50 protein-coding genes and 1 pseudogene (2 of these 51 only partly in view) are annotated in these 57069 nt (G+C 71.3%); 26 read left to right on the forward strand and 25 right to left on the reverse strand.

The genetic code is table 11. The features are described from left to right. The 3 genes from HHX41_RS16395 to HHX41_RS16405 all read left to right on the forward strand — a co-directional run. Positions 1-774 carry the 3' portion of a sugar phosphate isomerase/epimerase gene (locus HHX41_RS16395; protein WP_182906637.1) on the forward strand. It extends 375 nt beyond the left edge of the window, so only the last 774 of its 1149 coding nucleotides appear in the window; its start codon lies off the left edge, out of view; the stop codon is at positions 772-774. A 113-nt stretch (positions 775-887) separates the two neighbouring features. Then, complete coding sequence (locus HHX41_RS16400) at positions 888-4205, forward strand: PQQ-dependent sugar dehydrogenase (RefSeq protein WP_220504116.1); 3318 nt, start codon at positions 888-890, stop codon at positions 4203-4205. A gap of 145 nt (positions 4206-4350) precedes the next feature. Beyond that, entirely contained in the window at positions 4351-5412 is a 1062-nt protein-coding gene (locus HHX41_RS16405; protein WP_182906638.1) for a DUF4349 domain-containing protein, read from the forward strand. A gap of 4 nt (positions 5413-5416) precedes the next feature. Here the strand turns inward: HHX41_RS16405 and hemE are convergent, their stop codons facing one another. Then, positions 5417-6454: a uroporphyrinogen decarboxylase gene (gene hemE / locus HHX41_RS16410; protein WP_169980250.1), complete on the reverse strand. Its 1038-nt coding sequence runs from the start codon at positions 6452-6454 to the stop codon at positions 5417-5419. Between the two features lie 537 nt (positions 6455-6991). On the opposite strand from hemE, the gene HHX41_RS16415 reads away from it, so the two are divergent. The 5 genes from HHX41_RS16415 (at position 6992) to HHX41_RS16435 (ending at position 10508) form a co-directional block, all read left to right on the forward strand. Next, positions 6992-7588, forward strand: coding sequence for a DUF3000 domain-containing protein (locus tag HHX41_RS16415; RefSeq protein ID WP_142563873.1), 597 nt, complete (start codon positions 6992-6994; stop codon positions 7586-7588). Between the two features lie 3 nt (positions 7589-7591). After that, entirely contained in the window at positions 7592-8815 is a 1224-nt protein-coding gene (locus HHX41_RS16420) for an HRDC domain-containing protein (RefSeq protein WP_182906639.1), read from the forward strand. A gap of 1 nt (position 8816) precedes the next feature. Continuing rightward, a complete protein-coding gene (locus tag HHX41_RS16425) occupies positions 8817-9212 on the forward strand; it encodes a glyoxalase (protein ID WP_182906640.1) in 396 nt (131 codons plus the stop codon). Between the two features lie 91 nt (positions 9213-9303). After that, positions 9304-9873 carry an RNA polymerase sigma factor gene (locus HHX41_RS16430; protein ID WP_182906641.1) on the forward strand — a complete coding sequence of 190 codons (570 nt, stop codon included), beginning with the start codon at positions 9304-9306 and terminating at the stop codon, positions 9871-9873. After that, complete coding sequence (locus tag HHX41_RS16435) at positions 9870-10508, forward strand: hypothetical protein (RefSeq protein ID WP_182906642.1); 639 nt, start codon at positions 9870-9872, stop codon at positions 10506-10508. The genes HHX41_RS16430 and HHX41_RS16435 overlap by 4 nt, the downstream gene beginning before the upstream one ends. A gap of 131 nt (positions 10509-10639) precedes the next feature. Here HHX41_RS16435 and HHX41_RS16440 read toward each other — a convergent pair whose 3' ends face one another. Beyond that, on the reverse strand, positions 10640-13051 hold the full coding sequence (locus HHX41_RS16440) for a hypothetical protein (protein WP_182906643.1): 2412 nt from the start codon (positions 13049-13051) through the stop codon (positions 10640-10642). A gap of 232 nt (positions 13052-13283) precedes the next feature. On the opposite strand from HHX41_RS16440, the gene HHX41_RS16445 reads away from it, so the two are divergent. From HHX41_RS16445 to HHX41_RS16460, 4 genes are all read left to right on the forward strand, one after another. Beyond that, positions 13284-14468 (forward strand): thiolase family protein, encoded by a 1185-nt coding sequence (locus HHX41_RS16445; protein WP_169980237.1) that lies wholly within the window; start codon positions 13284-13286, stop codon positions 14466-14468. Beyond that, complete coding sequence (locus tag HHX41_RS16450) at positions 14465-16570, forward strand: 3-hydroxyacyl-CoA dehydrogenase NAD-binding domain-containing protein (RefSeq protein ID WP_182906644.1); 2106 nt, start codon at positions 14465-14467, stop codon at positions 16568-16570. Before HHX41_RS16445 ends, HHX41_RS16450 begins: the two co-directional genes overlap by 4 nt. A gap of 271 nt (positions 16571-16841) precedes the next feature. Beyond that, positions 16842-17174, forward strand: a complete 333-nt coding sequence (locus HHX41_RS16455; protein WP_182906645.1) for a DUF6247 family protein — start codon at positions 16842-16844, stop codon at positions 17172-17174. Further along, positions 17175-17420 carry a hypothetical protein gene (locus HHX41_RS16460; RefSeq protein WP_182906646.1) on the forward strand — a complete coding sequence of 82 codons (246 nt, stop codon included), beginning with the start codon at positions 17175-17177 and terminating at the stop codon, positions 17418-17420. A gap of 1025 nt (positions 17421-18445) precedes the next feature. On the opposite strand, the gene HHX41_RS16465 is transcribed toward HHX41_RS16460, so the two are convergent. The 3 genes from HHX41_RS16465 to HHX41_RS16475 all read right to left on the reverse strand — a co-directional run bounded on the left by HHX41_RS16465 (position 18446) and on the right by HHX41_RS16475 (position 20780). Further along, the gene (locus HHX41_RS16465) at positions 18446-18685 is read right to left on the reverse strand and encodes a hypothetical protein (RefSeq protein ID WP_182906647.1); all 240 of its coding nucleotides are present in this window, start codon (positions 18683-18685) and stop codon (positions 18446-18448) included. A 555-nt stretch (positions 18686-19240) separates the two neighbouring features. Next, a complete protein-coding gene (locus tag HHX41_RS16470; protein ID WP_182906648.1) occupies positions 19241-19609 on the reverse strand; it encodes a permease-like cell division protein FtsX in 369 nt (122 codons plus the stop codon). 97 nt (positions 19610-19706) lie between these two features. Further along, positions 19707-20780 carry an alkene reductase gene (locus HHX41_RS16475; RefSeq protein ID WP_182906649.1) on the reverse strand — a complete coding sequence of 358 codons (1074 nt, stop codon included), beginning with the start codon at positions 20778-20780 and terminating at the stop codon, positions 19707-19709. Positions 20781-20904: 124 nt separating this feature from the next. Here HHX41_RS16475 and HHX41_RS16480 point away from each other — a divergent pair, with 124 nt between their 5' ends. Beyond that, entirely contained in the window at positions 20905-21273 is a 369-nt protein-coding gene (locus HHX41_RS16480) for a MerR family transcriptional regulator (RefSeq protein ID WP_182906650.1), read from the forward strand. Between the two features lie 101 nt (positions 21274-21374). Here HHX41_RS16480 and HHX41_RS16485 read toward each other — a convergent pair whose 3' ends face one another. Beyond that, positions 21375-23546 carry an esterase family protein gene (locus HHX41_RS16485; RefSeq protein ID WP_182906651.1) on the reverse strand — a complete coding sequence of 724 codons (2172 nt, stop codon included), beginning with the start codon at positions 23544-23546 and terminating at the stop codon, positions 21375-21377. Positions 23547-24245: 699 nt separating this feature from the next. Here HHX41_RS16485 and HHX41_RS16490 point away from each other — a divergent pair. Continuing rightward, positions 24246-24614: a nuclear transport factor 2 family protein gene (locus tag HHX41_RS16490; protein WP_182906652.1), complete on the forward strand. Its 369-nt coding sequence runs from the start codon at positions 24246-24248 to the stop codon at positions 24612-24614. Positions 24615-24931: 317 nt separating this feature from the next. After that, on the forward strand, positions 24932-25552 hold the full coding sequence (locus HHX41_RS16495; RefSeq protein WP_182906653.1) for a LysE family translocator: 621 nt from the start codon (positions 24932-24934) through the stop codon (positions 25550-25552). On the opposite strand, the gene HHX41_RS16500 is transcribed toward HHX41_RS16495, so the two are convergent. The 3 genes from HHX41_RS16500 to HHX41_RS42320 form a co-directional block, all read right to left on the reverse strand. After that, positions 25518-26999 (reverse strand): amino acid permease, encoded by a 1482-nt coding sequence (locus HHX41_RS16500; RefSeq protein WP_310742017.1) that lies wholly within the window; start codon positions 26997-26999, stop codon positions 25518-25520. The genes HHX41_RS16495 and HHX41_RS16500 overlap by 35 nt on opposite strands. A gap of 66 nt (positions 27000-27065) precedes the next feature. Beyond that, complete coding sequence (dxs, locus tag HHX41_RS16505) at positions 27066-28979, reverse strand: 1-deoxy-D-xylulose-5-phosphate synthase (RefSeq protein ID WP_182906654.1); 1914 nt, start codon at positions 28977-28979, stop codon at positions 27066-27068. A 36-nt stretch (positions 28980-29015) separates the two neighbouring features. Further along, positions 29016-29090, reverse strand: coding sequence for a hypothetical protein (locus HHX41_RS42320; protein WP_396703460.1), 75 nt, complete (start codon positions 29088-29090; stop codon positions 29016-29018). A gap of 125 nt (positions 29091-29215) precedes the next feature. Between HHX41_RS42320 and HHX41_RS16510 the strand changes: the two genes are divergently transcribed. Beyond that, the gene (locus tag HHX41_RS16510; RefSeq protein WP_182906655.1) at positions 29216-30028 is read left to right on the forward strand and encodes a neutral zinc metallopeptidase; all 813 of its coding nucleotides are present in this window, start codon (positions 29216-29218) and stop codon (positions 30026-30028) included. Here the strand turns inward: HHX41_RS16510 and HHX41_RS16515 are convergent. The 5 genes from HHX41_RS16515 to HHX41_RS16535 form a co-directional block, all read right to left on the reverse strand. After that, complete coding sequence (locus HHX41_RS16515) at positions 30025-31227, reverse strand: ROK family transcriptional regulator (RefSeq protein WP_169980740.1); 1203 nt, start codon at positions 31225-31227, stop codon at positions 30025-30027. The genes HHX41_RS16510 and HHX41_RS16515 overlap by 4 nt on opposite strands. A 93-nt stretch (positions 31228-31320) precedes the next feature. Next, complete coding sequence (locus HHX41_RS16520) at positions 31321-32568, reverse strand: sugar ABC transporter permease (RefSeq protein ID WP_182906656.1); 1248 nt, start codon at positions 32566-32568, stop codon at positions 31321-31323. Continuing rightward, positions 32565-33341: an ATP-binding cassette domain-containing protein gene (locus HHX41_RS16525; protein ID WP_169980220.1), complete on the reverse strand. Its 777-nt coding sequence runs from the start codon at positions 33339-33341 to the stop codon at positions 32565-32567. Before HHX41_RS16525 ends, HHX41_RS16520 begins: the two co-directional genes overlap by 4 nt. Before the next feature lie 190 nt (positions 33342-33531). Beyond that, the gene (locus HHX41_RS16530) at positions 33532-34653 is read right to left on the reverse strand and encodes a sugar ABC transporter substrate-binding protein (RefSeq protein WP_169980218.1); all 1122 of its coding nucleotides are present in this window, start codon (positions 34651-34653) and stop codon (positions 33532-33534) included. 385 nt (positions 34654-35038) lie between these two features. Further along, positions 35039-35764, reverse strand: coding sequence for a sulfite exporter TauE/SafE family protein (locus HHX41_RS16535; protein ID WP_220504118.1), 726 nt, complete (start codon positions 35762-35764; stop codon positions 35039-35041). Positions 35765-35940: 176 nt separating this feature from the next. On the opposite strand from HHX41_RS16535, the gene HHX41_RS16540 reads away from it, so the two are divergent. Together HHX41_RS16540 and HHX41_RS16545 are read left to right on the forward strand one after the other, a co-directional pair. Then, positions 35941-36255 carry a hypothetical protein gene (locus HHX41_RS16540; protein ID WP_182906657.1) on the forward strand — a complete coding sequence of 105 codons (315 nt, stop codon included), beginning with the start codon at positions 35941-35943 and terminating at the stop codon, positions 36253-36255. A 28-nt stretch (positions 36256-36283) separates the two neighbouring features. Further along, complete coding sequence (locus tag HHX41_RS16545) at positions 36284-36571, forward strand: type II toxin-antitoxin system PemK/MazF family toxin (RefSeq protein WP_220504119.1); 288 nt, start codon at positions 36284-36286, stop codon at positions 36569-36571. Positions 36572-36732: 161 nt separating this feature from the next. Here HHX41_RS16545 and HHX41_RS16550 read toward each other — a convergent pair whose 3' ends face one another. Next, positions 36733-39507 carry an aconitate hydratase gene (locus HHX41_RS16550; RefSeq protein ID WP_182906658.1) on the reverse strand — a complete coding sequence of 925 codons (2775 nt, stop codon included), beginning with the start codon at positions 39505-39507 and terminating at the stop codon, positions 36733-36735. A 233-nt stretch (positions 39508-39740) separates the two neighbouring features. Beyond that, complete coding sequence (locus HHX41_RS16555; protein ID WP_259401019.1) at positions 39741-40460, reverse strand: metal-dependent hydrolase; 720 nt, start codon at positions 40458-40460, stop codon at positions 39741-39743. Positions 40461-40784: 324 nt separating this feature from the next. On the opposite strand from HHX41_RS16555, the gene HHX41_RS16560 reads away from it, so the two are divergent. The 4 genes from HHX41_RS16560 (at position 40785) to HHX41_RS16570 (ending at position 43250) form a co-directional block, all read left to right on the forward strand. Continuing rightward, positions 40785-41513 carry a PadR family transcriptional regulator gene (locus tag HHX41_RS16560; protein ID WP_169980208.1) on the forward strand — a complete coding sequence of 243 codons (729 nt, stop codon included), beginning with the start codon at positions 40785-40787 and terminating at the stop codon, positions 41511-41513. 2 nt (positions 41514-41515) lie between these two features. After that, on the forward strand, positions 41516-42250 hold the full coding sequence (locus HHX41_RS16565; RefSeq protein WP_182906660.1) for a DUF1707 domain-containing protein: 735 nt from the start codon (positions 41516-41518) through the stop codon (positions 42248-42250). A 138-nt stretch (positions 42251-42388) separates the two neighbouring features. Further along, on the forward strand, positions 42389-42514 hold the full coding sequence (locus tag HHX41_RS40635) for a hypothetical protein (RefSeq protein WP_259401020.1): 126 nt from the start codon (positions 42389-42391) through the stop codon (positions 42512-42514). 106 nt (positions 42515-42620) lie between these two features. Next, positions 42621-43250 (forward strand): DUF6879 family protein, encoded by a 630-nt coding sequence (locus HHX41_RS16570; protein ID WP_182906661.1) that lies wholly within the window; start codon positions 42621-42623, stop codon positions 43248-43250. A 28-nt stretch (positions 43251-43278) separates the two neighbouring features. Here HHX41_RS16570 and mug read toward each other — a convergent pair whose 3' ends face one another. Together mug and HHX41_RS16580 are read right to left on the reverse strand one after the other, a co-directional pair. Continuing rightward, a complete protein-coding gene (mug, locus tag HHX41_RS16575) occupies positions 43279-43818 on the reverse strand; it encodes a G/U mismatch-specific DNA glycosylase (RefSeq protein ID WP_182906662.1) in 540 nt (179 codons plus the stop codon). Between the two features lie 124 nt (positions 43819-43942). Then, positions 43943-44314 carry a DUF4267 domain-containing protein gene (locus HHX41_RS16580; RefSeq protein WP_169980201.1) on the reverse strand — a complete coding sequence of 124 codons (372 nt, stop codon included), beginning with the start codon at positions 44312-44314 and terminating at the stop codon, positions 43943-43945. A gap of 88 nt (positions 44315-44402) precedes the next feature. On the opposite strand from HHX41_RS16580, the gene HHX41_RS16585 reads away from it, so the two are divergent. Next, entirely contained in the window at positions 44403-44975 is a 573-nt protein-coding gene (locus HHX41_RS16585) for a TetR/AcrR family transcriptional regulator (protein WP_182906663.1), read from the forward strand. 19 nt (positions 44976-44994) lie between these two features. On the opposite strand, the gene HHX41_RS16590 is transcribed toward HHX41_RS16585, so the two are convergent. Further along, complete coding sequence (locus tag HHX41_RS16590) at positions 44995-45591, reverse strand: TetR/AcrR family transcriptional regulator (RefSeq protein ID WP_182906664.1); 597 nt, start codon at positions 45589-45591, stop codon at positions 44995-44997. A 199-nt stretch (positions 45592-45790) separates the two neighbouring features. On the opposite strand from HHX41_RS16590, the gene HHX41_RS16595 reads away from it, so the two are divergent. Continuing rightward, positions 45791-47284: an MDR family MFS transporter gene (locus tag HHX41_RS16595; protein WP_169980736.1), complete on the forward strand. Its 1494-nt coding sequence runs from the start codon at positions 45791-45793 to the stop codon at positions 47282-47284. 144 nt (positions 47285-47428) lie between these two features. On the opposite strand, the gene HHX41_RS16600 is transcribed toward HHX41_RS16595, so the two are convergent. The 3 genes from HHX41_RS16600 to HHX41_RS16610 form a co-directional block, all read right to left on the reverse strand. Then, on the reverse strand, positions 47429-49915 hold the full coding sequence (locus HHX41_RS16600; RefSeq protein WP_182906822.1) for a polynucleotide kinase-phosphatase: 2487 nt from the start codon (positions 49913-49915) through the stop codon (positions 47429-47431). Further along, positions 49912-51561, reverse strand: a complete 1650-nt coding sequence (locus HHX41_RS16605) for a 3' terminal RNA ribose 2'-O-methyltransferase Hen1 (RefSeq protein ID WP_182906665.1) — start codon at positions 51559-51561, stop codon at positions 49912-49914. Before HHX41_RS16605 ends, HHX41_RS16600 begins: the two co-directional genes overlap by 4 nt. 95 nt (positions 51562-51656) lie before the next feature. Then, the gene (locus HHX41_RS16610; RefSeq protein ID WP_182906666.1) at positions 51657-52583 is read right to left on the reverse strand and encodes an LLM class F420-dependent oxidoreductase; all 927 of its coding nucleotides are present in this window, start codon (positions 52581-52583) and stop codon (positions 51657-51659) included. A 92-nt stretch (positions 52584-52675) separates the two neighbouring features. Here HHX41_RS16610 and HHX41_RS16615 point away from each other — a divergent pair, with 92 nt between their 5' ends. Continuing rightward, complete coding sequence (locus HHX41_RS16615; protein WP_169980190.1) at positions 52676-53884, forward strand: hypothetical protein; 1209 nt, start codon at positions 52676-52678, stop codon at positions 53882-53884. Positions 53885-54040: 156 nt separating this feature from the next. Here the strand turns inward: HHX41_RS16615 and HHX41_RS40640 are convergent. Next, a pseudogene (locus tag HHX41_RS40640) lies at positions 54041-54990 on the reverse strand (NADP-dependent oxidoreductase). 101 nt (positions 54991-55091) lie between these two features. On the opposite strand from HHX41_RS40640, the gene HHX41_RS16625 reads away from it, so the two are divergent. Then, the gene (locus HHX41_RS16625; RefSeq protein WP_220504120.1) at positions 55092-55649 is read left to right on the forward strand and encodes a TetR/AcrR family transcriptional regulator; all 558 of its coding nucleotides are present in this window, start codon (positions 55092-55094) and stop codon (positions 55647-55649) included. A 13-nt stretch (positions 55650-55662) separates the two neighbouring features. Here HHX41_RS16625 and HHX41_RS16630 read toward each other — a convergent pair whose 3' ends face one another. Both HHX41_RS16630 and HHX41_RS16635 read right to left on the reverse strand, forming a co-directional pair. Further along, complete coding sequence (locus tag HHX41_RS16630; protein WP_182906668.1) at positions 55663-56907, reverse strand: class I SAM-dependent RNA methyltransferase; 1245 nt, start codon at positions 56905-56907, stop codon at positions 55663-55665. A gap of 75 nt (positions 56908-56982) precedes the next feature. Further along, positions 56983-57069: the final stretch of an APC family permease gene (locus HHX41_RS16635; protein ID WP_169980182.1), read on the reverse strand. The gene runs 1956 nt beyond the window's last position; only the last 87 of its 2043 coding nucleotides appear in the window; the start codon falls outside the window, past its right edge; the stop codon is at positions 56983-56985.

Below are 57069 nucleotides of genomic sequence, written 5' to 3' on the forward strand. Positions count from 1 at the left end.
ATCGAGGGCGCCAAGCTGCTGCGCGGCTGGCTGGACGACAACGGCCTGGTCGCCCAGGGCAACCACGGCTTCATCCCCGGCTCCTGGCCGCTGAGCCAGGCCGACCTGGACCGCTTCAAGCTCCACCTGGAGATCGCCAACATCCTCGGGATGGCCCACGTCGGCACCGGCAGCGACCCGACCGGCAGCGCCTACAAGGCCGACTGGGACGTCGCCGCGGAGAAGTGGAACGCGCTCGGCGAGATCGCCACCGCCGCGGGTCTCAAGCTGTACACGCACAACCACGACGTGGCCTACAGCTTCCTGCTCGACAGCGGCCCGCTGGACGACCGGGGCCGCCCCACCCGCTCCTCCGGCATCCGCCGCCTGGAGTACTTCCTCCAGATCACCGACCCCAAGCACGTCTGGCTCGAGATGGACATCTTCTGGGCCCACGTCGCGCAGTACAAGCACAAGACCTTCACCGCCCCGGACGGGTCCACCCAGACCCAGGTCTTCAACCCGCTCGGCGTCGTGCAGGCCCAGACCAAGCGGTTCCCGCTGTTCCACGCCAAGGACGGCAAGATCAACACCGGCACGGCCAACGGCTACGACATGGTTCCGTTCGGCACCGGCGACATCGACTACGCGGCGTTCCTCCGCGGCGTCGGCGCCAAGGGTTACCACAACCCGATGTACGAGCAGGACACCGCCCCCGGCGGCACCGCGAACCCGGCGCAGTCCCTGCAGTACGCGGACCTGAGCTACCAGAACATGTCCGCCCTGCGCGGCTGACGACTTCGACGAATGACGAATATGGCGGACCGCCACGCGTTCGACCCGTTCCACCGGCACGCGGCGGCCCGCCTTTCCCTGCCACCCCCCTGAAAAGAAGAGGCGCAGCAGACTTGAAGCGTACTCGCATTCTGGGCGGCGCTCTCGCCGCCGCGTTGACGCTCCCGATGGCGGCGGCGCTCACCGCCGCACCGGCGCAGGCGCACGAAGACGCCCTGCACTGGGAGAACTACGAGAAGGTCACGCTCACCAAGGACGTCGGCGAGCCGATCGACATGGCGATCCTGCCGGACAGCCGGGTGCTGCACACCGCCCGCAACGGCGACATCCGGATGACCGACCCCGCCACCGGCGTGACGAAGATCATCAACAAGATCGGCGTCTACAACAACTCCGAAGACGGTCTGCAGACGATCGGCGTCGACCCCGACTTCGCGACCAACAAGTGGGTCTACGTCTACTACGCGCCCAAGAAGATGACCGCGCCGTACCCGGAGGAGACCCCGACCGGGTCGGCGCCCAACTCCCTGCCCGCAGGCGCGGACGAGTCGTACTGGAACCAGTGGAAGGGCTACAACCAGCTCTCCCGGTTCAAGTGGGACGGTGAGAAGCTCGACCTGTCCACCGAGCAGGTCATCATCAAGGTCGAGACCAACCGCGGGCAGTGCTGCCACGTCGCCGGCGACTTCGACTGGGACGACGACGGCAACCTCTACCTGTCCACCGGGGACAACACCCCGGCCAGCACGCCCGGCGCCAACGGCATGGCCCCCAACAACGACGCCCCCGGCATGAACCCGGGCTTCGACGCCCGCCGCGGCGCCGGCAACTCCAACGACCTGCGCGGCAAGATCCTGCGGATCAAGGTGGGCGAGGACGGCTCCTACACCGTTCCCGACGGCAACCTGTTCCCGAAGGGCACGGCCAAGACCCGGCCGGAGATCTTCGCCATGGGCGTTCGGAACCCGTTCCGCATCGACGTCGACCCGGGGACCGGGACGGTGTCGTGGGGCGACTACGGACCGGACGCCGGCGCCGCCGACCCCAACCGCGGCCCGATGGGGTACGTCGAGTGGAACGTCACCCCGATCAGCAAGCCGCTCAACGCCGGCTGGCCGTACTGCCACGGCGACAACTTCAACTACAACAACTGGGACTACGCGACCTCGAAGCCGCGTGAGTGGTTCGACTGCGGCGCCGGCCCGACCAACACCTCCCGCTGGAACACCGGCCTGGACAAGCTCCCGCCCGCGGTTCCCGCCGACCTGTACTACGGCGACCGCGCGGGCGACCAGCCGGCGGAGTGGGCCGGGCTGACCGAGTTCGACCCGGTGCAGAACGGCCAGGGCCCGATGGGCGGTCCCGTCTACCACTACGACGCCGACAACCCCTCGGCCACCAAGTTCCCCGCGTACTGGGACAAGAAGTTCTTCTTCGCGGAGTTCTCCCAGGACTACCTGGCGGCGTTCACGGTGACGGGCTCCGACGGGCCGGTGACCAAGATCGAGCACTTCCTGCCGAACGCCGAGCTGACCAAGATGGCGATGCCCATCACGGACAACCCGATCGACATCGAGTTCGGCCCCGACGGCGCGCTGTACGTGCTCGACTACGGCGACGGCTTCTTCCGCGCCAACCCCGACTCGGGTCTGTACCGCATCGACTACTCGCCCGGCAACAAGGCCCCGCAGGCGAAGATCACCGTCGACAAGACGTCGGGCAGCAACGCGCCGCTCACCGTCCAGTTCAGCGGCGCCAAGTCCACCGACGCCGAGGCCGGCGACCTGACCTACGAGTGGGACTTCGACGGCAACGGCAGCTTCGACGCCACGGGAGTGACGGCGAGCCACACCTACGACAAGCTCGGGCAGTACACCGCCCGGCTCCGCGTCACCGACGCGGGCGGCAGGTTCGGTCTCACCACCATCGAGATCACCGTCGGTAACACCGCACCCGAGGTCAGCATCGAGACTCCCGGCGACGGCGGCTTCATCGACTGGGGCAACGCGGTTCCGCTGAAGGTCAAGGTGACCGACGCGGAGGACGGCGACAACCCGACCTGCAGCCGGGTGCAGTGGACCTTCGGCCTCGGCCACGACACGCACGCCCACCCGATCACCACCGGCACGGGCTGCACCGTCACCTGGGCGACCCCCGCGGACGCCCCCGAGCACGGCGTGACCGAGAACATCTTCGGCGTCGTCGTGGTGAGCTACCGCGACAACGGCGCCAGCGGCATTCCCGGCGCCTCCAGCGACGCGAGCCTGATCCTCAACCCCAAGCTCATGCAGGCCGAGCACGGGGACGACAGCAAGGGCGTCACCAAGACCCAGGACGAGACCGCCTCCGGCCTCAACAAGGTCACCTCGTTCGACGCCGGCGACTACATCGGCTACGACCCGGTGAACCTCGCCGGGATCACCTCGGTGAAGACCGTGGCCAGCGGCGCGGGCACGCTGTCGCTGCGCTGGAACTCGCCGGCCGCGACCCCGTTCGCGACCGTCGCGATCCCGGCCGGCTCCGGCTGGCAGACGGTGACCACCGCGCTGAACAACGCCCCCACGGGCAGCGGCAAGCTGTACGTCACCTCGACCGGCGGCGTGGAGGTGGACGCGTTCACCTTCGTGGGCGACGGCGTCGCCGACAAGACCCCGCCGACCGTGACCGCCACCCTCAACCCGGCCCAGCCGACCGGTGAGAACGGCTGGTACAAGGGCAACGTGTCGATGACGGTCACCGCGACCGACAACGGCACGGTGGCGAGCCGGCAGTACTCGGTCAACGGCGGCACCACCTGGCTGAACGCCAACAACGCGGTGACGCTGAGCACCGAGGGCACCACCGAGGTCCGCTACCGGGCCACCGACAGCGGCGGCAACGTCTCCCAGATCGGCACCATCACGGTGAAGATCGACAAGGCCGCGCCCGCGCTGACCGTGAGCGGTGTCGAGTCCGGCGACCACGGCAGCTCGACCTCGATCACTCCCGTGTTCTCCGCCACGGACGCCACGTCCGGGGTGGCGAGCGTGACCGCCGCGATCGGCGACCTGCAGGTCACCTCGGGCGAGCCGCTCCCGCTGTGGAAGCTGCCGCTCGGCGAGAACGAGCTGGTCGTGACCGCCAAGGACAAGGCCGGCCACGTCACGGAGAAGAAGTCGACCTTCACGGTCACGACCTCCTTCGACGACCTGGACGCCCTGCTGAAGGCCTTCAAGACCGCCGACACGGTGACGGGTGACACGGGCAACGTCCTGAGCACCCAGCTCGACCAGGCGGTCAAGGAAGCCGGCAAGGGCAAGAAGGACGACGCGATCAAGGCCCTGGAGCGGTTCGTCGGCTTCGCCGGCGACGCCAAGCGGGTGACCGACAAGGCCGTCGGCGACGCGCTCGTCCGCGACGCGCAGGCCCTGATCGAGCAGCTGCGCGGCTAGCCAGACGTCCCGTGGGTTCCGGCCCGGCCCGGCCGGGACCCACGGGACCCCATCCCAGCCCAGGCGCCGGCGACCGCGGTGGCATCGTGATGCCATCGTGATCGCCGGCGCTGAACTATGCCCGCCGGTGATCCGATGTAAGGGCATGAGGCGAATCCGGTACGGCGCGGCGGCCCTGACGGCCGTCGCCTTTCTGCTGACGGGGTGCGGCGGCGCGGAGGACATGTCGAGCAGCAGCGGGGCGGCCGACAGCGGCGGCGCGCCCGCGGCGCCGGCCGCGGACGCTCCCATGAAAGGGCCCACCGCGCAGAGCGCGGAGCGGTCCGCCGCGGACGGCGAAGGCGGCGGACAGGAGAAGACCCGAATCGATCCGGCCGACCGCGCGATCATCTACCAGGCCGAGCTCACCGTCGAGGCCAAGGACGTCACCGCGGCGGCCGACCGCGCGAAGACGATCGTGACGGGCGCGGGCGGGTACGTCGCCGAGGAGCGCAGCGACTCCTATTCGGGCGGCCAGCACGCGGTGGTCACGTTCAAGGTTCCTCCGGCCCGCTACGCCGACGTGCTGGCCCAGCTCGGACGAGACCTCGGGAAACGCAAGTCGATGCGGCAGAACGCGCAGGACGTCACCGAGGAGGTCGCCGACGTCGCCAGCCGGGTGAAGTCGGCCGAGGCCGCGCTCGGGCAGTTCCGCACGCTGCTGTCGAAGGCGAACAAGATCGGCGAGATCCTGGAGATCGAGCGGGAGATCACCAACCGCGAGGCCGAACTGGAGTCGCTGCAGGCCAGGCAGAAGGCGCTGGAGGCGCAGACCGGCATGGCCACCGTGACGCTCACCCTCGTGCTCCCGCCGGAGTCCTCGGCCCGGCCCACGAGGAAGGAGGACCCGTCCGGCTTTCTCGGCGGGCTGCGGACCGGATGGGACACCCTCACCACCTCCACCCTGGTGGCGCTGACCGTGCTGGGCGCGCTGCTGCCCTGGCTGGTCGTGGCCGGGCTGGTGTGGCTGGTCGTCCGGACCGTCATGCGCCGGATGCGCCGCCGTACCGCTCCGCCCGCCGGTGCCGTGCCCCCCGGTGCCACGCCCTACAGTGCCGTCCGCTCGGGTCCCCCCGTGCCTCCCGGACACGGGCCCGCCTCCGCCGCTGACGAGGCCCCGGACGCCCGGGACGAGAGCCGGGCGTCCGGGCACACTCCGCGCGGGTAGGACCTCAGCGGGCCGACGACTCGTGGACGAAGTCGGTGAGCCGGGCGAGCTGGTCGGGGTCGGTCGAGGGAAGCACGCCGTGGCCGAGGTTGAACACGTGCCCCTCGGCCACCCTGCCCCGTTCGAGCACGTCCCTGGCCCGCCCCTCGACGACCTCCCAGGGCGCGAGCAGGATCGCCGGGTCGAGGTTGCCCTGCAGGGCCTTGCCCGCGCCCACGCGGAGCGCGGCCTCGTCGAGCGGCACCCGCCAGTCGACGCCCACCACGTCGGCGCCGGCCTCGCCCATGAGGCCGAGCAGCTCGCCGGTGCCGACGCCGAAGTGGATGCGCGGCACGCCGAGGTCCGCCAGGCCGGCGAAGATCCGGCTGGTGTGCGGCAGCACGTAGGAGCGGTAGTCCTGCGGCGCGACCGCGCCGACCCACGAGTCGAAGAGCTGGACGGCCGAGGCGCCCGCCGCCACCTGGACGCGCAGGAAGGCGAGCGTGATCGCGCCGAGCCGGTCCATCAGCTCGTGCCACAGCTCGGGCTCGCCGTACATCATGGCCTTCGTGCGGTCGTGGCTCTTGGAGGGGCCGCCCTCGATCAGATACGACGCGAGTGTGAAAGGCCCTCCGGCGAAGCCGATCAGCGGGGTCCCGCCCAGCTCCCCGGTGAGCGCGCCGACCGCCTCGGTCACGTACGGGACGTCGTCCGGCTCCAGCGGGCGCAGGACCTCCATGCCCGCCTTGTCGCGGATGGGGGTCCCGACGACGGGACCGACGCCCGGCTTGATGTCGAGGTCGACGCCGATGGCCCTGAGCGGCACCACGATGTCGCTGAAGAAGATCGCCGCGTCCGTGCCGTACCTGCGGACCGGCTGCATCGTGATCTCGACCACGAGGTCGGGTGTGGCGCAGGCGGTGAGCATCTCGACGCCCGCGCGCACCCTGCGGTACTCGGGCAGCGACCGCCCGGCCTGGCGCATGTACCACACCGGGGTGTGCGGGACGGGCTCGCGCCGGCAGGCGCGGACGAAAACGGAATCGGCGAGCTGGGGTTTCACGACACCAGCCTGCCATGCCCGGGGGGCGCCCGGTGCCCGGACCCATGACCTGGGGTTCCAGAACGACGCGAGAAAGGTCGCTCATCGCGTAAGGTGAACCCCATCCCCTCCTGTGAGTCGTCTCACACCTCGGCAATGTGTTCGCCAATCGGCCATCCGGCATCGATTCCAATACCACTTTCGAGACACGCCGAGCGCGATGCGGGGAAATGTCGCCGGGACGTGCCAACGTCGGATCAGTCCCGAGCGACCGCCACGACCGTGGATCCGACGAGAGGCCCCGGAGCGATGACTTCGATGTGGAGTTCCCCCGAACGCCGCACTGAGCGCTGTGCCGGCAGCGACGCCGCGCGCCCCGCCCGCCCGAGCCGCGCGGACGGCTGCGGCGACCGCCGGGACCGCACCCTCGGACGCGGCCCGGCGCGGACGCCCGCCCGGGTGACGGCTCGACTGGCGGCGACGGTTTGACGACCTGCGATGCCCCCCACAGCCACCCCCCTGCTTCGCGCCATCCCGAATCCGACCTACTCTTCCGTCATGACCCTCGGTGAGCCGCCGGCGCCTCCCGCCGCCTTCAGGCGCGCGCTGGAGACGTTGCGCCCTGCCGAGGTACGGCCGGAGATCGAGCTGGAGGACATCCCCGCCCCCCAGCGGCTCGCGCCGTACTCCGGAGCCGTCGGGGCGTCCGTGTACCGTGACGACGACGAACTCGCCGTCGGTCGTCTGATCATGCTGTTCGACCCCGAGGGCCAGCGCGGCTGGGAGGGGCCGTTCCGCCTCGTCGCCTACGTACGCGCCGACATGGAGCCGGAGATGACCACCGACCCGCTGCTGGGGCCGGTGGCCTGGAGCTGGCTGACCGAGGCGCTCGACGCCCACGGCGCGCGGTACGCCGCGGTGGGCGGCACGGTCACCCGCGCCGTCTCGGAGGGGTTCGGCGGCAAGGCGGACGACCCCGTCACCACCGAGATCGAACTGCGCGCCTCGTGGTCCCCGCTCGACGAGGACCTGTCGCCGCACGCGGCCGCGTGGTGCGACCTCATGTGCCTGGCCGCGGGCATCCCCCCACTGCCGCCCGACGTCGCGACGCTGCATCCGCGTCCCGCCCGCCGAGATGATCCGAAAGTTCCATAGCCCGTGACAGAACCCGTAGTCCAGCCCCTGTTGGAGCCGCGCGAGGGAATCCCGCCCGTCATCGAGGACTCCGCCGCGCTCGCGGCCGCCGTGGACGCCTTCGCCCGCGGGACGGGACCGGTGGCCGTCGACGCCGAGCGCGCCTCCGGATACCGCTACAGCGGCCGTGCCTACCTGGTGCAGCTGCGCCGGGCCGGCGCGGGCACCGCGCTGATCGACCCGATCGGCTGCCCCGACCTGTCCGCGCTGGACGAGGCCGTGAGCGACGCCGAGATCGTCCTGCACGCGGCCAACCAGGACCTGCCGTGCCTGGCCGAGCTGGGCTTCCGCCCGCGGCGGCTGTTCGACACCGAGCTGGCCGGGCGGCTGCTCGGCTACGAGCGGGTGGGTCTGGGAACCATGGTCGAGCTCGTCCTCGGCCTGCGGCTGGAGAAGGGGCACTCCGCGGCCGACTGGTCGTCCCGCCCGCTACCGGAGGACTGGCTGCGTTACGCGGCGCTCGACGTGGAGGTGCTGGTCGAGCTGCGCGACGTCCTTCACGAGGAGCTGACCGCCACCGGCAAGCTGGGATGGGCGCTGGAGGAGTTCGCGTCGATCCTGGCCGCCCCCACCCTTCCCCCGCGTACCGACCCGTGGCGGCGCACCTCGGGCATCCACCGCGTGCGCACGCTGCGCGGGCTCGCGGTGGTGCGGGAGCTGTGGACGCTGCGCGACCAGATCGCGCGGGAGGCCGACCTAGCACCGGGACGGGTGCTGCCCGACTCGGCGATCGTCCAGGCCTCCCTCGACCAGCCGCGCACGACCAAGGCCCTCACCGACATCACCCCGTTCGTCGGCCGCAGCGCCCGCCGCCACCTCAACGACTGGCTGGCGGCGGTGAACTGGGCCCGCACGATGCCGGAGCAGGCCCTGCCGCAGCCCGTGGGGCCGGGTGACGGCCCTCCCCCGGCCAACCGGTGGGCCGACCGGGACCCCGCAGCCGCCAGGCGCCTCGCGGCGGCACGGACCGTCGTGGCGGCGCTCGCCGACGAGCACCGCATGCCGACGGAGAACCTGCTCCAGCCCGACGCCGTACGCAGGCTGACGTGGGAACCGCCCGTGCCGATCAGCGAGGAGACCGTGGGCGACCGGCTGCGCGAGCTGGGCGCGCGGGACTGGCAGATCGGCCTGACCGTCCATCCGCTGACCAAGGCGCTCGAACGGCTGGAGATCAAGGGCGAGGTGTGACATGCGGGGATGCGGCCCGGACGTGGAGTCCCCCTTCGGCTACGTCCTTCACCACGTGCAGCTCGCCATCCCGCCCGGCGTGGAGGACGACTGCCGCCGCTTCTACGTGGGCCTGCTCGGCATGACCGAGATCGGCAAGCCCCCCGCGCTCGCCGCGCGCGGGGGCCTGTGGGTGCGGGCCGGCGCCCTGGAGATCCACCTCGGTGTGGAGGAGGACTTCCGCCCCGCGCGCAAGGCGCACCCGGGCATCCTGGTGACCGGCCTGGACGACCTCGCCGCGCGTCTGGAGACCGCCGGAGTCGAGGTCGCCTGGGATCCGCACTTCCCCGGCCATCGTCGCTTCTACGCCCACGACAACGTCGGCAACCGGCTCGAGTTCCTCTCCCCGGAGACCTGACCGGCGCGTACGACCGGCGATTGGAAATGAAGCATTTCGGCCTGGCTCGGTAAGTACAGGTGACCGCAGACGCCAGGAAAGGCCGAGATGCATGACAACTACCCGCGAAGTCGTCGCGGCGGATGATGCGACCCTCATCGGGAGATCGCTGCACGAGCCGGAGGTCTTCGCCGTCCTGTTCGACCGGCACGCACCACTCCTCCACCGCTATGTGACCAGGCGGCTGGGGCCCGGCGAGGCGGAGGACGTCGTGGCCGACACCTTCCTGGCCGCCTTCCAGAGCCGGGACGACTACGACCTGGGCCGCCCCGACGCCCGCCCGTGGCTGTACGGCATCGCCTCCAACATGATCGGGAAACGGCGGCGCGCCGAGGCCGGCCTCTACCGCGCGTACCTCCGCAGCGGCGTCCATCCGGGGGAGATACCGGGCGGGCAGGTGGAGGACGGAGTCAACACCCTGGCCGTCAACCGGCCGCTGGCGCGGGCCCTGATGCGGCTCAAACGGGCCGACCGCGACGTGCTGCTGCTCGTCGCCTGGGCCGGGCTGAGCTACCAGGAGGTCGCCGAGGCGCTCGCGATCCCCCCGGGCACGGTCGCCTCGCGGCTCAACCGGGCCCGCAACCAGATTCGCCGGGATCTACCAGAAGGAGAATGGCAGTGAACGCGCTCACCAGCATGTGGCAGGCCGTACCCGCGGCCTCGCAGGACGACCTCGCCGGGGCCAGGCGGCGGCTGCTGGACGGGATGCACGCCCGGCGGCCCGCCATCGCCGCCTCCCGGCGGCGGGTCGTCACGGCCCCTCGGCTGCTGATCGCGGCCGGCGTCGCGGCGGCGGCCGTCACCGCACCGCTGGTCGCCGGCGGCGGGACCCCGGCGTACGCCGTGACCGAGAACCCCGACGGCACGATCACGGTGGCTCTCAACGAGATGCGCGACCCCGAGGGACTGCGGGCCGATCTGCTGGCGGCCGGCGTCACGGCCGACGTGTCGTTCCTGGCGCCGCACACGCGGTGCGCCGACTCACGGTTCGAGGGCGTGGACCCTTCGTACGGGTCGCGGGGCCACACGGAGGCGCAACTGCGGAACGGCGTGGAACGGTGGCGCTCGTTCGAGGCGGCCCAGGTGGTCGACGTCCGTGAGATCAGGATCCGTCCGGAGTTCATCCGGCCGGGCGAGACGCTCGTCCTGGAGTTCCGCGACAACCAGGACGCGCGGCGGCCCTGGCGGCTCGGCGCCTGGCTGGCCAGGACCGGCTCGCCTGTGAAGCCCTGCACGCCCGTCCCGGACGCCGGCTGAACCTGCCCGCGTCGTCCCGGTACGGCCGGAAGCTCCCGGAGGTACGCGACCGGCAGTGGCCGGCGTACGTCCGGGAGCCTCCTCTCCCCGCAGGGGCGTCTCGGCCGCGCGGCCCGAGGCGCCCCGCGTGATCAGGTCGCGTCGTCGTCGGTGACGACGAGCCGGGCGAAGCCGTCGCCGATCGTCGCGTTGACCGGCGCCGAGGCGACCACCTGGTAGGACTGCGGCGCGGACGCCACCGCGGTGTCGCCGTCGACCGGCACCCGGAAGGACGCCTCCAGGGCCCCGGCCGCGATGACGACCTCCTGCGCCGCCGAGGTGATCACCGGGGCGGCCCCGGTCGCGATCGACTGGACGTTCACCGTCACCGGCGTGTCGCTCTTCTCCGACAGCCGCACGGTCATCGTGGCCGTGCCCGGCCCGTCGCCCTCGTCCACGGTGGCGCCTTCCACCGACACCTGCGGCAGCCTGTCGGTGCGGGCCACACCCGCGGCCATCGTGGTGAAGGCCAGATCGGAGAGGTAGACCGTGCCCTTCCGGCTCGCGCCCGAGATCCGGATCTCGCTGATCTGCTGCGGCTTGACGCCGGTGAGCGAGCTCAACGGGACGCGGACCGTGCGCAGCCAGGTCTTGGGCAGCGGCGAGGCGGTGCCGGGGAACGCCGTGAGCGCGTCGCCGACCTCGGACACCTTGACCGTGTGGGACGCGCCCCGCTTGTCGACGATCTCGACCGCGAGGTCCACGTCGCCTGTCGCCGTCTCGTCCCTCGCCGCGCGGAAGGTGAGCGCGTCGTAGCGGGAGACGTTCTGGTCCGGCGTGTCCAGCGGCACCGTCACCGTGCCCGTGGGGTCGTTCCAGGAGAACCGCAGCACCGGTGTCGAGGCGACGTTGTTCGCGTACGTCGCGGGCGTCCAGGACGGCGCCTGCGAGGTGGTCAGCGTGGAGGCGCAGGACGGCAGGCCGCTCTGCGGCGAGCGGTCGAGCATCCCGGCGCAGACGACCGCGGCGGCCGAGCCGGAGATCCGCGCGGACGTCGACGGCGACGTGAAGGGGGCCACGTCGAGGCGCTTGCCCGCGGGCGCCTGGGCGACGGCGTGCACGACGGCCCGCCCGGCGGAGGCGGCGGTGCCGCCGCTGCCGTCGAACAGCGGCAGCAGGCCCTGCTCGCCGTTTTGGACCAGGCGGAAGAACCCGGCGATGTACGCCGTGCCGACCGCGTACTGCTCGGCGGCGGTCAGCCGTGACGGGGCGGCGCCGCCGCAGACCGGGTCGTCGCGCTTCGACCAGTCGTCGGACGCGGGCGCGTGCGCCACGCCCGGGGTCCACTCGGTGTTGAAGAAGTTGTGGTCGGCGCCCATGACCATCAGCGAGGAGCGGAAGGCCGGGTCGCCGGCGTCGGCGTACCGGGAGTCGTCGTAGAAGTGCTGGCCCTGCTGGTTGGAGACGTCCCCGTCGCAGTACGGCAGGATGACGGCCATCGGCGTGCCGGGCAGGGTCGCCCGCGCGAAGTCGGTCGGCGCGAGCGGGAGCACCGCCCTGATCCCGTACGGCCTGGCCCGGCCGGCGTTCATCAGCGCGGCCTTGACGACGCCCTCGCCCCCGCGCGAGTGGCCCATCAGGCCGACGTCGGCCATGTCGAGGCGGCCCCTGAAAAGGCTCACCAGCTTCGCGTCGCCCACGCCCTTGCCGGCGTCGGCGAGCAGGTCGAGGTGCCGCATGACGACCTCGCCCCGGGCCAGCGCGCCCCGGTCCTCGCTGTAGGGGTTGTCCGCGGCGTTGACCCCGTTGGCGCTGACCGACACGACGACGTACCCGTGACTGGCCAGCACGTCGGCGGGGCCGTCGTAGCCCTGGTAGCTGGCGATGGGCCGCTGCCCGGCCGGGCACGGCCACTGGCTGTTGGACGTCGTCCAGGCCGTGGGGTTGTAGCAGGCCGAGTGGCGGCCGTGCAGGAAGACGACCAGCGGGCGCCTGCCGCGGGCGCCCTCCGGCAGGTAGACCTTCGCCCGGATCTCGGCCTGACGGCCGCCGAGTCCCGCCAGGGCGATGGCGGTGTCGCCGAGGTCGTACTCGTCGTGCCGCACGGCGTAAGGACCGGGCGCGGCCGGATCGACGGGCGTCGGGGCCTTCTTGCCGTGCGACTTGGGGGGCTGCGGGGCGGCCTTGCCGATGCCCGCCACGGTGGTCTCGGGCACCTCGCCGTTCCAGGCGACGTCGACCGACGACGCCGTTGCGACGGCGGGGTCGGGGGTGACGACCGTCAGCGTCATGCCGTCGGGCGACTCCTCGGCCGGGCCGAGGAGGCGGCCGTCCGCCGCGAGTTCGGGGACCGCGTCGCGGACCGGCAGCGGGTTGTTCAGGTGGAGCGTGACCCGGTGGCCGCCGCTGACGGGTTCGACGGTCCAGGTGCCGTCCCCGCCACTCGGGCCGGCCGGTGCCGGCGGCGCGGCGTGCGCGGGTCCCGTGAGGAGGGGGATGGACAGGGTCGCGGCCGTGACGGCCGCGGCGAGCGCCTTGGTCAAGGCGCGCACAGGAGAGCGCATCGGTTCCTTTTTCGAGTGCAATGCCCCAAGAAAGCCACTCTCGTGAGTGGTTCTTGAGGTTTGTGAAGTTGCATCCCGAATGAGATCGTCACCGGCGACATGTACTGATTCCGACCGGTTTCCTGCCGGTTAACGATCTTTCACCGGCCCCGATGGCCCCACCGATCCCCGAGACCGGTTACCGACCAGTAGCATAGGCCTCCGGAAGCTACCGACCAGTAGGAGCGAACCCGTGCCTGCGTCCCGTGAAGTCGTCTTCGTCGACGGCGTTCGGACGCCTTTCGGCAAGTCGGGCCCGAAGGGCCTGTACGCCGAGACGCGTGCCGACGACCTGGTAGTCCGCGTCATCCGCGAGCTGATGCGGCGCAACCCCGGCCTCCCCCCGGAGCGGGTGGACGAAGTGGCCATCGCGGCCACCACCCAGATCGGCGACCAGGGCCTGACGATCGGCCGGTCCGCGGCGGTGCTCGCCGGCCTGCCGAAGTCGGTCCCCGGCTACGCCATCGACCGCATGTGCGCCGGCGCGATGACCGCCGTGACCACGGTGGCGGGCGGCATCTCCTTCGGCGCGTACGACGTGGCCATCGCCGGCGGCGTGGAGCACATGGGCCGTCACCCCATGGGCGAGGGCGTCGACCCCAACCCCCGGTTCCTGTCCGAGCAGCTCGTCGACGGCTCGGCGCTGATCATGGGCATGACCGCGGAGAACCTGCACGACCGCTACCCGTCCATCACCAAGGAGCGGGCCGACGCGTTCGCCGTCGCCTCCCAGGAGAAGGTCGCCAAGGCGTACGCCGACGGCAGGATCCAGCGCGACCTGGTGCCGGTGGCCGCCCGCAAGGCCGCCGAGGGCTGGGGCCTGGCCACGGCGGACGAGGCGCCGCGCCCCGGCACGACGCTGGAGGGCCTGCGCTCCCTCAAGACGCCGTTCCGGGCGCACGGGCGGGTGACCGCGGGCAACGCCTCCGGCATCAACGACGGCGCGACCGGCTGCATCGTGGCCGCCGAGGACGTGGCGCGGGAGCTGGGCCTGACCCCGCGCATGCGGCTGGTGTCCTACGCCTTCGCCGGTGTGGACCCCGAGGTGATGGGCGTCGGGCCGATCCCCTCCACCGAGCGCGCGCTGCGCCTGGCCGGGCTGTCCATCGGCGACATCGGCCTGTTCGAGATCAACGAGGCGTTCGCCGTACAGGTGCTGGCGTTCCTCGAGCACTTCGGCATCGCCGACGACGACCCGCGCGTCAACCCGTACGGCGGCGCGATCGCGTTCGGCCACCCGCTCGCCTCGTCGGGCGTGCGGCTGATGACGCAGCTCTCGCGCGAGTTCGCCGAGCGTCCCGACGTCCGGTACGGGATCACCACGATGTGCGTCGGCATGGGCATGGGCGGCACCGTCATCTGGGAGAACCTGTCATGAGCACCCTCGACACCTGCAAGGCCCTCCTGGAGGGCAAGAACGCCGACGAGGTCGTCACCAAGGCCCTCGTGCGCGACGTCGAGCTGCCGTACGGCGCGGGCACGATGGCGCTGATCACGCTCGACAACGGCCTCGACCACACCAAGCCCAACACCTTCGGCCCGCACGGCCTGCTCGCGCTCAACGAGGCGCTCGACGCCGTCGCCGCGCGGTCCGATCTGGCGGCCGTCGGCGTCGTCGGCAAGCCGTTCATCTTCGCCGTCGGGGCCGACCTCAAGGGCGCGGCGGCGGTCTCCTCCCGCGAGGAGGCGCTCGCCATCGGGCAGCTCGGGCACCACGTCTTCCGCCGCCTGGGCGAGCTGGACGTGCCGTCGTTCGCGTTCGTCAACGGCGCGGCGATGGGCGGCGGTCTGGAGATCGCCCTCCACTGCACCTACCGCACCGTGTCGTCGGGCGTCCCGGCCATCGCGACGCCGGAGTGCTTCCTCGGCCTGGTGCCCGGATGGGGCGGCACCCAGCTCCTCCCCCGCCTGATCGGCCCGGAGAAGGCGCTCAAGGTCATCATCGAGAACCCGCTGTCGCAGAACCGCATGATCAAGGGCCGCGACGCGTTCGCCCTCGGGATCGCCGACGCGATGTTCGAGCCCGCCGACTTCGTCGAAGAGTCGCTGCGGTGGGCCGCCCAGGTGCTGCGCGGCGAGGTGACCGTCGAGCGGGCCGACCACACCGCCGAGGACTGGGCGCCGGTGGTCGACCAGGCCCGTACCCTCGTCGACCTCAGGCTGCGGGGAGCCTCCCCCGCTCCGTACCGGGCGCTCGACCTCGTGGCCCTGGCCCGTACGGCGTCCCGCGACGAGGGCTTCGCCGCCGAGGACGAGGCGCTGGCCGACCTGCTCATGAGCGACGAGCTGCGGGCCGGGCTGTACGCCTTCGACCTGGTGCAGCGCAGGGCCAAGCGGCCGGCCGGCGCGCCGGACAGATCGCTCGCCCGCCCGGTCACCAAGGTCGGCGTGGTGGGCGCCGGGCTCATGGCCTCGCAGCTCGCGCTGCTGTTCGCCCGCCGCCTGGAGGTCCCGGTCGTGCTGACCGACCTCGACCAGGCCCGGCTGGACAAGGGCGTCGGCTACGTCCACGCCGAGGTCGACAAGCTGCTCGGCAAGGGCCGGATCTCCGCCGACCAGGCCAACCGGCTGAAGGGCCTGGTGAGCGGGTCGCTGACCAAGGACGCCTTCGCCGACGCCGACTTCGTGATCGAGGCCGTGTTCGAGGACCTCGCCGTGAAGCAGAAGGTGTTCGCCGAGGTCGAGGAGGTCGTCTCCGGCACCTGCGTGCTCGCCACCAACACCTCCTCGCTGTCCATCACGGACATGGCCTCCGGCCTGCGGCATCCGGAGCGGGTCGTGGGCTTCCACTTCTTCAACCCGGTCGCGGTGCTGCCGCTCCTGGAGATCGTCCGGGGCGCGGCCACCGACGACGCCACGCTGGCCACGGCGTTCGCGGTCGGCAAGACGCTGAAGAAGTCGTCCGTGCTGGTCAAGGACGCGCCCGCGTTCGTCGTCAACAGGCTGCTGACGCGCTTCATGGGCGAGGTCACGGCCGCCGCCGACGAGGGCACCCCGCTGGAGGTCGCCGACCACGCGCTCGACTCGCTCGGCCTGCCGATGACGCCGTTCGCGCTGCTGCAGCTCGTCGGCCCGGCCGTCGCGCTGCACGTGGCCGAGACCATGCACGCGGCGTTCCCGGACCGCTTCGGCGTCTCGGAGAACCTCGCCAAGCTGGTCGCCGCGGGCAAGCCCGGCATGTACGGCGCGGACTTCCAGATCGACCCGGAGGTGCGGGCGCTGTTCGAGGGCGGCTCGTCCCCCTCGACCGCCGACGAGGTGCGGCTGCGCGCGCTGCGGGCCCTCGCCCAGGAGATCAGGCTCATGCTCGACGAGGGCGTGGTCTCCGCGCCGCAGGACATCGACCTGTGCATGATCCTCGGCGCGGGCTGGCCGTTCCAGACCGGCGGCATCACGCCGTACCTCGACCGTACGGGCATCTCGGAGGAGGTCACCGGCTCCCGCTTCCTGGAGCCCGGTGTGGCCTCCGTACCGGCCTGACGCACGGGGCCGCCCGGCCGGCACACGGGTGGCCCGCCTGAGCCTTCCGCCACGGACCCGCGAACCACGAAATCGCGGACCCACCAGGCCCTTCACCACAGGGCCGCGCGGAACACCGGGGCCCCGCACCACAGGGGCCCCGACCCGAGCCGCCGCGCCGTATCGGCGCGGCGGCTCGGCGTCACCGAGGTGGTGGCGGCATTCCCGCTCTGCCGGGCCGGAAGATGTCGTCCCTTCTCTGTACGCTCTATGAGCAGGAAGGGAGCAGGCCATGACAGCGCAGCCGCACGACTTCGTACTGGGTGAAACGCCGTTGCCGGAGAAGAACCTGCGTGCCATACGCGCCGCGTTGGTCATCCCCCAGGACCGCGAGGCGTTCGACGCTGGACTGAAGGCGGTGCTCGACGAGGTCAGGGTCAGCCTGGACCTGAGTGCACTGAATACGTTCGTGCACCGGTGGTGGATTTCCGCCTGTGACTCGGTACGCGATCCCGAAGGCCGTCGGCAGATGCACAACCGGGCCGAACAGGTCCTCGCCGGCGGCCCCCGGACCGAGGGAAAACCCTGGCGCGAGATTCTCGCCGCTCGCGGAATCGACATGTAGGTGTACAAGCTCGTCATCGACCCGATAGCCGAAGAGCAAATCGCCGCGCTCCCTGAGGAAGCGCTGCGCCCGCTCGCGGAACTGTTCACGCTTTTGGAGACCACTCCATGGAGCGGGGAACCCTACAACCGGGCCAAGCCGAGATCGAACATGCTCACCCACACCTTCGGCGAACGGGGACTCGCCACCTACATCGTCCTCGACGAGCAACGTGAGAGCTACCTTGTTCGCATCGAGTGGCCATAGCGTTTTCCGCCGCGTCGCCCTGGCTACGGAAATCTCAGCGGCCACATGCGGTCAGGCCGCGTGCCTATAGGCGGAGTAGGCGAGGTAGCCCGCATCGCCGCCCTGGTACCAAATGGACTCGTCGTCGCCACAGCAAGTTCGTCACCATGGCTCAAGACGACGGATGGACCGTCCAAATCGTCGCTACCCCGAACGCGCTCGACTTCATCGACGTCCCCATACTGGAGAAGCAGACCGGCCGCCCCCGTCCGCAGCCGGTACCGCAAGCCAGACGATCCCAAGCCCCCGAGGCCGACGCCATCATCGTCGCCCCGCGACCTACAACACCATCAACAAGTTCGCCCAAGGCATAGCCGACACCTACCCACTCGGTCTCCTCGCCGAAGCCTCCGGCCTCGGCATCCCCGTCGTTGTCCTACCTTCGTGAACAACGCCCTTGCCTCGCGTATTACCAATCCGCCATAGCCTGGAGGCGCTACGCGCCGAAGGCGTTCACGTAATTGGTCCCGGCCAACTCGAAGCCCACCCACCTGGTGCCGGAACCGATCGGATTGGCTCCTATCCATGGCATCAGGGGTTATCGGTGATGCGCAAACCAGCGGAGCGCCGCCAATCCGACCAGGAGATGGGCTCAGCATGCTGACGCGCAAACACTGGCGGCCATGCTAATCAAGAAGGTTGACTCCACGTCGCGCCGAACAATCCACGAACTCCGGCAGGAGCGTGAACGCGACCCCGGAGCAGGTGGCCGAAGCGGTAACCCGCATCAACTCACACGCCGAGACCTTCCCCTCGTGACCTTGCACGAGGCGGGATATCTCGTTGGGCCCGCAACAGCGCCCATCATCGCTGACGCCCTGAATCAAAACGGCCGATAATACCTTCCCTCGCAGCCACGACCGTCCCGGTTCCATCGGCGTAATGGAAATGACGCAATCGCCACCGCGATGACATCACGGTTCCAGCGGGCAGCAAAAGTGACCGGGTGCAGGGCGCCGATGCCCTGCACCCGATTGTTGCCTGGATCAGCGACCGCGCGTCCTGCGCCGTCCGGGTACACGAACGCTCGCGGCCTTCCGGCCATCGCCTCTGCCCGCACTGAGGGTGACGGTTCCACCCCGGTAGGCGAAGACGACGAGCAGGACGGCCAGAGATACGGCACACGCCACGGCTATGCCGATGCTCACCCAGGGGTGATCGGGCCAGGCCATCACAGCCGTGATCGGTGCGGCGATCGGCAGGAGCACAGTCTTGCCCAGCTTCATGGAGCACACCCTTTCGGTCGGAAACGGCCGAAGGGATCACCCCAAAACCCGGCCCACCCGGCTGCAAGCGGGTAAAGTGGTCAGCGTAAACGCCCAGTTTACGGCTGAGGGAATCGCCCTTCGGCAGGAGTACGCCGGGTCGATGCCCTCGATCCGGCGTACTCAAGAAGTTAAGCGACAAGAGCCGCACTTGACGCCCATACCGCGCATTTCGTTGACTCAGCCGCGAGCAAATGATCCTAAGCGGCTAGTTTGAATCGGGAGTTGACTAGTCTCTTCGTCACAGCCGCATCAGGCCCCTATTAGGGGATGCCACTTTCCAGGCTTAGGCCATGGCTGATTATCTCTCGTGCGGCCGTCCCACAACGGCCGCACGACGCCGTACCGGGACCGCACAAGCGTCATCCAGACAGGAAGGGAAGCAGGGTCCGCACGAAATCTCGTACCGGGCAACACGCCGTTGCCGGAGAAGAATCTGGCGGCCATACGCGCCGCGTTGGTCATCCTGCAGGACCGCGAGGCGTTCGACGCCGTGCTGAAGGCGCCCCGGCGCGGTCAGCATTCGGCCAGCAGACAACGCTCGACCGGCCGGGCCTGCCAGAGGCCTTTCATCCCGCGGAAGCGGTCGATCACGGTGGCGACATCGTCGGGGTCCTTGAGCTTCAGGTGGTAGTAGGACACCTCTGCCGTGAAATCGCTGTCGGTGCGGCACCGCAGGTCCTTGATGGCGTGTTTCGGGTCCTCGAAGTAGAACGTCTCGACCTCCGACGTGCCGCGGATGGCCTCGACGTTCGCGTCCTGCTGCGCGGTAGTAAGGGCCGCAGGGCACCCGGTTCCCTCGCCAGGCTTGGGCAGGCACAGGCGCAACGTCACATGGGCCTCGCCGTACCAGAATCCGTCGCCCTGGGGAAAGACACCGTCCACACCAGGGAGCGCACGGATGGTGCGGGAGAGTTCACGGGATTTCGCTCGGTCGAGCAGGACGCCGACGATGGAGTCGGTCCTGCACGCTGCGGGGGGTTCAGGCCGCGTGCCGGTAGGCGGGGTAGGTGAGGTAGCCCACGTCGCCGCCCTGGTACCAGGTGGACTCGTCGTCCGGCGCGATGGGGAGTCCCTGGCGCAGCCGCTCCACGAGGTCGGGGTTGGCGATGAAGGCGCGGCCGAAGCTGATCAGGTCGGCGCCGAGCCCCAGCCAGTGATCGGCCGCGGCCTTGTCCGCCCGCCGGGGGCCCATCGGGAAGACCGGGTTGACGACGAGCGTGCCGGGCCAGGCCTTGCGCAGCTCGACGAGCACGTCCTCGTCGGTGGTGGCCTCGATGTGGACGTACGCCAGGTCCAGGGGTGCCAGTTCGGCGAGCAGCGCACCGTACAGCTCGGGGACGTCGCTGTCCTCCGCGCCCCAGAAGCCCGCGCCGGGGGAGAGCCGGATGCCCGTCCGGTCGCCGCCCACCGCCTCGGCGGTAGCCGACACCGCTTCCACGGCGAAACGAATCCGGTTGGCGATCGGCCCGCCGTACGCGTCGGTGCGCAGGTTGGCGGTGCCCGACAGGAACTGGGCGATGAGATACCCGTTCGCGCCGTGCAGTTCCACGCCGTCGAAGCCGGCGTCGACGGCCCTGAGCGCGGCCTGCGCGTAGGACAGGGCCTGCTCGGGCACCTCGGCGGTCTCCAGCGCCCTCGGCACGGGCGCCGGCTTGGGTCCTGACGGGGTGAACACCTCGCCGGGAGCGGGGACGGCAGAAGGGCCCACTGGCCGCATCCCCGTGGTGTCGGGGTGGGAGACGCGGCCCCCGTGCATGATCTGGGCGAAGACGCGGCCACCGTTGGTGTGGACCGCGTCGGTGACCGGCCGCCACGACGCGACCTGCTCGTCGGTGTACAGCCCCGGAGTGCCCGGGTTGGACTGCCCCACGAGGCTCGGCTGCACTCCTTCCGTCACGATGAGCCCGGCGGTGGCGCGCTGGGCGTAGTAGGCCGCCATCGACGGTGTGGCCAGGCCGCCCGCGGCGGCGCGGACGCGGGTCATCGGGGCCATCACCACACGGTTGGGCAGGGTCAGCGCGCCGAGCCGGTAGCGGTCGAAGAGGGTCGTCATTCCTGAACGCCTTTCGGAAACCTGCGGATGGTCGTGTCCGCTGGCTGGACACACGACTACGCTAAGACCTGACATTGACGTCAGATGCAAGCGTTCGAGCCGAGGTTTTCCGACAGGAGGCGCGATGCGGATCGGCGAGTTGGCGTCGCAGGCGGGAGTGAGCGTCCGTTCCCTGCGCTACTACGAGGAGCAAGGCCTGCTCACCAGCACGCGCAGCCCCAGCGGCCAGCGCCACTACACCGAGGACGAGGTCGAGCGGGTGCGGTTCATCCAGCGCCTGTACGGCGCGGGGCTGTCGAGCCGGACGATCGCCGAGGTGCTGCCGTGTGTCGACTCGCCGAGCGAGCGGAACTCCGACGAGGCGTTCGAGCGGCTGGTCCAGGAGCGCGACCGGATGAGCCGGCACATCGACGAGCTCGCCCAGGCCCGCGACGCCCTCGACCTGCTCATCGACGCCAACCGCGCGCACCGCGCGCACCTGATGCCTCGCTGACCACGGACATGACGACGGCGGCGCGCCGCCGATCGTGACCTCCGCGACAGACCGCCACGACCCTCCCGTGCACGTACGGGAGGGTCGCCGCGAGGACGGGGTCAGCGCTTGAACAGGCGCGGTGCCAGGTCGATGAGGTTCTTCTGCCACACGTCCCAGCCGTGCGGCCCCGGGGTGACCCCGTCGAACTCGTAGCGGATGCCGAGATCGTTGAGCGTGGTCAGGGACCCCATGAAGAACGGCTGCACGAAGTCGGTCTGGTCGCCGACGTACAGGCGCAGCATCTTCGTCCCGTTGTTGATCGCCGCCACGTCCACGCCGGCGCCGTCGCCGAACCAGGCCGAGAACGCCGCGACGTAGGCGAACCGGCCCGGGTACGCCTTGAGCACCCCGAGCGTCTGCACCCCGCCCATCGAGAGACCGGCCAGGGCCTGGCGCGACGGGTCGCCGGAGATGTTGTAGCGGGCGCGGGCCGCCGGGACGATGTTCTCCAGCAGCTCCTTGTTGAAGTCGGGCACGTTGCCGTTGCCCATCACGACCACCATCGGCACCAGCTTCCCGTCGAGGAACTGGTGGTCGAGGATCTGCTTGGCACGGCCCATCTCGACCCAGTCCGTGTAGCTCTGACCGCTGCCGTGCTGCAGGTAGAGGACGGGATACGGCTCCGCGCGCCTGGCGTCGTAGCCGGGCGGGGTCCACACCAGCGCGGTCCGGTCCTGGTTCGCCACCGTGCTCGCGTACGTCAGGCTCTCGACCTTCCCGCCCCGGCCGGCCGGAACATCCGAGAGCAGGCGTGACCTCTCGCCCGGGATGAAGAAGGAGCTCCAGTTCGGCTCGGAGGTCACCTTCGTCGGGTTCGACGCGTCCTTGACCGCGACCCGGTCCACGATCCACTGGTAGTAGTAGAACCACGGATCCAGCGGACCGATGGTCACCCGCCACCGGTCGCCGTCGCGGGACATCGGAACGCGCAGCCAGCTCCCGCCGGGAGCGTCGTTCGCCCACACCGTGACGTGCTTGGCGTCCTTGAAGTCCGTCGAGGTCTCGAAGGTGACGAAGCCGTCCTGCACGAACGGCGTCGGGGTGGTGCCGGGCGCCGGCGGGGTGAACTCGCCCTTCAGCGGCCCGTGACCGGCGCTCGGACCGTGATCCCGCACCGTGCGGAACAGCCGGGGCACGAAGTCGATCAGATTCTCCTGCCAGGCCTTCCAGTTCGCCCCGGCGTCGGGGTTGACCCCGTCGAACTCGTACCTGATGCCCGCGCGGCTCAACGCCCTCGTGAGGTGGACGGTGGCGTTGTACGCGGGATCGGTCACGTTCCCGGTGTACAGGCGCAGCAGCTTGAGGTCGCGGTTGATCGCCTTGGCGTCCGGCCGGTCGGCGCCGTCCGTCAGCAGACCCGAGAACGAGCCGGCGTAGGCGAAGTCGTTCGGCTTGGTCAGCGCGGCACGCAGCGCCTGCGTCCCGCCCTCGGACACACCGGCGATCGCCTGGTGCGCCGGGTCGCGGAGGACGCGGTAGGCGTCCCCGACCGCCTTGCGGAGGTCCTTCAGATCCTTGTCGCCGGCCGCCCCGTCGCCGATTACGACCACCATCGGCTCCATGGAGCCCTGGGCCGACAGGTTGTCGAGGATCTGCCTGGCACGACCGAGGTCGAGCCAGTCGGTGGCGCTCTGCCCGTCGCCCGCCTGCAGGAACAGCACCGGGTAACCCTTCGGCCCCTTGGCCTGGTAGCCGGGCGGCGTCCACACCAGCGCCGAGCGCTCCTTCTTCTTGACCTGGTAGGTCAGGGTCTCGACCTTGCCGCCCTGTCCCTGCGGCGCGTCCGCCAGCAGGCGCGCCGAGTCACCCGGAACGAGGAAGGTGCTCCACAGGGGCTTGGACGCCACACTGGTGGCGTTCGTCGGATCCTTGAGGCTCTTGGTGTCGTCGCCCGTGACCTGGTAGGAGTACAGCCCCGGCTTGAGCGGGCCGAGGGCCCCCCACCAGACGTCGCCCCGGCGGGTCAGGCCGTACTCCGCCCAGGCGGAGGAGGGGCCGAAGTTCCCCTCGACCGCCAGCTGCGACACCGGGCCCGCGTTGGCCTCGATGTAGGCCGCCGGGATGCTGATCGCCACGTAGCCGTCGTCCGAAACACTCAGCCACGGTGTGTCCGCCACCGCTGGTCGCGGCGCGACCAGAATCGCCGCGACCGCCATGACTCCGGCGGTGATCACCGCCGAGAGCCGGCGCACGCCCTTGCGGCGCAGGCCGCCGTGCTGGAATAACGTCATACCGAAACTCCCATGATGGCCGCAGCGGTCGGTCTGACCCACCGACCTTACTCGTCGGTAGAATGCGCAACCGATTCTGTGACCGTCCATCCGTCGGCACAGGCGCATTCGCTCTCTATTAGTCGCGAGCAATATCGGTCGCGATTCCAACGAGTCAAGTTAATTGATAAGGTCCCGATACACAAGCCTGCTTCGCCCCGACCGGCCAGGACACGGCCGTTGCGCCGGCACCGCCTCGGAGCATGCCGCATCCACGGGAGCCCGGCGGACACGGCACCGATTGGACGCAGGGGTGACCTCCCACATGTCCGCCGCCCGGGCAGCGGACGGCGCCGGGCGGCCGCTGCACGGGAAGTGAAACGGACGGCAGCGGAGCGCTGTCCCCGCCGGAGACGCGACCGGTGCCGACCGCGGCGAACGGTTGCCGCTGCTTGACCGGCGTCTCTGACACCGCCGGAACGGCAGCTCATTCAGAAGACGCCGTTTCCCGGAGACGGCGATCCGGTCGCCCCTCGTCGCACGGCCTCCACCCCGGCAGCGTGCGGTCACCTGAACGCGAATTCGTTCTCTTCGCGGCGGCTCGCGCTGTTCGCACCGCCGGGTTAACCATCCCCCAATAGCGCGCAAGTCGCATACTCTTCCGCGATCGGGTAAGCGGCCCTTCGTGTCAAAGTTCGCGACGACGAGAAGAGGCCGGACATGGAAAGGACACAAGACGAGCTGATCGCCCTGGAAACAGCGGGCTGGGCAGCGCTTTCCTCCACCCCCGAGGCCGCCACCGAGTTCTACGAGCAGGTCCTCGACCGTACCGTCGTCATGCTCCTGCCCGGCGGCATGGTGCTCGACGACCGAGCGGCGATCGTGAAGTCGATGGCGGGGCAGCCATGGTCCTCCCACGAACTCCAGGACGCGCGAGTGGTGCACCTCACCGACGACACCGGGCTGGTCACGTACGGCGTCGTCGCCGAACGGGACGGCGATTCCGCGTACTCGGCGCTGATGAGCAGCCTTTACGTGCGCAGGCAGGACGGCTGGAAGCTCGCCTTCCACCAGCAGACCCCGCATTGAGGCCCACACGAGCACCGGCGCCTGTTCCGGACCGTAGTGCGCGCCGACCTCGTCCAGGTGCCGCCTCGACGACGCGCAGGCGGCGTCGTAGTCCGCGCGCAGGCCGAAGGCGAGCCGGTTCAGCGCGGGGCTGGCGGCGGCCTGCCCGGACTTGACCACGAGTACCTCGGAGAAGCCGAGCACCGACACGGTGACCTTCAGGTCCACGCCCGGCAGCACCTCGGCATACGTCGCGGCTCCCTCAGGGCGCCGGCCGCGTCCCCCCGCTGTCCGACCGGCGATACCCTCTCGTGCGGACGAAACGGGAGGTTACGGGCGTGACGGAACTACTGATGGGGCTCAGCCTCGGCCTGGGGGCGGGTGTCACACCCGGGGCGCTGCTGACCCTCGTCATCACGGCCAGCCTGCGCGGCGGGTTCCGCGCGGGGGTGCGCCTGGCCTGCGTGCCGCTGCTGTCCGATCTTCCCGTGGTGCTGCTCGCCGTGACGGCCGTCGGGGCGCTGCCGCAGGTGCTCCTGCGCGTCCTGGCGGTCGGGGGTGGGCTCTACGTCGTGTACCTCGGCGTGGAGACGCTGCGCGAGGCCCGTACGGCCCTGCTGCCCCGGCCGGGCGATGCGGCGCCCTCCTCGGCCGGGGAGGTCCTGCGCGGCGTCGTGGTGAACCTGCTCAACCCGCACCCCTGGCTGTTCTGGATCGCCGTGGGCTCCCCGATCTTCGTCTCCGCGTGGGACCACGCCCCGGCGTACGCGCTGGCCTTCGTGGGTGGCTTCTACCTGGTCCTGGTGGGGTCCAAGGTGGTGCTCGCGGGGGCCGTGGGGGCCGGCCGGCACCGGCTGACCGCCCGCGGCTACCGCCTGCTGCTGGGCGCGAGCGGCGTGCTGCTGGCCGCCGTCGGCGTCGTGCTCACCGTCCGAGGACTGCTTCCCCGGGCGTTGTAGTCGCCACCCTGCTGCGACGGTGGCCGTACAGGAAGTAGACGACCGCGCCGACGGCCATCCAGACGAGGAACCGGATCCAGGTCTCCACGGGCAGGTTGAGCATCAGGTAGGCGGATGCCAGCACCGACAGGATCGGCACCAGCGGCACCAGCGGCGTACGGAAGGAGCGGGGCAGGTCGGGGCGGGTCCTGCGCAGGATCACCACCGCCACCGCGACGATCACGAACGCGAACAGCGTGCCGATGTTCACCAGCTCCGCGATGGCGCTCAGCGGGATCAGCGCCGCGAGCAGCGCGGTGACCGCGCCGATGACGATCGTGATCCGGTACGGCGTGCGGAACACGGGGTGGACCTGGGCGAGGGAGCGGGGCATCAGGTTGTCGCGGCACATCGCGAACAGCACGCGGCTCTGGCCGAGCATGAGGATCATCACGACCGTGGTGAGCCCGGCGATGGCGCCGATGCTGATCAGCGTCGCCATCCAGGGCTGGCCCACCGCCCGGAACGCGTCGGCGAGCGGGGCCGACGCGCTGAGCTCGGAGTAGTGCTGCATGCCGACGACCACGAGCGAGACCGCCACGTAGAGGATCGTGCACACGACGAGCGAGGCGATGATCCCGATCGGCAGGTCGCGCTGGGGGCGGCGGGTCTCCTCGGCCGCGGTCGCCACGACGTCGAACCCGATGTAGGCGAAGAACACCAGGGCGGCGGCCGTGAAGACGCCGAAGACGCCGTACGCGACCGGCTGCACACCGAACAGCACCTGGATGAGCGGCGCCTTCATGCCCTCGGTCGCGGGCATCGCCTGGGCCGGCGGGATGAACGGCCGGTAGTTGGCTCCCTTGACGAAGAACAGCCCGGCGACGATCACGAGCAGCACCACGGCCATCTTGACCGCCACCATGGCGCCGTTGAACCGGGCCGACATCTTGATCCCGGCCACCAGCACCCCGGTCAGCAGGATCACGATCAGCGCCGCCGGGATGTTGAAGACGGCCTCGTCGCCGGCGATGGACGGCGGCAGGTAGACGCCGAAGTTCTTCAGCAGCGACGCGAAGTAGCCCGACCAGCCCGAGGCGACCACCGCCGCGCCCAGGGCGAGCTCCAGCATCAGGTCCCAGCCGATGATCCAGGCGGGAAACTCGCCGATCGTGGCGTACGCGTAGGTGTAGGCCGAGCCGGCGACCGGCACCGTGGCGGCGAACTCGGCGTAACACAGGGCCGCGAGCGCACACACGACCCCGGCGACCACGAAGGAGATCGCGACGGCCGGTCCGGCCGTGTTGCGCGCCGCCACGCCGGTCAGCACGAAGATCCCGGTGCCCACGATGACGCCGACGCCGAAGACGGTCAGGTCGAGAGCGCTCAGACTGCGCCTGAGCCGATGCTCGCCGCCTTCGGCATCCTCAATCGACTGTTCTACCGGCTTCGTCCGGAACACGCTCATCCGCAGGCTCCTCGTCATGTCGATGACCTGCAAGCTTCCCGGTCACACCGGTATTACTCCTGGTTGTCAATCGGTGGGCTGCACCAGCCGCGCCGGATGGCTCTCCATCACCGGCGACCGGCGTGCCACGGCCTCGGTGATCTGACGGGCGAGGTCCTGCCCGGTCAACCCGATCTCGGAGAGGATCTTGGCCCGCTTGGCGTGGTCGAGGAAACGCTGCGGGATGCCGTAGGTGCGCATCGGCACGTCCACGTCGGCGTCGCGCAGCAGGCGCGCGACGGCGTCGCCCACGCCGCCGACCCGGCCGTTGTCCTCCACCACGACGACCAGCTTGTGCGCCGCGGCGGCCAGCACCAGGGCCCGGTCCAGCGGCTTCACCCAGCGGGGGTCCACCACGGTGGCCGAGATGCCCTGCGCGTCGAGGAGGCCCGCGGCCTCCAGGCAGATCTCGGCCATCGGGCCGACCGCGACCAGCAGCACGTCGGCGTCGCCGGCCCGCAGGACGTCCATCTCGCCGAGCTTGCCGACGGCCTCCACGTCCTGCGGCAGGGCGCCCTTGGGGTAGCGGACCACCGACGGGCCGTCGTCGATGCGGACCGCCTCGGCCAGCAGCTCGCGCAGCCGCGCGCCGTCGCGCGGGACGGCGATCGACAGCCCGGGGATCACCTGCAGGATCGACAGGTCCCACATGCCGTTGTGGCTGGGGCCGTCGTCTCCCGTCACGCCCGAGCGGTCGAGCACGACGGTGACCGGCAGGCGGTGCAGCGCCACGTCCATCAGGAGCTGGTCGAAGGCCCGGTTGAGGAACGTCGCGTAGAGGGCCACGACCGGGTGGACGCCGCCGAGGGCGAGCCCCGCGGCGCTGGTCAGGGCGTGCTGCTCGGCGATGCCCACGTCGTAGATGCGGTCCGGGTAGGCCTCGGCGAACGCGGCCAGGCCGACCGGGTGGAGCATCGCCGCCGTGATCGCGACGACGTCGTCCCGCTCGCCCCCGATCTTCACGATCTCCTCGCTGAACACGTTGGTCCAGCTGTGCGGCTTGGGCCGCTCCTCACCCGTCAGCGGGTCGAACGGGCCGGGGCCGTGGAAGCAGTCCTCGTCGTGGTTCTCCGCGTGGGTGTAGCCGTTGCCCTTGCGGGTCAGCACGTGGACGATGACGGGCCCGCGGAAGCCCCGGGCGCGGCGCAGGGCGGCCTCCACGGCCCCCTCGTCGTGCCCGTCGATCGGGCCGACGTACTTCAGCCCGAGGTCCTCGAACATGACCTGGGGGGTCACGATGTCCTTCAGGCCCTTCTTGATGCCGTGCAACGTGTCGTAGAGCGGCGCGCCGACCACCGGAACCCTGGCGAGGTTGTTCTTCACCAGTTCGAGCACGTGCTCGTAGCCCTGGGTCATCCGCAGGGACGACAGGTGGGAGGCCAGACCGCCGATCGTCGGCGAGTAGGAGCGGCCGTTGTCGTTGACCACGATGATCAGCGGCAGGTCCTTGCGCCCGGCGATGTTGTTCAGCGCCTCCCAGGCCATGCCGCCGGTCAGCGCGCCGTCGCCGATCACGGCCACCACCGTGCGGCCGGTCTCCCCGCGCAGCGTGATCGCCTTGGCCAGCCCGTCGGCGTACGACAGGGCGGTGGAGGCGTGGGAGTTCTCGATCACGTCGTGCTCGGACTCGGCCTGGCTGGGATATCCCGACAGGCCGCCCTCCTGGCGCAGCGTGCCGAACTGCCCGGCCCGCCCGGTCAGCATCTTGTGCACGTACGCCTGGTGGCCGGTGTCGAACAGGATCGGGTCGCGCGGCGAGTCGAAGACCCTGTGGAGGGCGATGCTCAGCTCGACGACGCCCAGGTTGGGCCCGAGGTGGCCGCCGGTCTTCGCGACGGAGGAAACCAGCAGATCGCGGATCTCCGCCGCCAGCGCGGGCAACTCCCCCGCCTCAAGGCGCTTCACGTCGAGCGGGTCCTTGATCGTCTCCAGAATCCCCACCGCGCATCCTTCCGCTCGCCATCGAACGGATCGAGTCTAGTTCCAGGCAGGCCTGGAGGTATCAGGGGTGGCACCGAACCTCCACAAGACCTTTCCCGTGACGACATCGATTCCGCTTTACCCGTTGCCGCCTCCTGCCCTACCCTCATGATCCACGTGGGGAAAGTCCGTATTACTGCGCCTTCGGGCTCCTCGCCACATTCCTGACTCTCTCTGTCCGCTTGGGATGCCCACTCATGATTCGCATAAGCCTCCGCCCGGCGGCCGTCGCGGCCACGGCGGTGGCCGGAGTCCTGTCCCTCACCGGCACCGCGGGGGCGTCCGGCGCGACGGCGGCGCCGACCACGTCCTCGGCGCGGCCCATGCCCACGGGGCCCGGGGCGCTGACGAGGAACCCGCTCTACACCACCGGCGAGTTCGAGTTCTTCGAGTGCACCGAGCTGAGCCGCAGGCCCGGCGACATCGACACCTACCGGGTCTACCTGGACAACCTGCTCGACTGCCTCAACCGGACCTGGACCGAGGAGTTCCGGCAGGCCGGGCTGAAGTTCTCCCCGCCCAAGGTGCGTTACATCACCAAGAGCGTGGCGACGGGCTGCGGCAAGTACCCGGCCGGCTACGCGGCGGGCCTGTACTGCCCCAGGAACGGCACGATGTGGATCCTGCTGTCCAAGGGACAGCTGTCCGACCCCAACGAGTTCAGCCTCTTCACGGTCATCGCCCACGAGTACGGCCACTACGCGCAGGACCGCGCCGGCATCCTGCTCGAGTTCGCCCGGCAGTACCCCAGGCTGAGCAAGAAGCGCATCGGCGACCTCAACCGCCGCATCGAGCTGCAGGCCGAGTGCTTCTCCGGCGCCTTCATCGGCAGCGTCTGGCGCTCGCTCGGCCGTGACCAGGTCGACTGGGACGACCAGCTCAAGTGGATCATCGGCGACAAGTGGCACGGCAAGGCGGCCAGCATCCGCTACTGGCTCAAGCGCGGCTGGTACGGCAACGGCCCGAAGGTGTGCAACACCTTCTCCGCCCCCGCGGCGAAGACGGCCTAGGGAGCGACCCGGGACAGCGCTTCGAGGGGGTCGGCGAGCACCTGGGCGAAGGCCAGCTCGGCGGCCCCCATCAGGGTCGCGTCGTCGCCCAGGGCCGAGGTGCGCAGCCGCACCTGCTCCCGCGTCGCGCGCAGGGTGCCGGTCGCGATCCGGCTGCGCACCTGGGCGGCCGAGCCCAGGTAGATCTCCCGCAGGATGCCGCCGAAGACGACCATCTCGGGATTGAAGATGTTCACCAGGCTGGCCACGCCGAGCCCGAGCCAGTTCCCCACGCGGGCGAGGGCCTCCTGGGCCATCACGTCGCCGCGGTCGGCGGCGTCGACGACGGCGCGGACCGCGTCCCGCCCGATGATCTCGCCGTACCGGCCGGCGTGCTGCATGAGGGCGGGCTCCCCCACCTCGGCCTCCAGGCAGCCGCGCGAGCCGCAGGCGCAGGGGCGGCCGTCCGGGTTGACCACCATGTGGCCCACCTCGCCGCCGTACCCGCCGTACCCCCCGAGGAGCTGGCCGTTCACGATGATCCCGCCGCCGATCCCCACGTCGGCGTGCAGGTAGATCAGGTCGCGGCAGCCCGCGCCGATCCCGCGGGTGTGCTCGGCGAGCGCGCCGAGGTTGGCCTCGTTGCCCACCGCCACCGGCAGCCCGAGCGCGAGCCGCCTGGTCAGCTCCTCCCCCAGCGGCACCTCGAACGCGCCGATGTTGGGCCCGATCCTGACCACGCCGTCGGAGGCCCGGACCACGCCGGAGACCGCCGCGGCCGCGCCGACGCAGATCGTGTCCTCACGCGTCTTGCGCCGCATCTGCCGGGCGAAGCCCGCCAGCGTCCCCACGACCTGCGCCATGTCGAACGGCTGGCGCGCCCGTGCGGTCTCGCGGCGGTCGAGGATCACGCCGCCGAGGCCGATGCGCGCGGCGGCCAGCCGGTCGACCCCCACCTCGAAGGCGAGCACGTAGACGCGGGCCGTCTCCGGGCGGACGACCAGCGACGGCCGTCCCGCCCGGCCGGTGTCCTTGGGCAGTTCCTCCCTGACGAGACCGGCCGCCGTGAGGTCCGCCGTGAGCGCCATGATGGTGCTGCGGTTCAGCCCCATCAGCGCGGTCAGCTCGGCCCGCGAGGTCGGCCCGCCCAGGTGGACGTGCCGCAGGAGCGTCCCGAGATTGTGCTTGCGGATCTCCTCCTGTGAGGGACCGGCGCGCATCATCGGGGCAGCCTCGCGGATTCCGTGGGGGGCGGTCAGGGGGGACGTGAGAGAGCTCAGGGGGCGCAGATCACCTTAGCGGCCCCGATCACGTCATCTTCTGCCGGTCGCCGCCGCACGCTTCCTTGACAGCGCGTCCACGCCCGCGGCGAGCAGGAGCACCGATCCGGTCACGACGAACTTGACGCCGGCGCTGTAGCCCATGAGGCCCATGCCGTTCTCGATGACCGCGACCACCGCGCCGCCGAGCACCGCGTCGAGCGCCCGGCCCTTGCCGCCGAAGAGGCTGGTGCCGCCGATGACGGCCGCGCCCACCGCGAACAACAGCACGTTGCTGCCGCCGGTGTTGGGGTCGACCGAGTTGGCCCGCGACGCCGCGATGATGCCGCCGATCGAGGCCATGAAGGAGCAGATCACGAACGCGGAGATGCGGATGCGGTCCACGTTGATGCCGGCCCGGCGGGCGGCCTCGGCGTTGCCGCCGACCGCGTAGATGTGCCGGCCGTACCCCGTGCGCCGCAGCACGAAGGTCCAGACGATCAGCAGGATCACGATCAGCGGGACGACGATCGGCACGCCCTTGAGCGACACGATCGCCGCGTTGCGGCTGCGCTCCAGGTTGAGCACGTACACCGCGAACCCGGCGACCACGGCGAGCGTCACGATCCGGGCGGCGATCACCGCGACCGGGGTGGCGACCAGGCCGCGGGACACGCGGCGGCGCGCCTGCAGGAACTGCAGGGCGGCGTACGCGGCGACGCCCACGACCAGCGCCGCCCAGCCGGCGACCGGGGGGACGTTCTTGTTCGCGATCGCGAGGATCGTCTCGTCGCGGATCGAGATGTTGGTGCCGTCCTTCACCAGCAGCAGCACGACGCCCTGGAAGGCCAGGAACGCCGCCAGCGTGACCACGAAGGACGGGATGCCGAGCTTGGCCACCAGGGACCCGAGGACCATGCCGATGACGGCGCCGGTGATCATCGCGGCCAGGACCGCGAGATACCAGGGCCAGCCCTGCAGGGTCAGCAGCACGGCGAGCACCGCCGCGCAGACGCCGCTCGCGAAGCCGGCGGACAGGTCGATCTCGCCGAGGAGGAGCACGAAGATCAGGCCCATGGCGATGACGGCGACCGCCGCGCCCTGGGTGAACAGGTTCGCGAAGTTGACCGCCGACAGGAACGCCGGGCGCAGTACGGAGAAGACCACGCAGAGGATGACGAGGCCGAAGACCGCGGGCAGCGCCCCCAGCTCACCGCCCTTGACCCGGTCGATGTAGCCCTTGACGTGCACGCCGATCGAGGAGTCGGCGTTCTCCTGCTTGGGGAGCGTTTCGGTTGTCATGATGCCGCTCCGTTGCCGTTCCTGAGCCCGAGCTCCCCGCTCCGCCCGGAGGTGATGAGTTCCACGACCTGCGAGTGGGTCACCTCGGAGGCCTTCACCTGGGCCGCCATCCGTCCCAGGTACAGCGCCGCGATCCGGTCGGAAACGGCGAAGACGTCGTTCATGTTGTGCGAGATGAGCACCACCGCGAGGCCCTTGTCGGCCAGGCGGCGGACCAGCTCGAGCACCTGGGCGGTCTGCGCCACGCCGAGGGCGGCGGTCGGCTCGTCGAGGATGACGACCTTGCTGTTCCACAGCACGGCCTTGGCGATCGCCACGGTCTGCCGCTGGCCGCCGGACAGGCTGGAGACGTGCTGGCGCAGCGACTTGACGGTGCGGACCGACAGGCCGGCCAGGGTCTTGGCCGCCATCTCCTCCATCGTGTCCTCGTCCAGGACCAGCCCGCTGCGGCGCTCGCGGCCGAGGAACATGTTCTGCACGATGTCGAGGTTGTCGCAGAGCGCGAGGTCCTGGTAGACGATCTCGACGCCCAGCGCCGCCGCGTCCCTGGGCCCGTGCACCTGGACCCGCTCGCCCTCGAAGAAGTACTCGCCCGAGTCGATCGGGTGGATGCCGCCGATGCATTTGACCAGCGTCGACTTGCCGGCGCCGTTGTCGCCGACCAGTGCTGTCACCTCGCCCGGATAGGCCGAGAAGGCGACGTCGTGAAGGACCTGCACGGGGCCGAAGCTCTTGTTGATGCCGCGCAGTTCCAGGATCGGTCCCTGGGACACGTTGGGCTACTCCGTAGATCGATGGGGCCGGTACGGCGCCGTTGTCCGGGCCGCCAATCGTCGCTCCGGGCGGTGCGGGGCGCCCTGTGCCCTTTCGGGACAGGGCGCCCCGCACGGTGCTCGTCGCGGCTCAGCACGTCACCCGCTCAGGGGGTCCGCGTCGCCGTACGCACCCGGTGGATGGATGGGCTTAGCTGATGCCGGCCTCGGTGCACTTGTCGGCGAACTCGCCGGTGCACAGCTCGTCCTTGCTCACGAAGCCGTCGGCCACGACGTCCTTGACGTTGTCGAAGAAGATGGCCTGGGGCTCCAGCAGCACGGAGGGGACGTCACGGTTGCCCTCGGTGTCCTTGACGGTGCCGCTCGCCTGCGGCTGCTCGCCCTTGGCCAGCGAGACCGCGAGCTGCGCGGCGGCGTCGGCCTCCTTCTTGATGGCCTTGTAGACCGTCATGCACTGGTCGCCGGCGAGGATGTTCTGCAGGCCCTGCACGGTGGCGTCCTGGCCGGTGACCGGGACCTTGCCGTTCAGCTTCTGCTTCTTCAGCACGGAGATGGCGGCGTTGCCGAGGCCGTCGTTGGCGGCGAGGACACCGGCGATCTTCGGCTCCTGGGTCAGCATCTGCTCGAAGATCGTGCCGGCCTGGGTGTTGTCCCAGTCGGGAACCGACTGGTCCGGGCCCTTCTTGTACTCACCGGCGTCGTACTTCGGCTGCAGCACGCCGTCGTAGCCCTGCTTGAACAGCGTGGCGTTGTTGTCGGTCGGCGAGCCGTTCAGCTCGGCGACGATCGGCTTGTCGGCCTTCTTGTCGGTCAGGCACTTGACCAGGCCCTCGCCCTGCAGCTTGCCGACCGCCGTGTTGTCGAAGGACACGTAGTAGGAGGCGCTGCCGCCGAGCGTGAGGCGGTCGTAGTCGATCGTCGCCACGCCCTGCGACTTGGCCTTGTCCAGCACGGCCTTGCCGGTGCCGCTGTCCAGGTTGACGATCATCAGGACGGTCGCGCCGTTGGTGATCATCTGGTCGGCGATCGTCTGGAACGCCGTCTTGTCGCCCTGGGCGTTCTGGATGTCGTACTGGACGCCCGCCGTCTTGAAGGCCTCTTCGAGGTACTTGCGGTCGGCGGTCTCCCACCGGGCGGAGGACTTGCTGTCCGGCAGGATGACGCCGATCTTGCCGGGCTTGGCGTCGCCGGCGGCGGCCGAGGGGGCGCCGCTGGTCTCCGCCGAGGTGTCACCGCTCTCGCCCCCGCAGGCGGTGAGACCGAGGGTGAGCGCCGCGGCGGCGGCGCCGATGCTGAGGATCCCCTTGCGCATGATGCGTGGGTCCTTTCTTTGGCTGGGGGTCTATGAGGGGGTGCGGCCGAGCCAGTGCCTCGTCCCGCCGTCTGGGCGAATGCTGCCGGTCAAGGCACTCTGGCCACCCGGTACGGCAGGAGCCGGGTCACGGCGTTCACCGCTCCAGGGAATGTTGTTTGAGACAACGTAAGCCCAAAGCCCAGGTGGTGAAAGACACAGGACGGTAACGTTTGTTGTCCGCGGTAACAATGAAGAAACGCACGATCAACATCGGGCGGCGTTCCGTCCCGACAGGCTCGACAGCGTCAGCGAGGCCATGAGCCGCACGGTCACCGTCAGGGACGGGCGGATCGGCGCTGCGGGTCGAGCGCCTGCGCGAGTCGTCCACCTGAAGGCTCACGACCTAGTGGGCGAGGCTCTGCCCCAGCAGGGCGCAGGCGGAGACGGCGGCCACCGCCAGGACCGCGGTGCGGACCCGTCCGCCGTCGAGATAGCGGCGCAGCGGTCCCGACACCGCGAACCCGAGCAGGACGAAGGGCACCAGCGCCGCCCCCGCGGCCAGCGCGCGCCCCGGGAGCCTGTCGAGGGCGGCGAGGATGACGAGCGACTGGGCGGCGCTCAGGCAGAAGTACGTCGCCAGCGTCGCGCGGATCTGCGGGCCGCGGGCGCTCTGGTAGACCAGGGCGATCGGCGGGCCGCCGATCCCGGTGGCCGTGCCGGTGATCCCCGACAGGAAGCCCGCGACGGTCAGCGTCGCGCCGTTGCGCGGCACGCAGACCGCCCGGGCCGTCAGCGCCACCGCGACCAGCACCATCACGCCGACCAGCGCGCCGAGCGCCGCCGTACTCACGTAGACGACCACGAGGGCGCCGATCGCGCTGCCCGGCAGCCGGCCCAGCAGGGCGAACCCGGCCCCCCGCCACTCGGTCCTGCGCCACTCCCGGGCCAGCGTGAACACCGGCATCGCGAGGTTGACGACCTGGACCGCCCCCGGCATCACCGAGGGATCGAGCAGCGCGATCAGCGGTGCGGCCACCAGGCCCAGCCCGAACCCCACGCCGCCCTGCACGACGGCCCCGATGAAGACGGCCACTCCCCCGATGAGCAGCAGCACCACGTCGTGATCCATGCGCGGACCCTAGCGGCGTCGCCCGGCGTCCCGGCAACCGGTTATCCGGGGCCAGGAACTCGGACAATCACCGTCAGTAAGTGGAATATGTTGCGATGGTAATCAGACAGTCCGTAAGCTCGGCGGCGGCGACATCGCCGTAGCGCTTTTTGTAGACAGGATCGTAGCCTCGCGGTATGGGCAGCGAGCAACGCCACACGACGATCCGGGTCAGCACTCTTACTCGCGACAAGGTCGCGGCAATCGCCAAGCAGGAAGGCAGACCCATGACAGCAGTGATCGACGACGCCGTCGCGGAATACGAGCACAAGAAGTTCTGGGAGGAGATGCGAGCAGCGGTCGAGCGGACCCAGCGAGAGGACCCCGAGGGCTGGGCCGATTACCTGGCGGAGACAGCCGTCTTCGATCGCGCCGCTCCAGACGGTCTCGAGCCGGAGGACTGGTCCTCCCACCTGCCCCCGAAGGAGCATGATGCGGATAACACGCGGTGACCTCTGGCTGGCCGACTACGGTCAACCGATGGGCCGAGAGCAGGGCGGGCCGAGGCCGACGGTGGTGATGAGCGGCCGCGCGGTCAACGACGTGCGGATGGGTCTCGTGTTCAGCGTGCCGCTCACCACCACTGAGCGTGGCTGGCCCAGCCATGTCGAGGTCCCCCCGGGCACGGGTCTGGAGAAGCAGAGCTGGGCGATGGTGGAGCAGTTCCGCGCCATCTCCGTGCAGCGGCTGACCAGGAGGATCGGCTGGGTGGAGGAGCCGACGCTGGAGAAGATGCGCGTCATCCTGAGCCACCTCATCAGGCCGTAGGCGAGCCGCTTGGAGCATCTCCCTATGCCCGGAGGACGCGAGCACGAGCTCCTCGAGCCGTGCCGCGAGGACTCAGGTCCTTCTACGGGCCACGCTTCCGGCCTCAGCGCGGTGCCGGCCCGGGCCGGCAGGTTGACTGCCGGCCCGGGCCGCCCAAGGTGTCAGCTCTTGGCGAGCAGGGAGCGCAGGACGTACTGCATGATGCCGCCGTGGCGGTAGTAGTCCGCCTCACCGGGCGTGTCGAGGCGCACGACGGCCTGGAACTCGACGTCCCCGGCACGGACGGTGACCGTGGCGGGAGTCGAGCCGCTGTTGAGCTCCTCGATGCCGGCGATGTCGAAGGTCTCCTCGCCGGTCAGGCCCAGCGAGTCGGCGCTCTCGCCCTCGGGGAACTGCAGCGGCAGCACGCCCATGCCGATCAGGTTCGACCGGTGGATGCGCTCGTACGACTCGGCGATGACGGCGCGCACGCCGAGCAGCGCGGTGCCCTTGGCCGCCCAGTCACGCGACGACCCGGAGCCGTACTCCTTGCCGGCCAGGACGACCAGCGGGATGCCGGCGGCCTGGTAGTTCTGCGACGCGTCGTAGATGAACGCCTGCTCCCCGCCCTCGGTGAAGTCGCGGGTGTAGCCGCCCTCCACGCCGTCGAGCAGCAGGTTGCGCAGCCGGATGTTGGCGAACGTGCCGCGGATCATCACCTCGTGGTTGCCGCGGCGGGAGCCGTAGGAGTTGAAGTCCCTGACCTCGACCCCGTGCTCGCGCAGGTAGCGACCGGCCGGGGTGTCGGCCTTGATCGAGCCCGCGGGCGAGATGTGGTCGGTCGTGACCGAGTCGCCCAGCTTGGCCAGGACGCGGGCGCCGCTGATGTCCGTCACCGGCTCGGGCTTGGCGGGCATGCCGTCGAAGTACGGCGCCTTGCGGACGTACGTCGACTCCGGGTCCCACTCGAAGGTGTCGCCGGTCGGGATCGGCAGCGACCGCCAGCGCTCGTCGCCCTTGAACACGTCCGCGTAGTCACGCTTGAACATGTCCTGGCTGATCGACTCCGACACCACCGCCGCGACCTCCTCGGGCGACGGCCAGATGTCCTTGAGGAAGACCGGCTGCCCGTCGGTGCCGACGCCGAGCGGCTCGTTGTTCAGGTCGACGTCCATCGTCCCGGCCAGCGCGTAGGCCACCACGAGCGGCGGCGAGGCCAGGTAGTTCATCTTGACGTCGGGGTTGATCCGGCCCTCGAAGTTGCGGTTGCCCGACAGCACGGCCGTGACCGCGAGGTCGTTCTCCTGGATCGCCGCGGAGATCTCCGGCTCCAGCGGGCCCGAGTTGCCGATGCAGGTGGTGCAGCCGTAGCCGACGAGGTTGAAGCCGAGCTTGTCGAGGTACGGCTGGAGGCCGGACCGCTCGAAGTAGCCGGTGACCACCTGGCTGCCCGGGGCGAGCGAGGTCTTCACCCACGGCTTGCGCGACAGGCCCTTGTCCACCGCGTTCTTCGCCAGCAGGGCCGCGCCGAGCATGACGTACGGGTTCGAGGTGTTCGTGCAGGAGGTGATCGCGGCGATCGTGACGACGCCGTGGTCGATCTCGAAGGACGTGCCGTCCGACAGCGTCACCGGCGTGGGCCGGTGCGGGCGCTCGCCGTTGCGCCGCACCGCGTGCGGCACGTCGCCCGCCCCGCTGTGGGCGATCGCCGGAGAGTCCGAGGCCGGGAAGGACTCGGCCGACGCCTCGTCGGCCGGACCCTCGATGCCGTCGTCGGTGACGTAGGTGCGCACCGCCGCGCGCCAGGCCGACTTGGCGTCGGCCAGCGGGATGCGGTCCTGCGGGCGCTTCGGCCCGGCGATCGACGGGACGACGGTCGACAGGTCGAGCTCGATGTACTCACTGAAGACGGGCTCGGGGGCCGAGGGGTCGAGCCACAGGCCCTGCTCCTTGGCGTACGCCTCGACCAGCGCGACCTGCTCCGGAGAGCGGCCGGTGAGCTTGAGGTAGTCGATGGTCTGGCCGTCGATCGGGAAGATGGCGCAGGTGGAGCCGAACTCGGGGCTCATGTTGCCGATCGTGGCGCGGTTGGCCAGCGGCACGCTGGAGACGCCCTCGCCGTAGAACTCCACGAACTTGCCGACCACGCCGTGCTTGCGCAGCATCTCGGTGATCGTGAGCACGAGGTCGGTCGCGGTCGCGCCGGCCGGCAGCTTGCCGGTCAGCTTGAAGCCGACCACCCGAGGGATCAGCATCGAGATCGGCTGGCCGAGCATGGCGGCCTCGGCCTCGATGCCGCCGACGCCCCAGCCGAGGACGCCGATGCCGTTCTCCATCGTGGTGTGGGAGTCGGTGCCCACGCAGGTGTCCGGGTACGCCTTGCCGTCGCGGGTCATGACCACGCGGGCCAGGTGCTCGATGTTGACCTGGTGGACGATGCCGGTGCCGGGCGGGACGACCTTGAACTCGTCGAACGCCGTCTGGCCCCAGCGCAGGAACTGGTAGCGCTCGCGGTTGCGCTCGTACTCCCGCTCGACGTTGCGCTGGAAGGAGTCGGGGTGCCCGAAGAAGTCCACGATGACCGAGTGGTCGATGACCATCTCGGCCGGCGCGAGCGGGTTGATCCTCGCCGGGTCGCCGCCCAGGTCGCGTACGGCCTCGCGCATCGTGGCGAGGTCGACCACGCAGGGTACGCCGGTGAAGTCCTGCATGATCACGCGGGCGGGCGTGAATTGGATCTCCACACTCGGCTGGGAGTTCGGGTCCCAGCCCGCGATGGCGCGGATGTGGTCGGCGGTGATGTTCGCGCCGTCCTCGGTGCGGAGCAGGTTCTCCAGCAGGATCTTCAGGCTGTACGGGAGGCGCGCCGACCCCTCGACGGCGTCCAGCCGGTAGATCTCGTATGACGCGTCACCGACGCGCAGCGTGTCACGGCTGCCGAAGCTGTTCGCGGACACGAAGTTCGCCTCCCCAGGGTTACGGGCTTGTCACAGGTTTCGTGTGCATCCTCCCGCACGCACGGGACACTCCTGACAATTAGGTTGCCCTAACCTGTGCGGCTCGGCGGATGTCTCGACATCAAGATATCCCTCAAGATATCTCGACATCAAGTTACTCACAGGTAGGAAGATCGCCGTGCGGTCGACGTCCGCAAATAGCCAGATTTTTCACGGTTCGCCAAGACGATCGCTCAGGCCGGCATCATCCGCAGGCAGAACAGCGCGATCACCACGATCGACAGGGCCGGGCCGAGGAACTGCTTCTCGAACGCCTTGCCGGTCTTGATGCCGATGTCCCACGGCAGGAGCCAGCGCCCCTTGATCGGCCATAAGACGGGACAGCCTCGCTCGGTCAGACAGTCGCCGATCACGTGCACCAGGCAGCCGACCCCGATGGCCAGGCCCAGCCAGGCGTAGGTGACCCCGAGCGTCAGGAACGTGAAGAACAGCGCCGCCGTGAGCCCCACATTCACGATGGCGGAGGTGAGCGTCCTGCCGGGCACGCCGATGCCCACGGCGCGGATCGCGAGGCCGATCATCAGCACGACCAGGATGTCGCGGCCGATGGCGTAGTGCTCCCCGAGCAGGTGCGCGCCCACGCCGGCCAGGACGCTGAACAGCAGCGAGTGTGTGGCGTGCCGGTGCCCGCCGCTGACGAAGTTCACGCCCTTGCTGAGCAGCCAGGTCACCGGTCCGAACGTCTGGGCGATCGTGGCGCTGGGGTGATCGAGATCGGGCAGCATGGCCGCGCCGGCGCACACGACGGCGCCCGCGACGAGCTCGGGCGGGGTCAGGATCGGCCCCGTCAGCGTCGCCAGCTCCGGGTGCCCCACCGCGTCGGGCAGCGCCATCAAGGCCGGCGCGACCGCCAGCCACACCGCCGCTCCGCTGAGGGCGTGCGAGTGCCCCATCATGACAAGATCACGCTTGCAGACTGTACGGCAAAGCACCGACAAAGTCCGCGAAGCGCCCACCGCCCGGGCACGTGTCGCACGCGACGGCGGCCGGAACGACAAAGACGGGATCGTCCCGCTCCAAGAGCACCCCCCAGCCCTCTCAGAGCAGAACGATCCCGTCTTCGTGTGAGATAACGCTACGGTCTCGGAGCCTGTTCCGCCTACTCAAAAAACTTCCGCGTGAGCTACGTCACTCTTACCTAGGCATTGTCGCCAGAACGGTCGCGATATATCGTTGAACCATCGAGAACAGGTCGCAAACCAGAAGGGGGCACTGCGATGAGTTCGGCACACGCGATGGGCGCGCCCTGGGCCCGCCCGGACTGGAGACAGCAGTTCAGACAGGAGATGCGGCGCGCCATGCGCGACAGGCTCATCAAGGGGGCGGCCATGTGGCATCAGGAACAGGGCGGCGGCCCTCACGAGCACCGGCACAGGGGCGGCATGCGGGGGCGCGGCCCATGGGGCGGTTTCGGGCCCGGCGGCCCCTTCGGGCCGTGGGCGGGCGGCAACTTCCCGTTCGGCCCCCGGGGCTTCGGCCGGCCGAGGAAGGCCAAGCGCGGTGACGTACGGGCCGCGATCCTCGCCCTGCTCGCCGAGCAGCCGCGCAACGGCTACCAGATCATCCAGGAGATCGCCGAGCGCAGCCAGGGCGGGTGGAAGCCGAGTCCCGGCGCCGTCTACCCCGCGCTGCAGCAGCTCACCGACGAGGGCCTGGTGCGCGCGGAGGAGACCGAGGGGCGCAAGACGTTCCAGCTCACCGAGGCCGGGCGCACCTACGTGGAGGAGCACGGGGACGAGGTCCGGGCGCCGTGGGAGGAGATGACGCCGGACATCGGAGACGACGTACACGAGCTGTTCGACCTGTCCAGGCAGGCGGCCTCCGCGCTGTTCCAGATCGCCCACTCGGGCTCCGCGGGGCAGGTCGGGCAGGCGAGGCAGGTCCTGACCGAGACCAGGCGGCGGCTCTACCAGATTCTCGCCGACGGCGACCCGGCGGAGGAGTGACGATGGTCTCCCCCGAGGGCTTCCCCGGCCGGCCCGCCGCCGGAGGCGGCGCACACGCATCCCGTGGCGGCGACGCGCCGGGCGGCGCGTCCGCGGGCCACGCCCCGCCGGGCGGTCCGGCGTACGGCGAGCCGCGGACCGGCGGCCTTCGCATCGGGGACAGGGAGCGCGACGAGGTGACGCGGCTCCTGCACGACGCGTTCGCACAGGGCCGCATCACCCGCGAGGAACTCGACGAGCGCCTCGACGCGACGCTCTCGGCCCGCACGGCCGAGGACCTGCGACGGGTGACCGCCGACCTCCCCGGCGCCTGGCCGGACGACCCGCGGCCGGCGGGCGCCCACGACGGCGGCCGCTGGGCCGGGGGCCCGTGGCGCCCGGGCTCCCCCGGCTCCCCCGGGCTGCCGGGCACGGGGTCCGGGCCGTACGGCGGGCCGTGGACGGGGGCCGCCACGTGGGCCGGTGCGTGGGGCCCGCACGCGGGGCCGCCCTGGGCCACGCGTCACCGCCACGGTCCGGCCTGGGGACCGGCCGGGCGGCGGGGCGCCATGATGCGCACGAGGGGCGGCCCCGCGCCGATCGCGCTCGCCGCCGTGGCGATCCTGGTCGTCGGGCTGCTCACCGGGGTCTGGCCGCTGTTCGTGATCGGCAGGCTGTTGCTGGTCGCCTGGCTGGTCACGACCGTGGTGGGTCTGATCCGGCGTCGTCACCACAGGCAGGGCATGGGATACCGGTGAGCGGCGGGGCGTGGCGCCGCCCGGCGCACGCCCCCCGTTGACCGGAATTGGGCCTTGACCCGGGATCGGGAGCGGCCAACGATCGTCATGTCGCCCTCGGGGGAGTGTTTGCGGCCACGCCGACGAACGGAGGGTGAATTGAAGCCGGCCGAGCCAGAACCCGAGGTGGTGCGGGAGACCGAGACTGCGGGGACGAGGCAGATCAGGATCAGGCTGCTGGACGCGGTGGAGACGGCCGTGTGCAGCAACTCGACGGGGAACTGACCCCTACCAGACGTTCGCGGAAGACCCACGCGCGCCACGAATCCAGATCCGGGCCGGAGCCGGGCGCGCTCCGACCAGCGATTCGGCTTCGGCCGAGGGAGGCTCCATGCCCGGAGAAGCGTTCGAGCACGTCAGACAGGCAGCGGGAGAGGTGCTTCCCGCCGCGGAGTACCGGACCGAGCTCTACGGTCACCTGCGCGGGACCGAGGGCGTGGTGTGGAAGCTGGAACGCGCCCAGCACTTCCACGAGCCCGACACCCCGAGCTGGGTCGCGATGACGAGCGGAGACTGGGACCGGTCGCTCGCGCTGATGGACGAGATGCGCTTCGCCGACGACCTGCCGCCCCGGGCGGAGTTGCGCCGGCTGCGGATCGTCGAGATGCCGCCGACGCCGTACCTGCAGTGGGAGATCGTGTTGCTCGCGGCGCGCACCCGGGCGGGCGAGCGGGCGCGGGCGCTGCACGCCCGGTCCGTACGGCCGCTGGAGAGCCGCGCCCCGCTGCCCGAGCTGCTGATCGTGAACCACGGCCTGATGTACGAGATCCTCTACGACGAGATCGGCGCCCACGTGGGCGGACGGCGGATCACCGACACCCGGGTCGTCGAGGGCTGCGCCCGGGCCGTCGCCGAGCTGTACGCCCGCGCCGAGGACATGGTGGCCTTCCACGACCGTGAGGTTGCGCACCTGCCGCCACCGGTCGCCGGACGCATCCTGTCCCGCCCCGGCCACCCGTGACGGCCCCCGCTCCGCACGGCGGCCGCGATCACAGGTGCGCCGTACGGAGACGGCCCATCTCGGCCGCGATCGCCTCCAGCGTCCAGTGGGCGTTGAGCCCGCTGGGGTTGGGCAGCACCCACAGCGCCGTCTCGCCGATCGTCTCCTCCTGCGGGCCGACGCGGGCGGCGGGGCAGGCGAAGGCGACGCGGTAGGCCGACACCCCCGCGACCGCCAGGACGCGGGGGTGGACCTCCGCCACCAGCCGCGCGAGCCGCGCTCCGCCTTCGCGGAACTCCTCCGGGGCCAGTTCGTCGGCCCGGGCGGTCGCCCGGGCCACGACGTTGGTGATGCCGAGGCCGTACGACGGGAGCAGGTGCTGCTCGGACGGCGCGAGCCTGCGCAGCACGAGCCCGGACAGGTGCAGCGCGGGCCAGAACCGGTTGCCCGGCCGCGCGAAGTGATGACCGGTGGCGGCCGAGTAGAGGCTGGGGTTGATCCCGCAGAACAGCACGTCGAGCCCGGGACCGAGCACGTCCTCGATCGTCGCGTTCCTGGCCGCCTCGAGGTCGGCCTTGGTGGGGGCCATGCCGTGATGCTAGTGCCCCTCCCGCCGGCTCCTGGTCGCGTTCCACACGGCACTGGTGCGCAGGTGGTTGTCGTAGAGCTCCCGTGGGAGTCCTTGCGTCGGGAGTGGCAACGGCGGGCGGGAATCAGACGGCGAAGAGCAGGGCGGCGCTGATGAGGACGATCACGGCGGTCGCGAAGTGGATGCCGAACGCGACCGCCCGGGTGCCGCCGTTGCGCAGCACGATCAGGGTGTCGCCCAGGGGCAGCAGGGCGACGATCAGCATGTACCAGGCCTCGGCGCGGGCGCCGGCGAAGACCAGCAGAGCCAGTCCCAGCAGGCCGTAGCCCCCGTCCCGCAGCCCCTTGATCGTCAGGTAGGCCACGTCGCCGTCCTTCTTGGCCGGGACGCCGTAGCCGGCGGCCGCGGCGTGCGGCACGAGCAGGAAGCGGGCGCCGATGAACAGGACGAGCAGGTTGAGGACGACGGCGAGGCCGTACGCGATGGGGGTGAGCATGTCTCTCTCCGAGGACTAGCAGCGCTAGGAACGAGAACGAAGCTAGCAGAGCATTGCCACTAACGCTAGCGCTGCTAGAGTTCCAAGCATGTCCATCCAGTCACGCAGGGAGCGCGAGCGCGCCGAGCGCGAGAAGCTGATCGTCACGGCGGCCCGGGAACTGGCCGAGGCCGAGGGCTGGGAGGCGGTCACGACCCGGCGGCTGGCCGAGCGGGTCGAGTACAGCCAGCCGGTGCTCTACAGCCACTTCAAGGGCAAGGACGCGATCATGGCGGCCGTCGCCGTGGAGGGCTGCGCCGACCTGGCCCGGGAACTGCGCGCGGCCCGGACCGCCGCGCCGGACGCCCACCGCGCCCTCGCCGGCGTCGGCGCGGCCTACGTGGCCTTCGCCGACCGGCACCCGGCCCTCTACGACGTGATGTTCAGTCAGGCCGTCCCGCTGCCGTTCGCCACCCCCGAGGCCCCGCCCGCACTGCAGGCGGCCTTCGGCGAGCTGGCCGAGGCCGTCCGCCCGCACGCGGGCGACGACAGCCTGGGCGCGCTGACCGAGACTCTCTGGGCCGCCCTGCACGGCCTGGTGACCCTCATGCGCGGCGGCCGGCTCCCGCGCGAGCACCACGAGCTCAGGCTCGGGCTGCTCCTGGCCCGCTTCACGGGCTGAGCCCGGCGGGCACCGGGGCTCAGCGGAAGGGCTGCGCCAACTGGTCGAGGGCCTGCTCGACGATCTGCGAGAGCGGGCGGGCCTCCTGCTCCTCGATCCACACGTGGGTGGCGATGCGCAACGCGACCAGGAAGGCGGCGGCCATGATCCGCGACTTCAGGTCGGCGGCGGGATCCCCCGGCCGGTCGCGTTCGCCGATCGCCTGGACCAGATCCCGTTCCAGCGCGGCATGGTTGGCGAGCTGCCGGGCGAGCAGGGAGGGGTGGCGCTTGGTGAGCGCGGTGCGCACCGCCCACTCACGGTCGAGCTCGCCCATGTCCTCCAGCATGTCGCGCACGGCCCCGCGCAGCGCCTGCCAGCCCGGCTCCCCCGCCGGCCGTTCTCGGACCGCACGGACCAGGAACCGGACGCGCTCCTCCTCGCCGTACAGGAGGGCGTCCTCCTTGCTGCCGAAGTAGTTGGAGAAGGTCCGGCGCGAGATGTTGGCGGCCTCCACGATGTCGTCGACGGTGACGTGGTCGAGCCCACGCTCCACGGCGAGCCGCAGCGTGGCCTTGTGGATGGCCTGCCGCGTCTCGGCCTTCTTACGCTCGCGCAATCCCGCCGTCGGTTCCATGGTGGGTTCAGCTTAGCCGCTTAAACATTGCCCACCGGGCAAAGTTGCCTGCTGGGCATGTATCGTTGACCGGTAATCCCCTTCGAACTCGCATTGGAGGCTGCGCGTGAGCGCACCCACGCTGCCGGAGACGGGGGCCAAGAGCCACCGGCAGGTACTCGAAGCGCTGAGCGGCCTGCTCCTCGTCCTGTTCCTCGCGATGATCAGCAGCACGATCGTGTCCGTCGCGCTGCCACAGATCATCGGCGCGCTGAACGGCACCCAGTCTCAGTACACCTGGGTGGTCACCGCGGCCCTGCTCACCACGACCGCCTCGACCCCCATCTGGGGCAAGCTGGCCGACCTGTTCAGCAAGAAGCTGCTGCTCGAGGTCGCCATCGGCATCTTCCTCGTCGCCTCGCTCGCCTGCGGCTTCGCGCAGAACACGCCGATGCTGATCGCCTTCCGCGCGGTGCAGGGCCTGGGCATGGGCGCGCTGCAGATCCTGGTCCAGGTGGTCATCGCCGCCATGATCAGCCCGAAGGACCGGGGCAAGTACAACGGCTACCTCGGCGCGGTCATGGCCGTGGCCACGGTCGGCGGGCCGCTGCTGGGCGGCCTGATCACCGACACGTCCTGGCTGGGCTGGCGGTGGTGCTTCTTCCTGCCGATCCCGTTCACGGCGATCGCGCTGATCATCCTGCACCGCACGCTCGACATCGCCACGGTCCGCCGTCCGGGCACCTCGGTGGACTACCCCGGCGCGATCCTCATCGCCGCCGGCGTGAGCATCCTGCTCATCTGGGTCACCTTCGTCCGCAACTCCTTCGACTGGATCTCCTGGCAGACCTTCGCCATGGTCGGCTCCTCGGTGGTGCTGCTCGGCATCGCCGTCTGGGTGGAGTCCGCGGTCCGCGAGCCGGTCGTCCCGCTGCACGTCATCCGGCGGCGCACGCCGGCCCTCGCGATCCTCGCCAGCCTGGCCGTGGGCATGGCCATGTTCGGCGGCGCGGTCTTCCTGGGCCAGTACTTCCAGATCGGCCGCGGCTACACCCCCACCGAGGCGGGCCTGCTCACGATCCCGATGATGCTCGGCGTCCTGGTGTCGTCCACGATCTCGGGGCGGATGGTGTCCCGCAGCGGCCGGGTCAAGCCGTACATCCTCGTCGGCTCGATCGTGCTCACGCTCGGGTTCCTCGTCCTGTCCACGATGGACCACGACACCTCGCTGGTCCTCGTCGGCGGCGGCATGCTCGTGGTCGGCGCCGGCGTCGGCATGTCCATGCAGAACCTCGTGCTGGCCGTGCAGAACACCGTCCCGCTGCGCGAGCTGGGCGCCGCCAGCGGCGCGATCACCTTCTTCCGCTCGCTGGGCGGCACGATCGGCGTCTCGGTCCTGGGCGCCGTCCTGGCCAACCAGGTCACCGCGAACATCACCACGGGCCTGGCCAAGGCCGGCATCCGAGTCCCGGCGTCCCAGAGCAGCGGCGGCGGCAGCCTCAACATGGGGGCGCTCCCCGAGCCGATCCGCGGCATCGTGCGCGCCGCCTACGGCGACGCCACCGGCCACATCTTCCTCATCTCGGCCTGCATCGCGGTCGTCGGCATCCTCGCCGTACTGTTCCTCCCGCAGGTGCGGCTGCGCGACAGCGTGGACCTGCCCGAGCCGGCCGCCGCCGGAGCGGACGCGCCCGCCGCGGCCGAGCCCCGCTGAGCCGCGTCTCCGGGTACGACCCCGGGCCCCGGGCACGGCCCCCCGCCGGTGAGGCGGGAGCCGTGCCCGGGGGCCGTCAGGCCAGAGACACGGCCCGTCAGGTCAGGGACACGGGCCGTCGGGTCACAGACGCGGGCCGTCGGGTCACAGACGCGGGTCGACCGGCTCGGACTCCAGCGCGAGGACGGCGAAGACCGCCTCGTGGATCCGCCAGAGCGGCTCACCCTCCGCCAGGCGCGCCAGCGCCTCGAGGCCGAGCCCGTGCTCCCGCAGCGCGAGCGACCGCTTCCTGCCGGTGAACCTTCGCCGAAGCACGTCGAGCGACTCGGTGTAGTCGGGACCGTAGATGATGCGCAGATACTCCCTGCCACGCACCTTGACACCCGGCTGCACCCGCCCCTCCGGGTGGGCGGCCGGTTTCACCACCATGCCCTCGCCTCCGGCCTCGGTCAGCGCCGTCCACCACGCGACCGCCGCCTCCCGCTCCCGCGGCGAGTCGAGGGAGACGAAGACGTGGCGGGTCGGCGCGACGAGCGGCGAGTCCATCAGCCCGAGCGTCTTCAGGTGCCACTCGTGCGGCTCCTCCACCGCCGTCGCCCTGCCCTCGCACGCGAGGATCTGGAACGGCGCGAGCCGTACGCCGTCGAGGCCCGAGACCGGCCAGCAGTAGCGGGCATAGGCGTCGCGGAAAAGGGCAGCGTTGTGGGCACGGCGGCGGGTGCGGTCGAGCAGAGGGCCTACATCCAGGCCACGTCCCGCCGCCATCTCCAGCGCCGCGACCGCCTCGGGCAGCGCCGCCCGGGCGGCCGCCCCCACCGAGGCGTACTGGTCGCGGATCAGCCCCTCCGCCTTGGCCGACCACGGCAGCAGCTCGCAGTCGAGCACCACCCAGTCGGTCTCCAGCGCCTCCCACAGCGGCGCCGCGGCCTCGCGCAGCCGGTCGACCAGTTCCGGCATGCGGGCGTCGAAGAAGGGCCGCCCGGTGCGGGTGTAGACGCTGCCCGCCGTGCCGTCGGCGACGGCGAAGCAGCGCGCCGCGGCCTCCGGCGTCCGCGCCAGCACGGCGATCGCCCGCGAGCCCATGTGCTTCTCCTCGCACACGACCCGGGACACGCCCGCGCGGGCGAACTCCTCGAACGCCTCGGCCGGGTGCTCCAGGTAGCCGTCCAGCGCGGAGGTCTCCGGCGGCGCCATGGTCGGCGGAAGGTAGACCAGCCAGCGGGGGTCCACGGCGAACCGGCTCATGATCTCCAGCGCGGCGCGGGAGTTCTCCTCCGCGATCCTGATCCGGCCGCCGAACCGCGACTCCACGAAGCGGGTGCCGTCCACGTCGCCGATGTCCAGCACGCCGGGATCGCGGGCGGGGGCCGGCGCTGTGAGGGGCCGCGTGGGCTCGTACCAGACCTTCTCCGCCGGGACCGAGACGAGCTCCCGCTCGGGGTAGCGAAGGGCGGTCAGCCGCCCGCCGAAGACCGCGCCGGTGTCGAGGCAGATCGTGTTGTTGACCCACTCCGGCTCAGGCACCGGGGTGTGGCCGTAGACGACCATGGCACGTCCCCGGTAGTCGTTCGCCCAGGGGTAGCGCACCGGCAGGCCGTACTCGTCGGTCTCCCCGGTCGTGTCGCCGTACAGGGCGAACGCCCGCACCCGCCCGGAGGCCCGCCCGTGGTAGGCCTCCTTCAGCCCGGCGTGCGCGACCACCAGCCGGCCGCCGTCGAGGCGGTAGTGGCTGATGAGCCCGTCCATGAACGTCCTGGCGGCCGCGCGGAACTCCGCCGGCTCGGCGGCGAGCTGCTCCAGCGACCGCTCCAGGCCGTGGGCCACCCGCACCTTGCGGCCGTCGAGCGCCCGGACCAGCTTCTGCTCGTGGTTGCCGGACACGCACAGCGCGGTCCCCGCCTCGACCATGCCCATGACCAGCCGCAGCACCCCCGGCGTGTCCGGGCCGCGGTCGACCAGGTCGCCGACGAAGACCGCCGTACGCCCCTCGGGGTGGACGGCGCCGTCCGGCCCGGCCTCCCAGCCGAGCTTCACCAGCAGCGACTCCAGCTCGGCCCGGCAGCCGTGCACGTCGCCGATGATGTCGAACGGCCCGGTGAGGTGGGTCCTGTCGGTCCACGCCTTCTCGTACGTGACGGCCACGTCGTCGATCTCGTCGCCGCGCAGGACGTGGACCCGGCGGAAGCCGTCCTTGGCTATCTTGCCGAGCGACCGGCGCAGCTCCTTGCGCTGCCGGGTGATCACGTGGGGGCCGAAGGCGCGGTCGGGGCGGGTCGCGTTGCGGGCGCGCGCCACCTCCTCCGCCACGTCGAGCACGATCGCGTCGGCGAGCACGTCGTGCGACCTGGCCAGCTCGATGAGCTTCTTGCGGGCCTCCCACTGCACGTTGGTCGCGTCCACCACGGTCAGCAGGCCCCGGCGCAGACGGATGCCCACGATGTGGTGGAGCAGGTCGAACGCCTCGGGCGTGGCCGTCTGGTCGTTCTCGTCGTCGGCGACCAGGCCACGGCAGAAGTCGGACGAGACGACCTGGGTGGGCGCGAAGTGCCGGGCCGCGAACGTCGACTTGCCGCTCCCGGAGATGCCGACGAGCACCACCAGCGACAGCTCCGGCACGCTGATCTCGGTCACGGCCGTCCCTCCACTCTGCTGAGAACCGCCATCTGGGTGGGCGGGCCCACCTCGGGGTCGTCCACGCCGACCGGCCGCAGATCGGCCGCGTAGCCGTACGTCTCGCAGACGCCCGCCACCCATCGGGCGAACTCCGCCCTGCTCCACTCGAACCGGTGGTCGGGGTGGCGCCGCGCCCCCGCGAGGAGCTCGTACCTGACGTTGTGCTCCACGTTGGGCGTGGTCACGATCACGTGTGCCGGCCGCGCCGTGCCGAAGACCACGCGCTCGAGCGCGGGCAGCCGCGGCGGGTCCACGTGCTCGACGACCTCCATCAGCACCGCGGCGTCGTACCCGGCCAGGCGCGCGTCGGTGTACGTCAGCGAGCCCTGGAACAGCTCCAGCCTGGACCGCTTGGCGTCCGGCATCCGCTCGGCGCGCAGGCGCCGCTTGGCCAGCGCGAGCGCGCGGGCCGACACGTCCATGCCGGCCACCTTGGCAAAGGCCGGCCTGTCCAGCAGCGCCGACAACAGCTGGCCCGAGCCGCACCCGAGGTCGAGCACGGTGCGGGCGCCGAGCTCCTCCAGCGCCGCCACGACGGCCTCGCGGCGCAGCGTGTTGAGCGGCACCCGCGCCTCACCGGCCCCGTCGCCCGGGGCGGACCCGTCGCCTGAGGTGGGACCGCCGTCCGGAGCGGAGCCGTCGCCTGAGGTGGGGCCGTCGCCGTACACGGGGCCGTCGTCTGGGATGGGACCGCCGTCCGGGCGCGGACCGGCGTCGCCGGAAGCCTCGGCATCCGGCTCCCGCACGATGTCGTCAACCACGGCGCGCTCTTCCGCGGTGTCGCCCACCGGGACGTGCTCCTCCGCCGTGTCTCCCTCGGCGGCGTGCTCCTCTTCGACCGGCGGGTCCAGGCTCTCCTCCACGTCGTCCCCGAGTTCGGCGAGACGGGCGAACGCGGTGCGGGTGAGCGCCCATCTCCGGCCGAGGTATCGGCGGGTGATCAGCCCCTTGTCCGGATGGGCGGCCAGCCATCCCTCCCCCGCGCGGACGAGCTTGTCGACCTCGTCGCCCGCCAGCCAGTAGTGCTTGGCGTCGTCCAGCACGGGGAGCAGGACGTACAGGTGGTTGAGCGCGTCGGCCAGGCGCACGCTCCCGCGCAGCGCGAGCCGCACGTACCGGGACTCGCCCCATTCGGGGAAGCCGGGGTCGAGCGGCACGGGCGCGGCGTCTACCTCCCAGCCCAGCGGCCCGAACAGCCGGTGCGCGAGATCGGCCCCTCCCCGGCACGGCAGCGCGGGCAGGGTGATCTCCAGGGGGATCGGCCCGTCCGCGAGGTCCTGCCGCGAGGCGCACCGCCCGGCCCGCGCCGTGCGGAACACGTCCGCGAGCGCCGACGCCAGCAGCGAGGACGCGGCGTACGGCCGGTCGTTGACGTACTGGCCGAGGGAGAAGTCGGGTGAGGACGAGCCCCGGGATCGGGCCAGCCGCACTGGGTCGACCTCCAGCAGCAGCGCCGCGGTGCACCGGTCCTCGCCCGCCTCCGGGTAGAACACCCTGGCGACGCCGAACGACCGCTCGAACTCCTGCACCCGGTCGGGGTGCTTGTGCAGGAGGAAGCCGAGGTCCGTGGCGGGCCGCAGAGTCGTCGAGATCGTGAGGAGCACCCGGCAAAGTGTGCCGGATGCCCCCTTTCGTTAGCGAGCGGAATTCCGCGCGATCCCGGCGCCGCCTCGGGTGGTGTCGCGGGCCGGGCGGCGGGTCACGCCGCCGACACGTGCGGCAGCACCTCGGCCGCGATCAGCTCCAGGTGCTCCAGGTCGTGCATGTCGAGGACCTGGAGGTAGAGCCGCTCGGCGCCCATCTCGGCGAACCGGCCGATCTTGTCCACGATCTCCTGCGGCGTGCCCGCCAGCCCGTTGACGCGCAGCTCGTCGACCCCGCGGCCGATATTGGCGGCCCGCCGGGCGACCTCCGCCTCGTCCCGCCCGGCGCAGACGACCTGCGCCGCCGACAGCAGGACGGTCTCCCGCCCCGCGTCGTCGCACGCCTGCCTGACCCGGTCGAAGGCCGCGGCGGTGTCCTCGGGGAGGTGGAACGGCACGTTGTACTCGTCGGCGAACCGCGCGACGAGCCGCGGCGTCCGCTTGGCGCCCCCGCCGCCGATGATGACGGGCGGCCGGGGCCGCTGCGCCGGCTTGGGCAGCGCCGGGGAGTCGGCCAGCCGGTAGTGCGCGCCCTCGAACGAGAACGGCTTGGCCGCCGCCCACAGCCCGGTCACGATCTCGAGCTGCTCCTCCAGGCGCTCGAACCGCTCCCCCAGGGAGGGGAACGGAATCCCGTACGCCGTGTGCTCCTCCTCGAACCAGCCGGTGCCGAGACCCAGCTCCACACGACCGCCGCTCATCTGGTCCACCTGGGCGACGCCGATCGCCAGCGGACCGGGCAACCGGAACGTCGCGGCGCTCACCAGCGTGCCGAGCCGGATGGTCGAGGTCTCCCGGGCGAGACCGGCCAGGGTGATCCACGCGTCGGTGGGGCCGGGGGCGGGATCGCCGTCGCCCATCCGCAAATAGTGGTCAGACCGGAAAAACGCGTCGAATCCGAGCCGCTCGGCGGCCTGCGCCACCCTGAGCTGATCGTCGTAACTCGCCCCCTGCTGGGGTTCGGTGAAGATCCTCAATTTCATCCGTCCATTATCCCCTCCCCTGAGTCCCCGGCTTGCTAGAGTGCGAGCCGCCTGTGCGCTCCGTGTTCGTATCGCAACTCAGGGTGGTGAGCGTGGACTCCGCACGTCATTCCCGCGAAGCGGGCCGCCCCCCGCGATCCCTCGTCCTCCTGGCGTCGGCCGCGCTCGTCGCGGGGACCGGCGCGGCGCTGTGGGCCCTGCCCCCGGCCCCGCCCGGCGGGTGGAACGTCGCATCCGGCGTCGCGGCCGGGACCAGGCCCCCCGCCGGTGCGCGGACCCCGGCCTCCGCCACGCCGGAGACGCTGGTCGCCGCGCGCCAGACGGTCACGGCGTCGCCCGCACCGTCCGCCGCTTCCCCCGCCGGCGGACCCACGGCCCGTTACCGGGGCTTCCTCGACGCCGCCGGTAGTCCGCACCCCGAACTGCTGGAGGCGGGCGTGCGGTCCTACAGCATCGGCCATGTCGTCGCCGGCCCCGGCGGTTGCGCTCCTCACTGGGCGGGGGTGCGGCCGCGGGGCGGGGAGGCCGTCGCCGCGCGGATCGGGCGGCTGCGGGCCGGGGGCGGCGAGGTGTGGCCGGCGTTCGGCGGGCCGTACGGGCAGGAGCTGTCGGTCGCGTGCGAGGACCCGGAGCGGCTGCTCGCGGCCTACCGGCGGGTCGTCGCCGCGCTGGCCCCTCCCGGCGTCGACTTCGAGCCCGCGGATCCGGCGATTCCGCCCGGGGGGCCGGAATGGACCGGCACGGCGGACCCGGAAGGGGAGGCGGTCGCCCACCGCCGCGCCGCCGCACTCGCCCGCCTGCAGCACGAGGCGCGGACCGGGGAGAGACCGACCGGCGAGGCCGGCTCGCTGCGGGTGACCTTCACGCTTCCCGCCTCCCCGGACGGTCTGAGGCCGGCCGACCGGGAGGCGTTGCGGATCACCAGGGAGGCGGGAGTGGAGATCGAGTCGGTCGGCCTGCTCGTGCCGATGAACACCGGTCCCACCGCGCTCCACGGCCTGGCCGTGGCGGCCCGCGCGGCGCGCCCGCAGATCGCGGCGGCGTTGGGCGTCCCGCCCGACGCGGCGTGGCGGCGCATGGGGCTGGTGCCCGTCCTCGCCGATCCGGGCGACCTGGGGCCGGGCGACGCGGCGCGGCTCGCGGCGTTCCGGGCCCGCAACGGCCTGGCCTGGCTGTCCCTGCGCGGCGCCAGACCGGCCGACGACGTCGTACGGATCCTGGCCAGGCCGTCGTCCCACCCCGGGGCCGGTGTCGCCCGGCCCGAAGCCGCGCCCGGCGACCGCGGCGTCCGCCCCTGGTGATCGTTGTCGCCGGCGCCGCGGTCCACGCGTGAGCGGCCGGCCGGGCGTATCGGTTCGCGGCGGAGGCCGCGATCGGCTCCGGAAGTCCCGGCCCGTGAGTGACGCGACGAGGGGTCTGGTGTCCGGCAGACACACCCGGCGAGTGCGCCGCGCGCCTCAGTCGTGCTCGCCGTGAGCGAAGGGAGCCGTGATGACGACCTTGCCCTGCCGTGGCCCTCGCGCGGCGGCCGCGTGCGCCTCGGCCGCCCGGTCCATCGGGAACACCGCCCGCACCGGGACCCGGAACCGCCCCTCTTTCGACAGTGCGGCCGCGAGGGCGAGACCGTGCCGCCCGTGCGGCTCGCCGCCGAGCGCACCCTGAGAGACGGCGACACCGAGCTCCGGGCCGGTGAAGTCCGCGATGGTGAGGACCGACGCCGGCGTACCGGTGATCGCGACGAGCTCGCGGAGCGAGCCGGCGCCGGCGACGTCGAGCGCGAGATCGGCCCGTCCGCCGGCGACATCGCGGACGCGCTCGGCGAGCCCCGGCCCGTGGGCGACCGGGACCGCGCCGAGCCGGGAGATGAAGGCGTGGTTCTCCGGACGGCCCGTGCCGATCACCCGGGCGCCGCGGGCGACCGCCAGTTGGACGGCGACGCTGCCGACGCCGCCGGAGGCGCCGTCGATCAGGAGCGTCGTTCCCTCGCGTACGCCGAGCCGGTCGAGCGCCCGGGTGGCGGTCTCGACGCTCGTGCCGGCGGCGCCGGCCTCCTCCCACGACATCGAGGGCGGCTTCGCGGCCCAGAACGCCAGCACGGCGAACTCGGCGGCCGCGCCGCCCAGCCGCGAGACGTCGACGGCGCCGAAGACCTCGTCCCCGAGGGCGAAACCGGTGACGCCGTCGCCGACCTCGTCGACCAGCCCGGCGGCGTCGACGCCGGGGATGTGCGGCAGGGGAGCCGCACGCGCGACGGCGACGTGCCGGCGCGCAGCGCGAGGTCGACCGGTGCGACCCCGGCGGCCCTGACTCTGACGCGCACCTCCCCGGGACCCGCGTGCGGTTCGGGGCACTCCCCCACTCTGAGGACCTCGGGGGGACCGAACCGGTCGAGGCGCACTGCAAACATAATCACCTATCAGGCTGTTCCGACTGGGCGTCGACCACGGTATGCAGACAAGCCGGAGCGGATGCCTCGGATCGCCGGAAGTGAGAGGGGCGCGGACCACATTGACTCGGAAATTCCGGACGGACGCGGAGCACAACCGGCGGCGCATCGTGGCGGTCGCCCGTGCCGCGTTCGCCGCGGACGGGCTCGACCTGCCCGTGCACGAGATCGCCCGGCGTGCCGGTCTGGGCGTCGCGACCGTCTACCGGCACTTCCCGTCGCGGCAGGACCTCGTCGGCGCCGTGCTCACCGAGCAGGTGGCCGTGTGCGGCGCCCAGATGCGTGCCGCCCTGGACGATCCCGACCCCTGGCGCGCGCTGCGCGCAACCGTCCACCGGTTCGCCGAAAACCAGGTACGGCACCGCGGGCTGAACGAGGCGCTGCTCGGTTCCCATCCGGCGGGCGCGGCGTTCGCAGGGCAGCGCCGCGCACAGGCCCGAGGTCTCGAGCAGCTCGTCGAGCGGGCCCGGAGCGCGGGCGGCGTCCGTCCCGAGCTGTCGGTCGAGGACGTGCGGATCGGCCTGAGGGCCATCGCCTCCTTCCGCGCCGGTTCACCCGAGGGCGGGATCCTGGCGGTCCGGAGGCTGGCGGACCTCCTGGTCGCCGGCATGTCCCGCTGAGGCGGCGCCGGGATCAGTCCCTGACGAGCAGGGCCACGCACTCCACGTGGTGGGTCATCGGATACTGGTCGAAGGCCCGCAGGTCCTCCAGCCGGTAGCCGTGCTGACCGAACCACGCGACGTCCCTGGCCAGCGTCGCCGGGTCGCACGAGACGTACACCACGCGCGAGGCCTCGAGGGCGGCGACGCGCTCGACCACCGGGCGGCCGAGCCCCGCGCGGGGCGGGTCGGCCACGACCAGGTCGGCCCGGTCGATCCGCAGCCGGTCGAGCGCCTCCTCGACCCTGCCCCGCTCGACCCGCGCCTGCGGCAGGTCGCGCAGGTTGAACCGGGCGTCCTGCGCCGCCTGCGGCTCGGACTCGATGCCGAGCACGGCCCCCTCCGGGCCGACCGCCCCGGCCAGCGCGGCGGCGAACAGGCCGGCGCCGCAGTACAGGTCGAGCGCCCACTCCCCCGGCTCGGGCCGGCCGAAGTCGAGCACCGCGTCGAGCAGCGTGGCCGCCGCACCCGGGTGGACCTGCCAGAACCCGCTGGCGGTGACCCGGAAGTCCCGTTCACCCACCCGCTCGGTGAGCGAGGCCCGGCCGCGCAGCGCGCGTGTGCCCCGCCTGCCCTCGTCGAGCAGGACCGCGGCGTCCACGTCCGGGATGACCGCCCTGCGGCGCGGCTCGGGTTCGACGATCACGGCGCGCTCGCCGCCCGAGGCCGCCACCACCTCGACCGAGGCGGCTCCCGGCCAGGCGAGGCGTTCCGCGCCGACGCCCTCGACGGCGGGGTGCGCGATGAGGCACTCGGTGACGTGCTCGATCTCGTGCGACCGGTGCTTGCGCAGCCCGGCCGTGCCGTCCCGGTCCACGGCGAACCGGACGCGGGTGCGCCACCCGAGGCCGTCCTCCGACCCCGGCACCTCCTCGACCACGACCTTGATGTCCAGGCCCGCCAGCCGCCGGAACTGCTCGGCGACCACGTCGGCCTTGAGCCGGCGCTGCGCCTCCAGCGACGCGTGCTGCCAGTCGCAGCCGCCGCACCGGCCGGGGCCGGCGAACGGACAGGGCGGCGTGACCCGGTCGGGTGAGGGCTCCAGGATCTCGACGGCGTCGGCCCGCAGGAACCGCGCGGTCTCCTCGGTCACCTCGGCCACGACCCGCTCGCCGGGCAGGGCGTGCCGGACGAACACCACCCGGCCCTCGTGCCTGGCCACGCACCAGCCGCCGTTGGCGACGGCGTTCACCGTCAGCTCGAGCCGTCCCTTGTTCATCCGGTCGGCCTCTCTCGTCTCGTCATCGGTCTTGAAATGTGCGGCATGCCGCACCGGTCGCAGGCGGACGGACTGTCACGTCTTGACCTGCGTGTCCTTCGGCGGCGGCTGGTAGGAGCGGCGGGACGCGCCGGGCGCGACCGGCTCCCTGCGGCCCTTGAG

Origin of the sequence: Microbispora sp. H13382 (genome assembly GCF_014161445.1) — a bacterium.
Classification (GTDB): Bacteria; Actinomycetota; Actinomycetes; order Streptosporangiales; family Streptosporangiaceae; genus Microbispora.

What these genes read in the sequence shown, in the direction of transcription:
- HHX41_RS16475 (WP_182906649.1), bottom strand. Translation starts at nt 20,780, where the DNA reads ATGACGACCCTCTTCGACCGCTACCGGCTCGGCGCGCTGACCCTGCCC.
- HHX41_RS16595 (WP_169980736.1), top strand. Translation starts at nt 45,791, where the DNA reads ATGATCAGCAGCACGATCGTGTCCGTCGCGCTGCCACAGATCATCGGC.
- HHX41_RS16425 (WP_182906640.1), top strand. Translation starts at nt 8,817, where the DNA reads ATGCGGGGATGCGGCCCGGACGTGGAGTCCCCCTTCGGCTACGTCCTT.
- HHX41_RS16480 (WP_182906650.1), top strand. Translation starts at nt 20,905, where the DNA reads ATGCGGATCGGCGAGTTGGCGTCGCAGGCGGGAGTGAGCGTCCGTTCC.
- HHX41_RS16520 (WP_182906656.1), bottom strand. Translation starts at nt 32,568, where the DNA reads ATGACAACCGAAACGCTCCCCAAGCAGGAGAACGCCGACTCCTCGATC.
- HHX41_RS16535 (WP_220504118.1), bottom strand. Translation starts at nt 35,764, where the DNA reads ATGGATCACGACGTGGTGCTGCTGCTCATCGGGGGAGTGGCCGTCTTC.
- HHX41_RS16630 (WP_182906668.1), bottom strand. Translation starts at nt 56,907, where the DNA reads ATGAACAAGGGACGGCTCGAGCTGACGGTGAACGCCGTCGCCAACGGC.
- HHX41_RS16510 (WP_182906655.1), top strand. Translation starts at nt 29,216, where the DNA reads ATGATTCGCATAAGCCTCCGCCCGGCGGCCGTCGCGGCCACGGCGGTG.
- HHX41_RS16415 (WP_142563873.1), top strand. Translation starts at nt 6,992, where the DNA reads ATGACCCTCGGTGAGCCGCCGGCGCCTCCCGCCGCCTTCAGGCGCGCG.
- HHX41_RS16585 (WP_182906663.1), top strand. Translation starts at nt 44,403, where the DNA reads ATGTCCATCCAGTCACGCAGGGAGCGCGAGCGCGCCGAGCGCGAGAAG.
- HHX41_RS16455 (WP_182906645.1), top strand. Translation starts at nt 16,842, where the DNA reads ATGACAGCGCAGCCGCACGACTTCGTACTGGGTGAAACGCCGTTGCCG.
- HHX41_RS16450 (WP_182906644.1), top strand. Translation starts at nt 14,465, where the DNA reads ATGAGCACCCTCGACACCTGCAAGGCCCTCCTGGAGGGCAAGAACGCC.
- HHX41_RS16515 (WP_169980740.1), bottom strand. Translation starts at nt 31,227, where the DNA reads ATGCGCGCCGGTCCCTCACAGGAGGAGATCCGCAAGCACAATCTCGGG.
- HHX41_RS16570 (WP_182906661.1), top strand. Translation starts at nt 42,621, where the DNA reads ATGCCCGGAGAAGCGTTCGAGCACGTCAGACAGGCAGCGGGAGAGGTG.
- HHX41_RS16500 (WP_310742017.1), bottom strand. Translation starts at nt 26,999, where the DNA reads ATGAGCGTGTTCCGGACGAAGCCGGTAGAACAGTCGATTGAGGATGCC.
- HHX41_RS16530 (WP_169980218.1), bottom strand. Translation starts at nt 34,653, where the DNA reads ATGCGCAAGGGGATCCTCAGCATCGGCGCCGCCGCCGCGGCGCTCACC.
- HHX41_RS16590 (WP_182906664.1), bottom strand. Translation starts at nt 45,591, where the DNA reads ATGGAACCGACGGCGGGATTGCGCGAGCGTAAGAAGGCCGAGACGCGG.
- HHX41_RS16565 (WP_182906660.1), top strand. Translation starts at nt 41,516, where the DNA reads ATGGTCTCCCCCGAGGGCTTCCCCGGCCGGCCCGCCGCCGGAGGCGGC.
- HHX41_RS16490 (WP_182906652.1), top strand. Translation starts at nt 24,246, where the DNA reads ATGGAAAGGACACAAGACGAGCTGATCGCCCTGGAAACAGCGGGCTGG.
- mug (WP_182906662.1), bottom strand. Translation starts at nt 43,818, where the DNA reads ATGGCCCCCACCAAGGCCGACCTCGAGGCGGCCAGGAACGCGACGATC.
- HHX41_RS16610 (WP_182906666.1), bottom strand. Translation starts at nt 52,583, where the DNA reads ATGAAATTGAGGATCTTCACCGAACCCCAGCAGGGGGCGAGTTACGAC.
- HHX41_RS16555 (WP_259401019.1), bottom strand. Translation starts at nt 40,460, where the DNA reads ATGGGGCACTCGCACGCCCTCAGCGGAGCGGCGGTGTGGCTGGCGGTC.
- HHX41_RS16540 (WP_182906657.1), top strand. Translation starts at nt 35,941, where the DNA reads ATGGGCAGCGAGCAACGCCACACGACGATCCGGGTCAGCACTCTTACT.
- HHX41_RS16560 (WP_169980208.1), top strand. Translation starts at nt 40,785, where the DNA reads ATGAGTTCGGCACACGCGATGGGCGCGCCCTGGGCCCGCCCGGACTGG.
- HHX41_RS16465 (WP_182906647.1), bottom strand. Translation starts at nt 18,685, where the DNA reads ATGAAGCTGGGCAAGACTGTGCTCCTGCCGATCGCCGCACCGATCACG.
- HHX41_RS16440 (WP_182906643.1), bottom strand. Translation starts at nt 13,051, where the DNA reads ATGCGCTCTCCTGTGCGCGCCTTGACCAAGGCGCTCGCCGCGGCCGTC.
- HHX41_RS16580 (WP_169980201.1), bottom strand. Translation starts at nt 44,314, where the DNA reads ATGCTCACCCCCATCGCGTACGGCCTCGCCGTCGTCCTCAACCTGCTC.
- HHX41_RS16485 (WP_182906651.1), bottom strand. Translation starts at nt 23,546, where the DNA reads ATGACGTTATTCCAGCACGGCGGCCTGCGCCGCAAGGGCGTGCGCCGG.
- HHX41_RS16405 (WP_182906638.1), top strand. Translation starts at nt 4,351, where the DNA reads ATGAGGCGAATCCGGTACGGCGCGGCGGCCCTGACGGCCGTCGCCTTT.
- HHX41_RS16430 (WP_182906641.1), top strand. Translation starts at nt 9,304, where the DNA reads ATGACAACTACCCGCGAAGTCGTCGCGGCGGATGATGCGACCCTCATC.
- HHX41_RS16545 (WP_220504119.1), top strand. Translation starts at nt 36,284, where the DNA reads ATGGGCCGAGAGCAGGGCGGGCCGAGGCCGACGGTGGTGATGAGCGGC.